The organism is Streptomyces sp. NBC_00209, from assembly GCF_045206345.1.
GTDB lineage: Bacteria > Actinomycetota > Actinomycetes > Streptomycetales > Streptomycetaceae > Streptomyces.
Genome location: NZ_CP108121.1, coordinates 4,495,795 through 4,550,515 on the forward strand (window position 1 = coordinate 4,495,795; position 54,721 = coordinate 4,550,515).

At 70.8% G+C, this 54,721-nt stretch carries 55 protein-coding genes, 2 tRNA genes and 1 pseudogene (1 of these 58 cut by a window edge); 36 read left to right on the top strand and 22 right to left on the bottom strand.

Going from position 1 to position 54,721, the window contains the following annotated elements; genetic code table 11:
• From OG867_RS20450 to OG867_RS20460, 3 genes are all read left to right on the top strand, one after another.
• Window positions 1-402, top strand: partial view of a HelD family protein gene (locus tag OG867_RS20450; protein WP_406287298.1) — the 3' end only. 1,980 nt of this gene lie to the left of the window's left edge; the window shows 402 of its 2,382 coding nt (coding positions 1,981-2,382); the start codon falls outside the window, past its left edge; it ends in the stop codon at window positions 400-402.
• A 398-nt stretch (window positions 403-800) separates the two neighbouring features.
• The gene (locus OG867_RS20455) at window positions 801-2,234 is read left to right on the top strand and encodes an NAD-dependent malic enzyme (protein ID WP_328900410.1); all 1,434 of its coding nucleotides are present in this window, start codon (window positions 801-803) and stop codon (window positions 2,232-2,234) included.
• A 352-nt stretch (window positions 2,235-2,586) separates the two neighbouring features.
• A complete protein-coding gene (locus OG867_RS20460) occupies window positions 2,587-2,868 on the top strand; it encodes an HU family DNA-binding protein (RefSeq protein WP_017237029.1) in 282 nt (93 codons plus the stop codon).
• Between the two features lie 93 nt (window positions 2,869-2,961).
• Here the strand turns inward: OG867_RS20460 and murA are convergent, their stop codons facing one another.
• A complete protein-coding gene (gene murA, locus OG867_RS20465) occupies window positions 2,962-4,302 on the bottom strand; it encodes a UDP-N-acetylglucosamine 1-carboxyvinyltransferase (RefSeq protein WP_018100785.1) in 1,341 nt (446 codons plus the stop codon).
• A gap of 275 nt (window positions 4,303-4,577) precedes the next feature.
• Here murA and OG867_RS20470 point away from each other — a divergent pair, with 275 nt between their 5' ends.
• The 3 genes from OG867_RS20470 (at window position 4,578) to OG867_RS20480 (ending at window position 5,724) form a co-directional block, all read left to right on the top strand.
• Complete coding sequence (locus tag OG867_RS20470) at window positions 4,578-5,138, top strand: YqgE/AlgH family protein (RefSeq protein WP_406287302.1); 561 nt, start codon at window positions 4,578-4,580, stop codon at window positions 5,136-5,138.
• A gap of 29 nt (window positions 5,139-5,167) precedes the next feature.
• A complete protein-coding gene (locus tag OG867_RS20475; protein ID WP_161211408.1) occupies window positions 5,168-5,455 on the top strand; it encodes a DUF3039 domain-containing protein in 288 nt (95 codons plus the stop codon).
• Window positions 5,456-5,568: 113 nt separating this feature from the next.
• On the top strand, window positions 5,569-5,724 hold the full coding sequence (locus OG867_RS20480; protein ID WP_406291263.1) for a hypothetical protein: 156 nt from the start codon (window positions 5,569-5,571) through the stop codon (window positions 5,722-5,724).
• Window positions 5,725-5,727: 3 nt separating this feature from the next.
• On the opposite strand, the gene tnpA is transcribed toward OG867_RS20480, so the two are convergent.
• Window positions 5,728-6,156 (bottom strand): IS200/IS605 family transposase, encoded by a 429-nt coding sequence (gene tnpA / locus OG867_RS20485; RefSeq protein WP_406287306.1) that lies wholly within the window; start codon window positions 6,154-6,156, stop codon window positions 5,728-5,730.
• A 24-nt stretch (window positions 6,157-6,180) separates the two neighbouring features.
• On the opposite strand from tnpA, the gene OG867_RS20490 reads away from it, so the two are divergent.
• The 6 genes and pseudogenes from OG867_RS20490 (at window position 6,181) to OG867_RS20515 (ending at window position 14,200) form a co-directional block, all read left to right on the top strand.
• The gene (locus tag OG867_RS20490; RefSeq protein ID WP_406287309.1) at window positions 6,181-7,338 is read left to right on the top strand and encodes an RNA-guided endonuclease InsQ/TnpB family protein; all 1,158 of its coding nucleotides are present in this window, start codon (window positions 6,181-6,183) and stop codon (window positions 7,336-7,338) included.
• A gap of 80 nt (window positions 7,339-7,418) precedes the next feature.
• A pseudogene (locus tag OG867_RS20495) lies at window positions 7,419-7,544 on the top strand (carbohydrate ABC transporter permease); the annotation flags it as partial.
• A gap of 4 nt (window positions 7,545-7,548) precedes the next feature.
• Window positions 7,549-9,183 (top strand): beta-N-acetylhexosaminidase, encoded by a 1,635-nt coding sequence (locus OG867_RS20500; RefSeq protein WP_406287311.1) that lies wholly within the window; start codon window positions 7,549-7,551, stop codon window positions 9,181-9,183.
• Between the two features lie 306 nt (window positions 9,184-9,489).
• Window positions 9,490-10,386: an FAD binding domain-containing protein gene (locus OG867_RS20505; protein ID WP_406287314.1), complete on the top strand. Its 897-nt coding sequence runs from the start codon at window positions 9,490-9,492 to the stop codon at window positions 10,384-10,386.
• Window positions 10,383-11,867, top strand: a complete 1,485-nt coding sequence (locus OG867_RS20510) for a 2Fe-2S iron-sulfur cluster-binding protein (protein WP_406287316.1) — start codon at window positions 10,383-10,385, stop codon at window positions 11,865-11,867. Before OG867_RS20505 ends, OG867_RS20510 begins: the two co-directional genes overlap by 4 nt.
• The gene (locus tag OG867_RS20515; protein WP_406287318.1) at window positions 11,864-14,200 is read left to right on the top strand and encodes a xanthine dehydrogenase family protein molybdopterin-binding subunit; all 2,337 of its coding nucleotides are present in this window, start codon (window positions 11,864-11,866) and stop codon (window positions 14,198-14,200) included. Before OG867_RS20510 ends, OG867_RS20515 begins: the two co-directional genes overlap by 4 nt.
• Before the next feature lie 107 nt (window positions 14,201-14,307).
• Here OG867_RS20515 and OG867_RS20520 read toward each other — a convergent pair.
• Together OG867_RS20520 and OG867_RS20525 are read right to left on the bottom strand one after the other, a co-directional pair.
• Window positions 14,308-14,382, bottom strand: a tRNA-Cys gene (locus OG867_RS20520).
• Window positions 14,383-14,471: 89 nt separating this feature from the next.
• Complete coding sequence (locus tag OG867_RS20525) at window positions 14,472-15,902, bottom strand: MFS transporter (protein WP_406287320.1); 1,431 nt, start codon at window positions 15,900-15,902, stop codon at window positions 14,472-14,474.
• A 453-nt stretch (window positions 15,903-16,355) separates the two neighbouring features.
• On the opposite strand from OG867_RS20525, the gene OG867_RS20530 reads away from it, so the two are divergent.
• The 6 genes from OG867_RS20530 to OG867_RS20555 all read left to right on the top strand — a co-directional run bounded on the left by OG867_RS20530 (window position 16,356) and on the right by OG867_RS20555 (window position 22,349).
• Window positions 16,356-17,816 carry an MFS transporter gene (locus tag OG867_RS20530; protein WP_406287323.1) on the top strand — a complete coding sequence of 487 codons (1,461 nt, stop codon included), beginning with the start codon at window positions 16,356-16,358 and terminating at the stop codon, window positions 17,814-17,816.
• 39 nt (window positions 17,817-17,855) lie between these two features.
• On the top strand, window positions 17,856-18,056 hold the full coding sequence (locus OG867_RS20535; protein WP_328900403.1) for a CopG family transcriptional regulator: 201 nt from the start codon (window positions 17,856-17,858) through the stop codon (window positions 18,054-18,056).
• Window positions 18,053-18,442, top strand: coding sequence for a type II toxin-antitoxin system death-on-curing family toxin (locus OG867_RS20540; RefSeq protein ID WP_328900402.1), 390 nt, complete (start codon window positions 18,053-18,055; stop codon window positions 18,440-18,442). The genes OG867_RS20535 and OG867_RS20540 overlap by 4 nt, the downstream gene beginning before the upstream one ends.
• 150 nt (window positions 18,443-18,592) lie before the next feature.
• Window positions 18,593-20,374, top strand: coding sequence for a DEAD/DEAH box helicase (locus OG867_RS20545; RefSeq protein WP_328900401.1), 1,782 nt, complete (start codon window positions 18,593-18,595; stop codon window positions 20,372-20,374).
• A gap of 430 nt (window positions 20,375-20,804) precedes the next feature.
• Complete coding sequence (locus OG867_RS20550) at window positions 20,805-21,446, top strand: helix-turn-helix domain-containing protein (RefSeq protein WP_328900400.1); 642 nt, start codon at window positions 20,805-20,807, stop codon at window positions 21,444-21,446.
• Between the two features lie 129 nt (window positions 21,447-21,575).
• Window positions 21,576-22,349 carry a S16 family serine protease gene (locus OG867_RS20555; RefSeq protein ID WP_406287329.1) on the top strand — a complete coding sequence of 258 codons (774 nt, stop codon included), beginning with the start codon at window positions 21,576-21,578 and terminating at the stop codon, window positions 22,347-22,349.
• A gap of 11 nt (window positions 22,350-22,360) precedes the next feature.
• Here OG867_RS20555 and OG867_RS20560 read toward each other — a convergent pair whose 3' ends face one another.
• The 7 genes from OG867_RS20560 to OG867_RS20590 form a co-directional block, all read right to left on the bottom strand.
• On the bottom strand, window positions 22,361-22,561 hold the full coding sequence (locus tag OG867_RS20560; protein WP_328900398.1) for a hypothetical protein: 201 nt from the start codon (window positions 22,559-22,561) through the stop codon (window positions 22,361-22,363).
• 14 nt (window positions 22,562-22,575) lie between these two features.
• Window positions 22,576-23,187 (bottom strand): winged helix-turn-helix domain-containing protein, encoded by a 612-nt coding sequence (locus OG867_RS20565; protein WP_328900397.1) that lies wholly within the window; start codon window positions 23,185-23,187, stop codon window positions 22,576-22,578.
• A gap of 78 nt (window positions 23,188-23,265) precedes the next feature.
• Window positions 23,266-24,243: a glycine betaine ABC transporter substrate-binding protein gene (locus OG867_RS20570; RefSeq protein ID WP_328900396.1), complete on the bottom strand. Its 978-nt coding sequence runs from the start codon at window positions 24,241-24,243 to the stop codon at window positions 23,266-23,268.
• Window positions 24,240-25,121, bottom strand: coding sequence for an ABC transporter permease (locus OG867_RS20575; RefSeq protein ID WP_328900395.1), 882 nt, complete (start codon window positions 25,119-25,121; stop codon window positions 24,240-24,242). Before OG867_RS20575 ends, OG867_RS20570 begins: the two co-directional genes overlap by 4 nt.
• Entirely contained in the window at window positions 25,118-26,338 is a 1,221-nt protein-coding gene (locus OG867_RS20580; RefSeq protein WP_406291080.1) for a betaine/proline/choline family ABC transporter ATP-binding protein, read from the bottom strand. Before OG867_RS20580 ends, OG867_RS20575 begins: the two co-directional genes overlap by 4 nt.
• Window positions 26,339-26,366: 28 nt before the next feature.
• Window positions 26,367-27,014: an ABC transporter permease gene (locus OG867_RS20585; RefSeq protein ID WP_018100766.1), complete on the bottom strand. Its 648-nt coding sequence runs from the start codon at window positions 27,012-27,014 to the stop codon at window positions 26,367-26,369.
• A gap of 14 nt (window positions 27,015-27,028) precedes the next feature.
• A complete protein-coding gene (locus OG867_RS20590; protein WP_328904337.1) occupies window positions 27,029-27,502 on the bottom strand; it encodes an Lrp/AsnC family transcriptional regulator in 474 nt (157 codons plus the stop codon).
• A 131-nt stretch (window positions 27,503-27,633) separates the two neighbouring features.
• Between OG867_RS20590 and hppD the strand changes: the two genes are divergently transcribed.
• The gene (gene hppD / locus OG867_RS20595; protein ID WP_328900392.1) at window positions 27,634-28,779 is read left to right on the top strand and encodes a 4-hydroxyphenylpyruvate dioxygenase; all 1,146 of its coding nucleotides are present in this window, start codon (window positions 27,634-27,636) and stop codon (window positions 28,777-28,779) included.
• A 69-nt stretch (window positions 28,780-28,848) separates the two neighbouring features.
• Here the strand turns inward: hppD and OG867_RS20600 are convergent, their stop codons facing one another.
• Window positions 28,849-30,522 carry a tetratricopeptide repeat protein gene (locus tag OG867_RS20600; RefSeq protein WP_406287335.1) on the bottom strand — a complete coding sequence of 558 codons (1,674 nt, stop codon included), beginning with the start codon at window positions 30,520-30,522 and terminating at the stop codon, window positions 28,849-28,851.
• A gap of 97 nt (window positions 30,523-30,619) precedes the next feature.
• Between OG867_RS20600 and OG867_RS20605 the strand changes: the two genes are divergently transcribed.
• A complete protein-coding gene (locus OG867_RS20605; protein WP_328900390.1) occupies window positions 30,620-31,987 on the top strand; it encodes an FAD-linked oxidase C-terminal domain-containing protein in 1,368 nt (455 codons plus the stop codon).
• Window positions 31,988-32,013: 26 nt separating this feature from the next.
• Here OG867_RS20605 and OG867_RS20610 read toward each other — a convergent pair whose 3' ends face one another.
• Window positions 32,014-32,490 carry an SsgA family sporulation/cell division regulator gene (locus tag OG867_RS20610; RefSeq protein ID WP_328900389.1) on the bottom strand — a complete coding sequence of 159 codons (477 nt, stop codon included), beginning with the start codon at window positions 32,488-32,490 and terminating at the stop codon, window positions 32,014-32,016.
• 209 nt (window positions 32,491-32,699) lie between these two features.
• Here OG867_RS20610 and OG867_RS20615 point away from each other — a divergent pair, with 209 nt between their 5' ends.
• Window positions 32,700-33,716 carry an RDD family protein gene (locus tag OG867_RS20615; RefSeq protein WP_406287338.1) on the top strand — a complete coding sequence of 339 codons (1,017 nt, stop codon included), beginning with the start codon at window positions 32,700-32,702 and terminating at the stop codon, window positions 33,714-33,716.
• A gap of 76 nt (window positions 33,717-33,792) precedes the next feature.
• On the top strand, window positions 33,793-34,455 hold the full coding sequence (locus tag OG867_RS20620) for an RDD family protein (protein WP_406287340.1): 663 nt from the start codon (window positions 33,793-33,795) through the stop codon (window positions 34,453-34,455).
• A gap of 25 nt (window positions 34,456-34,480) precedes the next feature.
• Here the strand turns inward: OG867_RS20620 and OG867_RS20625 are convergent, their stop codons facing one another.
• The gene (locus tag OG867_RS20625; protein ID WP_406287342.1) at window positions 34,481-34,768 is read right to left on the bottom strand and encodes a hypothetical protein; all 288 of its coding nucleotides are present in this window, start codon (window positions 34,766-34,768) and stop codon (window positions 34,481-34,483) included.
• A gap of 418 nt (window positions 34,769-35,186) precedes the next feature.
• Between OG867_RS20625 and OG867_RS20630 the strand changes: the two genes are divergently transcribed.
• The gene (locus OG867_RS20630) at window positions 35,187-37,535 is read left to right on the top strand and encodes an immune inhibitor A domain-containing protein (protein WP_406291082.1); all 2,349 of its coding nucleotides are present in this window, start codon (window positions 35,187-35,189) and stop codon (window positions 37,533-37,535) included.
• 124 nt (window positions 37,536-37,659) lie between these two features.
• On the top strand, window positions 37,660-37,986 hold the full coding sequence (locus OG867_RS20635) for a hypothetical protein (protein ID WP_406287344.1): 327 nt from the start codon (window positions 37,660-37,662) through the stop codon (window positions 37,984-37,986).
• Window positions 37,987-37,991: 5 nt separating this feature from the next.
• Here the strand turns inward: OG867_RS20635 and OG867_RS20640 are convergent, their stop codons facing one another.
• Window positions 37,992-38,576, bottom strand: coding sequence for a nicotinamidase (locus OG867_RS20640; RefSeq protein ID WP_406287346.1), 585 nt, complete (start codon window positions 38,574-38,576; stop codon window positions 37,992-37,994).
• Window positions 38,577-38,736: 160 nt separating this feature from the next.
• Window positions 38,737-40,065 (bottom strand): nicotinate phosphoribosyltransferase, encoded by a 1,329-nt coding sequence (locus tag OG867_RS20645; protein ID WP_406287348.1) that lies wholly within the window; start codon window positions 40,063-40,065, stop codon window positions 38,737-38,739.
• A 90-nt stretch (window positions 40,066-40,155) separates the two neighbouring features.
• Between OG867_RS20645 and clpS the strand changes: the two genes are divergently transcribed.
• The 8 genes from clpS to OG867_RS20685 all read left to right on the top strand — a co-directional run bounded on the left by clpS (window position 40,156) and on the right by OG867_RS20685 (window position 46,074).
• The gene (gene clpS / locus OG867_RS20650) at window positions 40,156-40,470 is read left to right on the top strand and encodes an ATP-dependent Clp protease adapter ClpS (protein ID WP_328900381.1); all 315 of its coding nucleotides are present in this window, start codon (window positions 40,156-40,158) and stop codon (window positions 40,468-40,470) included.
• Window positions 40,471-40,527: 57 nt separating this feature from the next.
• A complete protein-coding gene (locus OG867_RS20655; protein WP_406287352.1) occupies window positions 40,528-41,109 on the top strand; it encodes a DUF2017 domain-containing protein in 582 nt (193 codons plus the stop codon).
• A gap of 317 nt (window positions 41,110-41,426) precedes the next feature.
• Window positions 41,427-42,875, top strand: a complete 1,449-nt coding sequence (locus tag OG867_RS20660; protein WP_406287355.1) for an amino acid permease — start codon at window positions 41,427-41,429, stop codon at window positions 42,873-42,875.
• 92 nt (window positions 42,876-42,967) lie between these two features.
• Window positions 42,968-43,399 carry a Mov34/MPN/PAD-1 family protein gene (locus OG867_RS20665; RefSeq protein WP_406287357.1) on the top strand — a complete coding sequence of 144 codons (432 nt, stop codon included), beginning with the start codon at window positions 42,968-42,970 and terminating at the stop codon, window positions 43,397-43,399.
• Window positions 43,400-43,522: 123 nt separating this feature from the next.
• Window positions 43,523-43,648 carry a putative leader peptide gene (locus OG867_RS20670; protein ID WP_265547502.1) on the top strand — a complete coding sequence of 42 codons (126 nt, stop codon included), beginning with the start codon at window positions 43,523-43,525 and terminating at the stop codon, window positions 43,646-43,648.
• A 127-nt stretch (window positions 43,649-43,775) separates the two neighbouring features.
• Window positions 43,776-44,054: a MoaD/ThiS family protein gene (locus tag OG867_RS20675; protein WP_328900376.1), complete on the top strand. Its 279-nt coding sequence runs from the start codon at window positions 43,776-43,778 to the stop codon at window positions 44,052-44,054.
• Window positions 44,054-45,004 (top strand): PLP-dependent cysteine synthase family protein, encoded by a 951-nt coding sequence (locus OG867_RS20680; RefSeq protein WP_406287361.1) that lies wholly within the window; start codon window positions 44,054-44,056, stop codon window positions 45,002-45,004. Before OG867_RS20675 ends, OG867_RS20680 begins: the two co-directional genes overlap by 1 nt.
• A gap of 317 nt (window positions 45,005-45,321) precedes the next feature.
• Complete coding sequence (locus OG867_RS20685) at window positions 45,322-46,074, top strand: MBL fold metallo-hydrolase (RefSeq protein ID WP_328900374.1); 753 nt, start codon at window positions 45,322-45,324, stop codon at window positions 46,072-46,074.
• A 77-nt stretch (window positions 46,075-46,151) separates the two neighbouring features.
• On the opposite strand, the gene OG867_RS20690 is transcribed toward OG867_RS20685, so the two are convergent.
• The gene (locus OG867_RS20690) at window positions 46,152-47,399 is read right to left on the bottom strand and encodes a PTS transporter subunit EIIC (protein WP_328900373.1); all 1,248 of its coding nucleotides are present in this window, start codon (window positions 47,397-47,399) and stop codon (window positions 46,152-46,154) included.
• Between the two features lie 264 nt (window positions 47,400-47,663).
• Complete coding sequence (locus OG867_RS20695) at window positions 47,664-48,923, bottom strand: PTS transporter subunit EIIC (RefSeq protein ID WP_406287364.1); 1,260 nt, start codon at window positions 48,921-48,923, stop codon at window positions 47,664-47,666.
• A gap of 223 nt (window positions 48,924-49,146) precedes the next feature.
• Here OG867_RS20695 and OG867_RS20700 point away from each other — a divergent pair, with 223 nt between their 5' ends.
• The 4 genes from OG867_RS20700 to rdgB all read left to right on the top strand — a co-directional run bounded on the left by OG867_RS20700 (window position 49,147) and on the right by rdgB (window position 51,368).
• Window positions 49,147-49,380 (top strand): glucose PTS transporter subunit EIIB, encoded by a 234-nt coding sequence (locus OG867_RS20700; protein ID WP_018517946.1) that lies wholly within the window; start codon window positions 49,147-49,149, stop codon window positions 49,378-49,380.
• A gap of 99 nt (window positions 49,381-49,479) precedes the next feature.
• Window positions 49,480-50,217 (top strand): ribonuclease PH, encoded by a 738-nt coding sequence (rph, locus tag OG867_RS20705; protein WP_018105618.1) that lies wholly within the window; start codon window positions 49,480-49,482, stop codon window positions 50,215-50,217.
• Window positions 50,218-50,340: 123 nt separating this feature from the next.
• On the top strand, window positions 50,341-50,733 hold the full coding sequence (locus OG867_RS20710) for a hypothetical protein (protein WP_406287368.1): 393 nt from the start codon (window positions 50,341-50,343) through the stop codon (window positions 50,731-50,733).
• A gap of 32 nt (window positions 50,734-50,765) precedes the next feature.
• Window positions 50,766-51,368, top strand: a complete 603-nt coding sequence (gene rdgB / locus OG867_RS20715; protein ID WP_406287370.1) for an RdgB/HAM1 family non-canonical purine NTP pyrophosphatase — start codon at window positions 50,766-50,768, stop codon at window positions 51,366-51,368.
• 53 nt (window positions 51,369-51,421) lie between these two features.
• Here rdgB and OG867_RS20720 read toward each other — a convergent pair.
• From OG867_RS20720 to proP, 4 genes are all read right to left on the bottom strand, one after another.
• Window positions 51,422-51,496 (bottom strand) — tRNA-Leu (locus OG867_RS20720).
• Window positions 51,497-51,508: 12 nt separating this feature from the next.
• Entirely contained in the window at window positions 51,509-52,339 is an 831-nt protein-coding gene (locus OG867_RS20725) for an HNH endonuclease signature motif containing protein (RefSeq protein WP_406287373.1), read from the bottom strand.
• Window positions 52,336-52,917, bottom strand: coding sequence for an HNH endonuclease (locus tag OG867_RS20730; RefSeq protein ID WP_406287375.1), 582 nt, complete (start codon window positions 52,915-52,917; stop codon window positions 52,336-52,338). Before OG867_RS20730 ends, OG867_RS20725 begins: the two co-directional genes overlap by 4 nt.
• A gap of 194 nt (window positions 52,918-53,111) precedes the next feature.
• Complete coding sequence (proP, locus tag OG867_RS20735; RefSeq protein ID WP_406287377.1) at window positions 53,112-54,608, bottom strand: glycine betaine/L-proline transporter ProP; 1,497 nt, start codon at window positions 54,606-54,608, stop codon at window positions 53,112-53,114.
• Window positions 54,609-54,721: the final 113 nt, after the last annotated feature.

Here is a 54,721-nt window from a genome sequence, read left to right on the forward strand (position 1 = left end):
ATGGAGTCCCCGGCCGCCGTCCGCTCCACGGGCGTGGTCCCGCGCTTCGAGACCGTACGCGACGGCGACCTGGCCGGGACCGTGCGCGAGGAGGCGCGGCGGCTGCTCGCCGAGGTGGACGGCACGGTCGGCGTCGTCGTGGCGATGAACCGGCGGGCCCAGGCCCGCGCGTGGCTGGCGGAGCTGGGTGACCGGGTGGTGGCGCTCGGCAGCCTGGAGGCCAAGGGCCTGGAGTACGACGCGACGGTGGTCGTCTCGCCGGCCGAGATCGCGGACGAGTCCCCGGCCGGGCTGCGCGTGCTGTACGTGGCGCTGACCCGGGCGACCCAGCAGCTGACCGTGGTGTCGGGGGAGCGGGACCTGCCGGACGAGGACGGGGTGCCGGACCTGCTCAGGGACTGAGGGAGGGGGCGCGCGCGGGGGGCGTTTCCGGTCAACCCGCGCCGCGGGAATCGCTTTTCCAGGTGATTTGTTAGCCTGGGTGTGGCACCGGCTCGATCCAAGCCCCCGGGCCCAACCTTAGTCGCTTCGAGCGACCACTTGCCGCGAGGCGAGCATGGCGGGCCGGTGTCGTCAACTGAAGAAGAGGCCCGCGTCACCTTCCGGTGGCGCGGGCCTCTTCGCGTTCCGGGGAGGGGTTCCGCTGCGCCCCACTCTCTCGTATGGTGGAAATCAGTTTCCGCGCTGCGACAGTCATTAACGGCTACTCGTCGGTAGGTGCGAATATCGGAAGGCGTGTCCGCTGCCGAGAGGTGCCGGGCCGCATAGCAATGAAGCTAAGGAAAGTGAAGGACTCGGCCATGGCAACGGCGCCCAGCGTCTCGTACTCGATGACGGTCAGGCTGGAGGTGCCCGCGAGCGGCACCGCGGTCTCCCAGCTCACCACGGCCGTGGAGTCCTCCGGCGGTTCGGTCACCGGCCTCGACGTGACCGCTTCCGGCCACGAGAAGCTGCGGATCGACGTCACGATCGCCGCCTCCTCCACCGCGCACGCCGACGAGATCGTCAAGGGGCTGCGCGGCATCGAGGGCGTCGTGCTCGGCAAGGTCTCCGACCGTACGTTCCTCATGCACCTCGGCGGCAAGATCGAGATGGCGTCCAAGCACCCCATCCGCAACCGCGACGACCTCTCGATGATCTACACCCCCGGCGTGGCCCGGGTCTGCATGGCGATCGCCGAGAATCCCGAGGACGCCCGCCGCCTCACCATCAAGCGCAACTCCGTCGCAGTCGTGACGGACGGCTCCGCGGTGCTCGGCCTCGGCAACATCGGCCCGAAGGCCGCGCTGCCCGTCATGGAGGGCAAGGCGGCCCTCTTCAAGCGCTTCGCCGGCATCGACGCGTGGCCGATCTGCCTGGACACCCAGGACACCGACGCCATCGTCGAGGTCGTCAAGGCCATCGCGCCCGGCTTCGCGGGGATCAACCTGGAGGACATCTCCGCGCCGCGCTGCTTCGAGATCGAGGCCCGGCTGCGCGAGGCCCTGGACATCCCCGTCTTCCACGACGACCAGCACGGCACGGCGATCGTCGTCCTGGCCTCGCTGACCAACGCGCTGCGCGTGGTGGGCAAGGCGATCGGGGACGTGCGGGTCGTCATGTCCGGCGCCGGAGCGGCCGGTACGGCCATCCTGAAGCTCCTCATCGCCGCGGGCGTCAAGCACGCCGTCGTCGCCGACATCCACGGCGTCGTGCACTCCGGCCGCGAGGACCTGCGCTCCGCCGACCCGGACTCGCCGCTCTGCTGGATCGCGGACAACACCAACCCGGAGAACATCACCGGCACCCTCAAGGAGGCCGTCGTCGGCGCCGACGTCTTCATCGGCGTCTCCGCCCCCAACGTGCTGGACGGGGACGACGTGGCGGCCATGGCGGACGGCGCCATCGTGTTCGCGCTCGCGAATCCGGACCCCGAGGTGGACCCGGCGATCGCCCGCCGCACCGCCGCCGTCGTGGCCACCGGCCGCTCGGACTTCCCGAACCAGATCAACAACGTGCTGGTCTTCCCCGGCGTCTTCCGGGGCCTGCTCGACGCCCAGTCGCGCACGGTCAACACGGACATGATGCTCGCCGCCGCGCGCGCCCTGGCCGGCGTGGTCGCCGAGGACGAGGTGAACGCGAACTACATCATCCCGTCGGTCTTCAACGACAAGGTCGCCGGAGCGGTCGCCGGGGCCGTGCGGGACGCCGCGCGGGCCGCCGGAGCCACTGTGACGGCGCCCACGTCCGTCTGACTACGGCGCGTCGCGGGTCGCGGCGCCCCAAACGCCCCTTTAGGGTGGGCGGGCGACGCGTCCCGCAGAGCCCCGCACCCTTGCGGACGGCTCTGGGGTAGTCGACGGGACGTCACCACGACGAGGCGGTGGTGCTGTTCGCGCGGCTCCCGGAGGGTGCCGGATTGGCTTTCCCGCCGCAGGTGGGGGCAGGATGCTTCCTCAAGGACTACGTCCAGGGGAGACCCCACAGGGCGCGAGGTCTACCGGACCCTCTCAAGGGCGGACCCGGGTACGGGGACTGTCCGAGGGCCCTGGCAGCATCGGCTTCGATCTCACGCCTCACAGGCAAGAAGAACACGGGAGTAACAACATGAACCGCAGTGAGCTGGTGGCCGCCCTGGCCGACCGTGCCGAGGTGACCCGCAAGGACGCCGACGCCGTGCTGGCCGCTCTCGCCGAGACCGTCGGTGAGGTCGTCGCCAAGGGCGACGAGAAGGTCACCATCCCCGGTTTCCTGACCTTCGAGCGCACCCACCGTGCCGCTCGCACCGCTCGTAACCCGCAGACCGGCGACCCGATCAACATCCCGGCCGGCTACAGCGTGAAGGTCTCCGCGGGCTCCAAGCTCAAGGAAGCCGCCAAGGGCAAGTAAGACCCCTGGGCACGACGGAGGGCGGCCACCCCACCCGGGGTGGCCGCCCTCCGGCATTCGGCCCGTCGGCGGCCGCTCAGGCCGCTCGGCCGGTCAGACCAGCGAGCCGCCCGGCAGCTCCACCTTCGCGCCCAGCTTCTCCAGCTTGTCCATGAAGTTCTCGTAGCCCCGGTTGATCAGGTCGATGCCGTGCACCCGGGAGGTGCCCTGGGCCGCGAGGGCGGCGATCAGGTACGAGAAGCCGCCGCGCAGGTCCGGGATGACCAGGTCCGCGCCCTGGAGCTTCGTGGGGCCCGACACGACCGCGGAGTGCAGGAAGTTGCGCTGGCCGAAACGGCAGTCCGAGCCGCCCAGGCACTCGCGGTAGAGCTGGATGTGCGCGCCCATCTGGTTCAGCGCGGAGGTGAAGCCGAGCCGGGACTCGTACACCGTCTCGTGGACGATGGAGAGGCCCGCGGCCTGTGTCAGCGCGACGACCAGCGGCTGCTGCCAGTCCGTCTGGAAGCCGGGGTGCACGTCCGTCTCTAGCGCGATGGCGTTGAGCGCGCCGCCCGGGTGCCAGAAGCGGATGCCCTCGTCGTCGATCTCGAAGGCGCCGCCGACCTTGCGGTAGGTGTTCAGGAACGTCATCATCGAGCGCTGCTGGGCGCCCCGGACGTAGATGTTGCCCTCGGTCGCCAGTGCGGCGGACGCCCAGGAGGCGGCCTCCAGGCGGTCCGGGAGGGCGCGGTGGGTGTAGCCGTCGAGGCGGTCCACGCCGGTGATCCGGATGGTCCGGTCGGTGTCCATCGAGATGATCGCGCCCATTTTCTGCAGGACGCAGATCAGGTCCTCGATCTCCGGCTCCACGGCCGCGTTGGACAGCTCCGTGACGCCCTCGGCCAGCACCGCGGTCAGCAGCACCTGCTCGGTGGAGCCCACCGAGGGGTACGGCAGCCGGATCTTGGTGCCGCGCAGCCGCTGCGGGGCCTCCAGGTACTGCCCGTCCGCCCGCTTCTCGATCGTCGCCCCGAACTGGCGCAGCACGTCGAAGTGGAAGTCGATCGGCCGGCCGCCGATGTCGCAGCCGCCGAGCCCCGGGATGAACGCGTGGCCCAGCCGGTGCAGCAGCGGACCGCAGAACAGGATCGGGATGCGCGAGGAACCCGCGTGCGCGTCGATGTCGGCGACGTTGGCGCTCTCGACGTGCGTGGGGTCCAGGACCAGCTCGCCCGGCTCCTCGCCGGGGCGGACCGTCACGCCGTGCAGCTGGAGCAGCCCGCGCACCACGCGTACGTCGCGGATGTCGGGCACGTTGCGCAGCCGGCTGGGCCCGCTGCCGAGCAGCGCGGCGACCATCGCCTTGGGCACCAGGTTCTTGGCGCCTCGGACGCGGATCTCGCCCTCCAGCGGGGTTCCGCCGTGGACAAGCAGGACATCGTCTGTGCCGGTCATGAATCTCGCGTTCCGGAGTGGTCGGGCAGGGGGCCAAACGAAAGAGTAATGGCCCCGCACCCCCGTTCCGTAGGGGAACGGGTGGTGTACGAACGTCGCGGATCCGCCACAGCACGCTCTGCTGTACGAGACTTGCGGAGGGTCACCGTCCGGATCGCCGGTCCGGCCGTGCGCTCCTCGTGCACCCGTGCGCCCTGAGCTGCGCTCGGGCACCGAGCGCGACGACCGTGTCACTTGGCCCCCGCCACGGCCCGGGATGCGGGATCATTTCTGCCATGACCGAGGTGTCCTCGCTCACAGGGCGGCTGCTCGTGGCCGCGCCCGCCCTGGCGGACCCGAACTTCGACCGCGCGGTCGTGCTGCTCCTCGACCACGACGAGGAGGGCTCCCTCGGCGTGGTCCTCAACCGGCCCACGCCGGTGGGCGTCGTGGACATCCTGACGGCCTGGGCCGGGCTGACCGGTGAGCCGGAGGTCGTCTTCCAGGGCGGGCCGGTCTCGCTGGACTCCGCCCTCGGGGTCGCGGTGATCCCGGGCGCCGAGGGGCCCCTCGGCTGGCGCCGGGTGTACGGGGCGATCGGCCTGGTCGACCTGGAGGCGCCGCCCGAGCTGCTGGCGGCGGCCGTGGGCTCGCTGCGGATCTTCGCGGGGTACGCGGGCTGGGGGCCGGGACAGCTGGAGCGCGAGCTGTCCGAGGGCGCCTGGTACGTGGTGGAATCGGAGCCCGGTGACGTGTCCTCGCCACGCCCGGAGGGCCTGTGGCGTGCGGTCCTGCGCCGACAGCGCAGCGAACTGGCCATGATCGCCACGTATCCGGACGACCCTTCGCTGAACTGATGTCCCGTTCTTCAGTACGCTTGGCGGTTATGAGCACTCTTGAGCCCGAGCGCGGGGCAGGTACCGGAACCCTCGTGGAGCCGACACCACAGGTGTCGAACGGCGACGGCGACCACGAGCGCTACGCCCATTACGTCCAGAAGGACAAGATCATGGCGAGTGCCCTGGAGGGCACCCCCGTGGTCGCACTGTGCGGCAAGGTCTGGGTGCCGGGGCGCGACCCCAAGAAGTACCCGGTCTGCCCGATGTGCAAGGAGATCTACGAGTCCATGGGCGCCGGCGGCGACAAGGGCAAGGGCGACAAGGACAAGAAGTAGTGGCCACCGGTACGGCCCGCAGCTGAAGGTCCGGGAGACCCCCGGGGCGCGCATCCGCGTGCCCCGGGGGTCTTTCGCATGCCGTTGCACGGGGTGCTCCGGCAGGTCACGGAGTGGTGCAGACGTGGTGCAGACCACTTGTCGCCGCCCTGGTCCGGGCCGCGGCGCTCGTCCTGGCGGGCCTCACCGCCACCGCCTGCGCGCCGCAGACCTTCGACACCGGAGCCAAGGGCGACGAGAAGACCGGCACACTGCGTGTCTGGCTGTGACGGTCAGTCTGGCTGCCTCTGGTTCTCGATGTACTCCTTGACCTCGGCGAGCGGTGCATCGCCTGCGGAGGCGGCGAGGTAGGACGGCGACCAGAAGTGTTCGCCGCACAGGTGCTTGTGGATGTGGTCGGCGTGTTCCTTGCGCAGGTAGTGCGCGGAGACGCCTTTGAGGGAGCCGACCAGGGCGGAGAGTTTGACCTGGGGCGGGTAGTGGACCAGGAGACGAACGTGGTCGCGTTCGCCGTTGAACTCGCGCAGCTCGGCGTTGGCCTTGGCGCACACCTCCCGCATGATCTCCTCGCACCTGGTCAGGATCTCGTCGGTGAAGACACCGCGCCGGTACTTCGGTACGAAGACCAGATGCGCGTGGAGGGTATGGACGACGCTGCGGCCCCTGCGGATGTCCGGGTTTGATTCCCATCTCGGTGACATAGACACGATGCTACGGTGAGCCGCATGAAGTTAGTGGTGCAGGTCAAGCTCATGCCGTCGCCCGAGGTGGCGTCGGCGCTTGAGGCGACCCTGCGCACGGCCAACGATGCGGCGAACTGGCTTTCCGGCGAGGCGCACCGGCGGGGCGAGACCTCGCGTAGGGCGTTGCAGGGCTTCGCCTACCACGACCTCAAGACGCGGGGACTGTCGGCTCAGCCCGCGCTGCACGTGCTGCGGAAGGTCGCCGATGCCTACACCACCCTGCGGGCGAACATCCGGGCGGGAAACCTCGGCAAGCCGGGCTCGAAGCGCCGGGCCAGGGCCGAGTCCAAGCCGATCGCCTTCCGGCCCGATGCCGCGCAGCCGTACGACGACCGGTGTCTGTCCTGGCAGGTGGACGAGCAGACCGTGTCCGTCTGGACCACGGCCGGGCGCGTGCGCGGGGTGCGGTTCGCCTGTTCCGAGCAGGCCCGCAAGCTCCTGGCCGCGCACCGCAAGGGCGAATCCGATCTCGTGCACCGTGACGGTGTGTGGTTCCTGATCGCCACGTGCGAGGTCCCCGAGGCCGAGCAGTACGAGCCGACAGACTTCCTCGGCGTGGACCTCGGCATCGTCAACATCGCCACCACGTCCGACGGGAAGATCCACGCCGGACGTGAGCTGAACCGCTACCGCAAGCGTCAGCTGGCCCTGCGGGCCAAGCTCCAGAAGAGGGGCACCAGGTCCGCCAAGCGGCTCCTCAAGCGGCAGCGCCGCAAGGAGCAGCGCAAGGCGACCGAGACCAACCACATCATCGCCAAGCGCATCGTGACCGAGGCTGAACGCACCGGACGCGGAATCGGCATGGAAGACCTTGCCGGTATCCGCCAACGGGTACGGCTCCGCAAGCCCCAACGGGTCGCGCTGCACTCCTGGGCCTTCGCCCAGCTCGGACAGTTCGTGGAGTACAAGGCGCGCCGTGCCGGAGTGCCCGTCCTGTTCGTCGATCCCGCCTACACCTCCCGCATGTGCGCGGAGTGCGGGCACACAGACAAGCTGAACCGTGTCTCTCAGGGACGGTTCGCATGCCGGTCGTGCGGATTCGTTGATCACGCCGACCGCAATGGCTCCCGCAACGTCCGCGCACGAGCGCTGGAGTTGTGGCGAAGCGGGGCGGAGTCACACGCCCCTGCACCCGCTTAGGGTGCTGGACGGAGGAGCCCACCCGGCAGCCAGTCGGGCCCTACCTCCAAGCCTGGCCCTTCAGGGCCGGGTAGTTGGCACCCGACGAGAACGACTGGGGCGGGATCATGGCAGCCTCGACGGTGATGACCGTGCCCGTGCTGGTCTTCTTCGTACTCGTACAGCGACGCCTGGTCTCCGGACTCGGCGGAGCGGTTAAGGACTGACGTCATGAACATGGATCTGATCCCGGCCCCCGCGCGCGCCGGTGACCAGGGGTGCTGCGGATTCCTGCTCGACGCGTCCACCACCATCGCGGCGGCCCCCGGCACCGAGACCACCGAGCGCTGGCTGCGCGCCACCCTCGGCGCGGCCTTCGGCGTGCCGCTCGCACCGGGCGCCGAGGACGCGGAGCGGTCCATCCGGCTGCGCATCGACGAGACCCTGCCCGCCGAGGGCTACCGGCTCACCACCTTGCCCGACGAGAGCGTCGCCCTCACCGGCGGCAGCCCCGCCGGGGTGTTCTGGGGCGCCCAGACCCTGCGCCAGCTGCTGGGCCCCGAGGCGTTCCGCCGGGCACCCGTGGGCGAGGCCGCCGTCCACGGCTTCGGGTTCACCGACATCGAGGACGCGCCCCGCTTCGGCTGGCGCGGCCTGATGCTCGACGTGGCACGGCACTTCCTGCCCAAGGACGACGTCCTGCGCTACCTCGACCTGCTCGCCGCCCACAAGCTGAACGTCTTCCACTTCCACCTCAGCGACGACCAGGGCTGGCGCGTCGAGATCAAGCGGTACCCCCGCCTGACCGAGGTGGGCGCCTGGCGTCCCCGTACCAAGTACGGACACCGGGCCTCCGAGCTCTGGGACGAGACCCCGCACGGCGGCTACTACACCCAGGACGACATCCGCGAGATCGTCGCCTACGCCGCGGCCCGGCACATCCGGGTCGTCCCCGAGATCGACATCCCCGGCCACTCGCAGGCCGCGATCAGCGCCTACCCGGAGCTCGGCAACACCGACGTCATCGACACCTCGGCGCTCGGCGTCTGGGACGACTGGGGCGTCACACCGAACGTTCTGGCCCCCACCGACCACGTCCTGCGGTTCTACGAGGGCGTCTTCGAGGAGCTCCTCGCACTCTTCCCGCCGGAGACCTCGCCGTTCGTCCACGTCGGCGGCGACGAGTGCCCCAAGGACCAGTGGAGGCAGTCGCCCGCCGCCCAGGCCCGTATCAAGGAACTCGGCCTGGCGGACGAGGACGAGCTCCAGTCCTGGTTCATCCGCCACTTCGACACCTGGCTCACCGGGCGCGGCCGCCGCCTCATCGGCTGGGACGAGATCCTGGAGGGCGGCCTCGCACCCGGCGCCGCCGTCTCCTCCTGGCGCGGTTACGCGGGCGGCATCGCGGCGGCCGAGGCCGGGCACGACGTGGTCATGTGCCCGGAGCAGCAGGTCTATCTGGACCACCGTCAGCACGGCGGCCCCGACGAGCCGATGCCCATCGGCTACGTGCGCACCCTGGAGGACGTCTACCGCTTTGAACCCGTGCCGCCGTCCCTGAGCGAGGAGGCGGCCCGGCACGTCCTCGGCGCCCAGGCCAACGCCTGGTCCGAGGTCATGCAGAACCGGGCCCGCGTCGACTACCAGGTCTTCCCCCGCCTCGCCGCCTTCGCCGAGGTCGCCTGGTCGGCCCTCCCCGCCCCGGACGAACGGGACTTCGCCGGATTCGAGCGCCGCATGACCGCCCACTACGCCCGGCTCGACGCCCTCGGCGTCGGCTACCGGCCGCCGTCCGGACCGCTGCCCTGGCAGCAGCGCCCCGGCATCCTCGGACGCCCGATCGAGGGGGCACCCCCGAACGTGTGAGCCCGCCCCCGACCCGCTCTCCCGCCACCACGGTCCCTGCGACCGTGGTGGCGGCGGCGTTTCCCGACTGCCGCCCCTGGCAAGGGAGAAAGCCGTACGGAGATGCGTAAGACCGGCAAAGGGTGCTCACCGCCGAACCGGCGAGAAAACGGGACTATTACCCTGAACATTGACGGATACACCCTTCGCGGACCTGCGCGTCGGGCCGGTCCGAACATGTGCCAGAGTTGCCACGTCCGGGCTTCGAGCACGTACCGTACGGCGAAACGGGCGGGAGCGCCGGGACACCGGGAAGGGGCAGCTGGGTTGACCACGCACGCACCGCAGGCGACGCAGTCCGTGACGCTGCCTGCCTCGCTGGACGAGGCGGTGGCGGCACTCGGCGCCATGCCGGCCGCCGTCCCCGTGGCAGGCGGCACGGACCTGATGTCGGCCGTCAACAAGGGGCTCCTGCGCCCCTCCGGTCTGGTCGGACTCGGCCGGATCAGCGAGCTGCGCGGCTGGCACTACCAGGACGGCCACGCCCTCCTGGGCGCCGGCCTGACCCACGCCCGCATGGGGCGGCCCGACTTCGCCGCCCTCATCCCCGCGCTCGCCGCCTCCGCCCGCGCCGCGGGCCCCCCGCAGATCCGCAACGCCGGCACGCTCGGCGGCAACATCGCGAGCGCCGCCCCGACCGGTGACACGCTCCCGGTGCTCGCCGCGCTGGAGGCCGAACTCGTCATCGCCGGACCCGGCGGCGCCCGCCGCGAGATCCCCGTCTCCCATCTGCTGGCCGGCCGCGAGATGCTGGAGCCCGCCGAGCTGATCGGCTTCGTCCGGGTGCCCCTGCTGCACGCCCCGCAGGTGTTCCTCAAGGCCACCGGCCGCACCGGCCCGGGCCGCGCCACCGCCTCCGTCGCGATCGTCCTCGACCCGGCCAGGCGCGGGGTGCGCTGCGCGGTCGGGGCCATCGCGCCGATGCCGTTGCGCCCGCTGGAGGCGGAGCGCTGGATCGCCTCGCTGATCGACTGGGACGGGGCGCGCGGCCTCGCCCCCGACGCGCTGGCCGCCTTCGGCGAGTACGTCGCGGCCGCCTGCATCCCGGACCAGGAACCACCCGCCGACGGGGGAGAGGCACCACCGCTGCCCCCCGCCGTACTGCACCTGCGGCGCACCGTCGCCGCGCTCGCCCGACGCGCGCTGGGGAGGGCACTGTCGTGAGCAAGGAGAACCCCGCCGAGCAGCAGCACGGCGGCTGGCAGCCGACCCCGCAGAGCGATTACGACGGCGACGCGACGGCCTTCGTCCAGCTGCCGCCGGAGGACCTGGCGGACATCCCGCTGGCCGCACCCGGCCACGGCTACACCCCGCCGATGATCCTGCCGCTGACCCCCGCCGCCGACCGCGACCCGGCGGCCGCCGGCAACTGGACCGTCCGGCCCCCGGAGCAGCAGCCCGGACCGCCCGCGCCCGACGCGGTGCACTGGCCCGACCCGAACCAGCAGTCCGGCTACGGCTATCCGCACCCCGAGGACCAGCAGCCCACCGGCTCGTACCAGCAGCCGTACGGTACGGGCCCGGCCGACACGGGCCAGTGGGCGGTGGACACCTCGTCCTGGCCGGCCCCGGCCGCCCCGCTCTCCGACGACTCCGGCGAGCTGTACACCCCGCCCCCCGTCGCCGACTGGTACGCGGACCGCCCGGCCACGCTGCCGGGCGGCGCCCCGGCCCCGTGGGCGGTGCCGGACGCGGCCGAGGCCGCGGAGCCGGAGGCGGGCGACCCCGCCGATGCTCCGGCCGACGCGCGGACGGACGTCCAGGCCGACGCCGCGGGTGACGCGCGGACGGACGTCCAGGTCGGAGGCCCCGCCGACGCGCCGACCGGCGCTCCCGCCGAGAGCGCTCCCGAGGCGGCGGAGCCGGCCGACGCCGAGCAACCCGCGCCGGAGGCCGACGCCCTCGCGGACGCGCCCCACACCGAGCTCGCCTCCGCGCCCGCCGCCGAGCCGGCCGCAGAGGCTGTGCCGGAGCCGCGGGCGCCCGAGGCGGAGGACGCCGTCCCGCCCGCGGAGGCGCCCGAGGCCCCGGCCCCGGAGGGGCCCCCGCTGCCCAGCGAGCACCCCGCCGCCTCGTACGTGCTGCACGTCAACGGCGTCGACCGGCCCGTCACGGACGCCTGGATCGGCGAGTCCCTGCTCTACGTGCTGCGCGAGCGCCTCGGCCTCGCCGGCGCCAAGGACGGCTGCTCGCAGGGCGAGTGCGGGGCGTGCAACGTCCAGGTGGACGGGCGGCTCGTCGCCTCCTGTCTGGTCCCGGCCGCCACGACCGCCGGCAGCGAGGTCCGTACGGTCGAGGGCTTGGCCGTCGACGGGGAACCGTCCGACGTGCAGCGGGCGCTGGCGGACTGCGGCGCCGTCCAGTGCGGCTTCTGCATCCCCGGCATGGCGATGACCGTCCACGACCTCCTGGAGGGCAACCACCGCCCCAGCGAGCTGGAGACCCGCCGGGCCCTGTGCGGCAACCTCTGCCGCTGCTCCGGCTACCGGGGCGTCCTGGACGCGGTCAACGAGGTCATCGCGGGCCGCGAGGCCGCCGCCGAGGAGACCGGGTCCGGCGAGCCGGCGGAGCCCCGCATCCCGCACCAGGCGGCGCCGGGCGCCGGTAGTGTGCAGGCCCACCAGCAGGACGGAGGCATGGCGTGAGCAACGACGCGGCCGGCGCCACCCCCACGACGATCAGCATCCCGTCGCCGGCCGGCCCGGGCGGACCCGAGGCCGAGCAGCCGCGGCTCGGCATCGGCGCCTCGCTGCCGCCGGCCGACGCCCGCGCCAAGACCGAGGGCACCTTCCCGTACGCCGCCGACCTGTGGGCCGAGGGCCTGCTCTGGGCGGCCGTCCTGCGCTCCCCGCACGCCCACGCCCGCATCGTCTCCATCGACACCTCGGCCGCCGCCGAGATGCCCGGGGTGCGCGCGGTCGTCACCCACGAGGACGTCCCGGGCGAGGCGCTGTACGGCCGCAAGGTCGTGGACCGCCCCGTCTTCGCCTCCGACCTGGTCCGCCACCACGGCGAGCCGATCGCCGCCGTCGCCGCCGACCACCCCGACACCGCCCGGCTCGCCGCCGCCGCGATCGCCGTCGCGTACGAGGTGCTGGACCCGGTCACCGACCCGGAGAAGGCGTTCGAGGCCGAGCCCCTGCACCCCGACGGCAACCTCATCCGCCACATCCCGCTGCGCTACGGCGACCCGGAGGCGGCCGGCGAGGTCGTCGTGGACGGGCTGTACCGCATCGGCCGCCAGGACCCCGCCCCGATCGGCGCGGAGGCCGGGCTCGCCGTGCCCCGCCCGGACGGCGGCGTGGAGCTGTACACCGCGTCCACGGACCCGCACACCGACCGCGACCTGGCCGCCGCCTGCTTCGGCCTCGAACCGGAGCGGGTCAAGGTCGTCGTCACCGGAGTGCCCGGCGCGACCGGCGACCGCGAGGACCCCGCCTTCCAGCTGCCGCTGGGCCTGCTCGCCCTGCGCACCGGCTGCCCGGTCAAGCTGGCCGCCACCCGCGAGGAGTCCTTCCTCGGCCACGCCCACCGCCACCCGTCCCTGCTGCGCTACCGCCACCACGCGGACGCGGAGGGCCGCCTGGTCAAGGTGGAGGCCCAGATCCTGCTGGACGCGGGCGCCTACGCGGACGCCTCCTCGGAGTCGCTGGCCGCCGCGGTCGCCTTCGCCTGCGGCCCGTACGTCGTCCCGCACGCCTTCATCGAGGGCTGGGCCGTCCGTACGAACAACCCGCCCTCCGGCCACGTCCGGGGCGAGGGCGCGATGCAGGTCTGCGCCGCCTACGAGGGCCAGATGGACAAGCTGGCCGCGAAGCTGGGGATCGACCCGGCCGAGCTGCGCCTGCGTAACGTGCTGGCGACCGGCGACATCCTGCCGACCGGGCAGACCGTGACCTGCCCCGCGCCCGTCGCCGAACTGCTCACCGCCGTCCGGGACCACCCGCTGCCCGCCCTGCCCAAGGACGCCCCGGAGGACGACTGGCTGCTGCCGGGCGGACCCGAGGGCGCGGGCGAACCGGGCGCGGTGCGGCGCGGCGTCGGGTACGCGCTGGGCATGGTCCACATGCTGGGCGCGGAGGGCGCCGACGAGGTGTCCACGGCCACGGTCCGGGTCCACGACTCGGTCGCCACCGTCATCTGCGCCGCCGTCGAGACGGGCCAGGGCTTCTCCACGCTGGCCCGGCAGGTCGTCCAGGAGACCCTGGGGGTCGAGGAGGTGCACGTCGCCTCCGTCGACACCGACCAGCCGCCCGCGGGCCCGGCCACGCACGGCCGCCACACCTGGGTCTCCGCCGGTGCCGTCGAACGCGCCGCGAAGATGGTCCGCACCCAGCTCCTCCAGCCCCTGGCGCACCAGTTCGGGATGTCCACGGAGCTGCTCCAGATCACGGACGGCAAGATCACCTCGTACGACGGGGTGCTCTCCACCACCGTGTCGGAGGCGCTGGACGGCAAGGAGCTGTGGGCCACCGCGCAGTGCCGCCCGCACCCCACCGAGCCGCTGGACGAGTCGGGGCAGGGCGATGCCTTCGTGGGCATGGCGTTCTGCGCGGTCCGCGCGGTGGTGGACGTCGACATCGAGCTGGGCTCGGTCCGGGTGGTCGAGATGGCCGTCGCCCAGGACGTCGGCCGCGTCCTCAACCCGTCCCAGCTGGCGACCCGGATCGAGGCGGGCGTCACCCAGGGCATCGGCGCCGCCCTCACCGAGAACCTCCGCACCGCCCGCGGCCTGGTCCGCCACCCGGACCTCACCGGCTACGCCCTGCCGACCTCGCTGGACGCGCCGGAGATCCGGATCGTCAAGCTGGTCGAGGAACGGGACGTCGTCGCCCCGTTCGGCGCGAAGCCCGCGTCGGCGGTCCCGGTCGTGACCTCCCCGGCCGCGGTGGCGGCGGCGGTCCGCGCGGCGACCGGCCGCCCGGTCAACCGCCTCCCGATCCGCCCCCAGGCGGCGGTCGCGGCCCCGAAGGGCTGACCGCGGGGCCTTTCCCGTACCTCCGCCCCCCGGTGGTCCGAGACCGCACCGTACTGACCCCGAACGCGACAGCGCCCGCCCCTCGGAGTGAGGGGCGGGCGGTTGCATGGAGACCGTGACCGGATTCGAACCGGTGTAACTCGAGTTGCAGTCGAGCCCCTGAGCCTCTCGGGCACACGGTCCTGCGTGGTGTCGCTGTACCGACCCTAGGGCCGGGCGGAGGGGCGCTCAAGGGTTTCGGGGGGTGTGCAACGCGACCGCCATACGCCGTTCACGATCGCGGTGCAGGCCCTAGTAGGGGGTGTCCGGCGGACCTTGCCGGAGGGGTGTCCGGCGGATCTTGCCGGAGAGGCCCTGACCCATCGGGCACCGGCTCCGGGGGCGCCGGTTGGGAGCGTTCGGTGTCGGAAGCGCCGGAGGTCGCCGTGGCTGCGAGGCCGAGGAGGACGGCGGCCACCACGCCGGCGATGAACCAGCCGGACGGGCCGTTCTTGCCGAGGTGGGTGGCCAGGAGTGGGGTGGCGCCGCCCAGGACGGCGCTGGTCAGTGCGTAGGGGAGGCCGATGCCCAGGGCGCGTACGCGGGGCGGGAAGATCTCGGCGAGCAGGGCGGGCAGGACCGTGGTGACGCAGACCAGGTAGACCACGCCACTGCCGTAGGCGAGTAGCAGACTGGTGAACCGGCCGGTCATGGCGAGGTAGGCCCAGGAGCCCCCGGTGGCGAAGAGCAGGCTCGCCACGACCAGCAGCCGCCGTGGCCCGACCCGGTCGGCGAGCAGGCCGATCGGCACCTGGAGCAGGATCATCACGGCGGTGGCGCAGACCACGACCCAGAACATCGTCCCGTCCGGAGCCAGCCGCTGCCCCATCGCCGGTATCACCGAGGTCCAGGTGCCGCCGACGGTCGCCATCCCGGCCACCAGCAGGACGGAGCGCAGGACCTGCTGCCGGTGGGTGCGCAGGACCTCGCGCAGCGGGCTGCGGTCCTGACGGGAGCTCACCTCGCGCCGGAAGACCTCGCTCTCGGTGATCCGGCTCCGCAGCGCCAGCAGGACCAGCCCGAGCACGCCGCCGATCAGGAACGGCACCCGCCAGCCCCAGGTCTCCATCGCCCCGGGACCCAGCAGGCCGGTCAGCATGCCGCCGAGCATCGCGGCGGTGAACGCGCCTGCGGCGGTGGTGAGCGAGAACAGGCTGCCGTAGAGCCCCCTGCGGCGAGGCGGGGCCAGTTCCATCAGGTACGCCGCCGCGGCGGGCCACTCACCGCCGGAGGAGATGCCCTGGGCGAGCCGGGCGCAGAGCAGCAGCACCGGGGCGAGGATTCCGACCTGCTGGTACGTCGGGGCGCTCCCGATCAGGACCGAACCGGCCGTCATCAGGAGAATCGCCAGCAGCAGCGCCGGCTTGCGGCCCCGGCGGTCCGCCAGCCGGCCCAGCAGCACGCCGCCGAGCGGCCTGGCCAGCACGCCCACCCCGAGCACCGCGAAGGCACCCAGCAGCGAGGTGGTCGGATTGGCGGAGGGGAAGAACCGCTCCGCGAAGAGCGGGGCGAACAGACCGTACGCCAGCCAGTCGAAGGATTCCACGAAGTTCCCGACCACGGTCGCGGTGACGGCACGGCGACGCAATCGCACGGCCTCGGGCGAAGGGGCGGGCAGGGGGTGGAGCGTGGGGTGGAGCGGGCTGGTCTCGGTGTGCGGCATGGGTGGGCTACTCCCGACGCGGACGGTGTGAGGGCTCATGGTTCCGGGCCTCGCGTCCTGCGCCTTCTTCTCGATTGCTCTCTCCCCGCCGCCGCGCATCCCGGTCCACCGACCGGGTCCCGGGGAGGGAACGGCGTGGCCCGGGTTCCGACGGAGCGGCAGCAGCCGGCTGAGGGCGATGAGGAGCGCCCAGCGAGCGGGAAGGCGTTTCCGCCGAAGAAGCGGACCTCCCGGGACGCGCTCGGCACCCTTCGACAGTGGACGGGGCTCCGCAGAAGCGGGGGTCGCTGGGCCTGGTGGTGCCTGACCATGCCGGTGCCGGGCAATCTCCGCGCGTCTCCGCTGCCGTCTGTGCGCCGGCAGGTCCGCCGGACAGTGCCTAGGTCCAACGGCCGAGCGCAGGAGCGACCACCGACAGGGTTCATCAGGCATTTCGCCCCTTACTCTTGGCTCATGACCGCCCTGGAACCGCGTGACGCCGATGTCCCGCGCCTCATCGAAGACGTCGACGCCCCCGCCCCGGCGGGCCCCCTACTGCCCGAGGGGATGCTCGGGCGGACGTACCGGGCGCTCAGCATCGGCATCGTCTCCGTGGTGTTCCTGATCGCCTTCGAGGCCACCGCCGTGGGGACCGCGATGCCGGTCGCCGCGCGTGAGCTGCACGGCATCCCGATGTACGCGTACGCGTTCTCGGCGTACTTCACCACCAGCCTCTTCGCCATGGTGCTGTCCGGGCAGTGGGCCGACCGGCGCGGCCCGCTCGCCCCGCTGGCCACCGGGATCAGCGCCTTCGCGGCGGGGCTCCTGCTGTCCGGGACCGCGGGCTCGATGTGGATGTTCGTCGCGGGCCGCGCCGTCCAGGGGCTCGGCGGCGGGCTGGTGATCGTCGCGCTGTACGTGGTGATCAGCCGGGCCTATCCGGAGCGCCTGCGGCCGGCGATCCTGGCCGCGTTCGCCGCGAGCTGGGTGATCCCCTCGGTCGTCGGGCCGCTGGCCGCCGGCAGCGTCACCGAGCACCTGGGCTGGCGCTGGGTCTTCGTCGGCATCCCGGTCCTGATCGTCTTCCCCCTCGCGCTCGCGCTGCCCGAGATCCGGCGCATGGCGTCAGGACCGGCGGGCCCGGGAGCGCCGGTGGAGGCGTACGACCGCCGGCGCATCGCGCTGGCGCTGGGCATCTCGCTGGGCGCCGGGCTGCTCCAGTACGCCGGCCAGGAGCGGAACTGGCTCTCGCTGCTGCCGGCCGCCGCCGGGGCCGCGCTGCTCGTCCCCGCGATCCGGGGCCTGCTGCCCGGGGGCACGTGGCGCGCGGCGCGCGGGTTGCCCGCGGTGGTGCTGCTGCGCGGTGTCGCGGCCGGGTCCTTCATCGCCGCCGAATCGTTCGTCCCGCTGATGCTGGTCACCCAGCGCGGCATGTCCCCGACCCTGGCGGGCCTCTCCCTGGCGGCGGGCGGCGGCACCTGGGCGCTGGGCTCGTACGTGCAGTCCCGGCCCCGCCTGGAACCGCACCGCGAGCCCCTGATGGTCGGCGCCATGGTCCTGGTCGCCCTGTCCATCGCGGCGGCCCCGGCCGTGCTGATCACCTCCGTGCCGGTGTGGACCGTGGCGGTCGCCTGGGCCTTCGGCTGCCTCGGCATGGGCGTGGTGATCGCCTCCACCAGCGTGCTGCTGCTGAAGCTGTCCGCCCCCGAGGAGGCCGGTGCCAACTCGGCCGCCCTCCAGATCTCCGACGGCCTCTCCAACGTCCTCCTGCTGGCCGCGGGCGGCGCCGCGTTCGCCGCCCTGGGCGGCGGCACGATGGACACCACGAACGCCGCCTCCGCCTCCCACCCGTCCGCCTTCGCGGTCGTCTTCTTCCCGATGGCGGCGGTCGCCCTGGCGGGGGCGTGGGTGGCGGGGCGGGTACGGGAACGGTGAGTGGTACCAGTTTGACCCCATGGATGGTACCGTTCTGGTATGGCTATGAACCTGCGTCTCCGCGACGACCAGACGGAAGCCCTCAAGCAGCGTGCCGAGCAGGAGGGCACGAGCATGCACGCCATACTGCTCAAGGCCGTGGACGACTACCTGGCCCGAACCGCTCAGCAGGCCATCGTGCGTCAGACGGCCCAGGAGCAGGCCGCCAAGTGGAGTGAGCTCATGGAGCGGCTGAAGTGAGCTGTGTCTACCTGAGCTCCGAGGACGTTCTGGTCATCGCCGAGCACGCCTGCCCGGACATGCAGATGGTGCTTCGCGACGCAGGACTTCTGGAGTCGGCGGCCCACCGGCCGTCGGCGTCCATGTTCGGCCAGGAGGCGTACCCGGACGTCCTCGACAAGGCGGCCGCGCTCCTGCAATCCCTGGCGGTCAACCACCCGTTCTTCGACGGCAACAAACGTACCGCCTGGCTGTCCTGTGTCACCTTTCTCGCTATGAACGGGGTCGACCTCCGTCCCGACATCGACGCGGCGGAACGCCTGGTCATCGCGGTTGCGACGGGTGAGGCCGATGAGATCGCGGTCATCGCGAAGGGGCTGCGCGAATTGGTGGCCGGCCTCGTGTGAGAGCCGTCGCACTTACGTGTGAGGTGGTGCGGTACACCGCGGTGCGGGGCAGTCGCCCCGGTAGGGTGGCCCGGTTGTCGTATCGCGTGCGGTGCCGGTTCGGCCCGTGCGGACAGCGCCCACGTACCCGAGAGACCCGAACCGGAGACCGTGACTACTACCGCCTCCCACCACCTCTCACCCGCCTTCCCCGGCCGCGCCCCCTGGGGCACGGCCGGAAAGCTGCGAGCCTGGCAGCAGGGGGCCATGGAGAAGTACATCCAGGAGCAGCCGCGCGACTTCCTCGCCGTCGCCACCCCCGGCGCCGGGAAGACCACCTTCGCGCTGACCCTCGCGTCCTGGCTGCTGCACCACCACGTCGTGCAGCAGGTCACCGTCGTCGCGCCCACCGAGCACCTGAAGAAGCAGTGGGCCGAGGCGGCCGCCCGGATAGGGATCAAGCTGGACCCCGACTACAGCGCCGGTCCGCTGAGCAAGGAGTACCACGGGGTCGCCGTCACCTACGCGGGCGTCGGCGTCCGTCCGATGCTGCACCGCAACCGGTGCGAGCAGCGCAAGACCCTGGTCATCCTGGACGAGATCCACCACGCCGGTGACTCCAAGTCCTGGGGCGAGGCGTGCCAGGAGGCGTTCGACCCGGCGACCCGGCGCCTCGCGCTCACCGGAACCCCCTTCCGGTCGGACACCAACCCGATCCCCTTCGTCGTGTACGAGGAGGGCAACGACGGCATCCGGCGCTCCTCCGCCGACTACACCTACGGCTACGGGAACGCCTTGGCCGACGGCGTCGTGCGCCCGGTGATATTCCTCAGCTACAGCGGCAACATGCGCTGGCGCACCAAGGCGGGCGACGAGATCGCGGCCCGGCTCGGCGAGCCGATGACCAAGGACGCCATCGGGCAGGCGTGGCGCACCGCCCTGGCGCCCACCGGCGACTGGATCCCCAATGTGCTGAGCGCCGCCGACAAGCGCCTCACCGAGGTCCGCAAGGGCATCCCGGACGCGGGCGGGCTCGTCATCGCCACGGACCAGGAGTCGGCACGCGCGTACGCCAAGATCCTCAAGAAGGTCACCGGTGAGTCGCCCGCCGTCGTCCTCTCCGACGAGAAGGCCGCGTCGAAGAAGATCGACAAGTTCAGCGAGGACGACTCCCGCTGGATGGTCGCCGTCCGCATGGTGTCCGAGGGCGTCGACGTGCCGCGCCTGGCCGTCGGCGTGTACGCGACCACCATCTCGACCCCGCTCTTCTTCGCCCAGGCCGTCGGCCGCTTCGTGCGCTCCCGCAGGCGCGGCGAGACCGCGTCCGTCTTCGTCCCGACGATCCCGATGCTCCTTGAGTTCGCCAACGAGATGGAGGTCGAGCGGGACCACGTCCTCGACAAGCCCAAGAAGGGCAGCGACGAGGAGAACCCGTTCGCCGAGGAGGACAAGCTCCTCGCCGACGCGGAGAAGCTGGAGGACGAGGAGACCGAGGAGCAGCTGCCCTTCGAGGCCCTGGAGTCCGACGCGGTCTTCGACCGGGTGCTCTACGACGGCGCCGAGTTCGGCATGCAGGCCCACCCCGGCAGCGAGGAGGAGCAGGACTACCTCGGCATCCCCGGGCTCCTCGAACCCGACCAGGTCCAGCTGCTGCTCCAGAAGCGGCAGACCCGGCAGATCGCGCACAGCCGCCAGAGGCCGGCGTCCGAGGCCGATCTGCTGGAGAAGCCCGCCCAGGACCGCCCGGTCGTCACGCACAAGCAACTCCTCGGCCTGCGCAAGCAGTTGAACACGATGGTCTCCGCCTACACCCACCAGAGCGGCAAGCCGCACGGCGTCATCCACACCGAGCTGCGCCGGGTCTGCGGCGGACCGCCGAGCGCCGAGGCCACCGCCGGGCAGATCGAGCAGCGGATCAAGAAGGTCCAGGAGTGGGCCACCCGGATGCGCTGACCCGCGTACGGAATGACAGGCCCCGGGACCCGCACCAGGGTCCCGGGGCCTTGTCGATCAACGAATCGGCCGAAAAAATTTTCACGGTGAGTTAACCGTGGTTCACATCCGGTCTACGGAGCGTCGCGGGGGAGTCGACCGACCTGGACGCGCGTAGATGCGCGGTGAACGGTCCGCGCGCCGCTGACCGGCACTTATGCTCGTGCGGCGCAACCGGGTTTTTGAGGGAGACCGGATTCTGGACGAGGGCTTCCGCTGAGCGGACTCGCTCGCTACTGTCCAAAAAATGTGAACGCCCCGTGGCAACGCCGCCGCGGAGCGCAGCCGGTGCCTTGGCCAGGCCGGCGGCCTCTCCGTGCGTCGCCCCCGGGACCGGTGGCGCACATCCCACGGGACGGCCGCGGCCACTCACCACGGAGGAGAGGGCGTCGTGACCGCGGAGACCTCCCAGACGCTCGACAGAGGACTGCGTGTCCTCAAACTGCTCGCCGACACCGACCACGGCCTGACGGTCACCGAGTTGTCCAACAAACTCGGCGTCAACCGCACCGTGGTCTACCGTCTGCTCGCCACGCTGGAGCAACACGCGCTGATACGCCGTGACTTGGGCGGCCGCGCCCGCGTCGGCCTCGGCGTCCTGCGGTTGGGCCGCCAGGTCCACCCCCTCGTCCGGGAGGCGGCGCTTCCGGCGCTGCGCTCGCTGGCCGAGGACATCGGGGCCACCGCCCACCTCACCCTGGTCGACGGCTCCGACGCGCTGGCGGTCGCGGTGGTCGAACCGACCTGGACCGACTACCACGTGGCCTACCGGGCGGGCTTCCGCCACCCGCTGGACCGGGGCGCCGCGGGCCGGGCGATCCTCGCCGCCCGCCAGCGGCCGGTGGGCGAGACCGCCTTCACCCTCACCCACGGCGAACTCGAAGCGGGCGCGTCCGGGGCGGCGGCGGCGCTCATGGGTGTGACGGGAGTGGAGGGCAGCGTCGGCGTGGTCATGCTGGCGGACTCCGTCCCCGAGCGGGTGGGCCCACGGGTGGTGGACGCGGCCCGCGAGGTCGCCGACGCGTTGCGCTGACGCGGGTACGTCGCGCCGGGGCCCACCGCAGGGTCCCGGCCCCCGGCGACCCGGTTCCGTCCTCAAACGCCGGACGGGCTGGATCGCCCGGCCGACCCGGTCCGGAGTGCCGGACGTTAGATTGGCCCGGTGTCCACACAGCGCCTCGCCCTCGCCGCCCTCCCCGTCGTCGCCCTCCTCGGCGTAGCCGCCTTCGCGCCGCTGCCGTTCACGCTGGCGCAGCCCGGGACGACCGCGGACGTGCTCGGGGACGACCAAGGCACCCCCGTGATCAGCATCGAGGGCACACCCACCCGCCCCACCAAGGGCGAGCTGCGGATGACGACGATCGTGGCGACGGGCCCGAAGACGGACGTCGGCATCAAGGACGTCGTGGACGGCTGGTTCCGTACGGACCGGGCCGTGCTGCCCCGCGACTCCGTCTACCCGACGGGCGGCTCCGAGAAGGAGATCGAGAAGCACAACCTGGACGACATGGCGGAGTCCCAGGACGCCGCCGTGGACGCCGCCCTGAACTACCTGGACCGCAAGCCCGGCTCGGTCGACGTCACCCTGCACCTGGCGGACATCGGCGGCCCCAGCGCGGGGCTGTTCTTCGCGCTCGGCATCGTGGACAAGCTGGACGGCGACGGCTCGGGCGGCGACCTCACGGGCGGCCGCACCATCGCGGGCACGGGCACGATCGAGGCGGACGGCGCGGTCGGCGCGGTCGGCGGGGTCTCGCTCAAGACGCAGGCGGCCCGGCGGGACGGGGCGACCGTCTTCCTCGTACCGAAGGCGGAGTGCTCCGAGGCGAAGTCCGAGCTGCCGAAGGGCCTGCGGCTGATCCCGGTCGCCACGCTGAAGGAAGCGGTGAACTCGCTGCGGGCCCTGGACCGCGGGGGCAGGATCCCGAGCTGCTGAGCCGCGGGGCGTCAGACCGTACGAGGGGCGCGGGCCGGGCGGCCGGTGCCGGCGGGGAGCACGCGCATCCCCATCTCGACGATGGTCCAGCCCAGCCTGTTCCGCAGCTTCCTGCGCAGGGCGGTGCGGCGGGCGAGGCGGAGGTCGTGGAGGTGAAGGCGCATCTCGTGGGAGTGGACGCGGTACGGGGCGAGGTAGGTCTCGGGGTTCATGGCGGTCGGTCCCTTCAGTCGGTGCGGCGCGGGAAGACGTGCAGGTGGGTGCGGACGACGGCGGAACCCTCCGTGCCCTCGGGGACGCGGCCCCGGTAGCTGTCGATCAGCTCGCTGACCTTCGCGGCGAGTTCGAGGGACAGCTCGGGCGTGAGCCGGATCTTGAAGTCACGGAGGCTGGAGCCCTCGTACCACTCGCGGGACCACTCGTGCATCGTGCCGAGCCAGGTGCTCAGCTCCTGCGCGTGCAGGGTGGCGATCTCGTGCAGGACGACGCCCATGGCGCCCCGGACCTCGGGGTCGGCGTGATGCATGAGCTCGGAGTCGAAGGCGGCGCCGGCGTGCGCCGCCCGCCACCAGCGCTCGCGGCCCTTGCCGCGTGTCGGGTCGTCCTCGACGAAGCCGTACGAGGCCAGCTGGCGCAGGTGGTAACTGGTGGCTCCGCTGGACTCGCCGAGCCGCTCGGCGACGCCGGACGCCGTCGCGGGGCCGTGCTCCCGCAGGGCGTTGAGGAGGCGAAGCCGCAGCGGGTGGGCGAGGCCGCGCAGGGCGCGGGCGTCGATGTGGAGGAGATCGGGGTCCGCCGCCGTCGCGGTGTGGTCGTCGGCCGGTTCGGTAGGTGGCATGGCTCCACCGTAGAGTCGCAAAGATAGTTTTGCAACGGTCTTTTGCAAAGAATCTTTGCAACCCTCCCCTCCGGGCTCTCAGCCCTCCTTGATGAACCCCTCCTCGATCAGCCAGTCCTTCGCCACCTCGTGCGGGTCCTGCCCGTCCACGTCCACCCTGGCGTTCAGCACCTGGGCGACCTCCGTGTTCAGCCGCTTGCTGAGCGGATCGAGGAGGCCCGCGATCTCCGGGTACTTCTCCAGCGTCGGGGTGTGCACCACGGGCGCCGCGTTGTAGTTGGGGAAGAAGTGCTTGTCGTCCTCCAGCACATCCAGGTTCATCGCCTTGATCCGCCCGTCCGTGGTGAAGACCTCGCCGAGCAGGCAGGAGTCGGACTTGGAGACCTGGGTGTAGATGATCCCCGCGTCCATCTTGCGGATGTTGGAGGCCGGCAGGGACATCCCGTACGCCTTCTCCATGCCGGGCAGCCCGTCGTCGCGCGAGGCGAACTCGTTCTCGACGCAGACCGTCACCGCCGAGGGGTTCTTCTTCGCCAGGTCGGCGACGTCCGACAGCGTCTTGAGGTGGTACTTGGCGTTGTTCTTCTGGCTGATGGCGAGCGCGTACGTGTTGTTCAGGGTGGACGGCTTCAGCCAGGTCACCCCGTTCTTCAGGTCCGCGTCGCGCACCGCCTTCCACTGCTCCATCGGGTCCGTGATCGGCTTCGCGTGCCCGAGGTACGTGATCCAGCCGGTGCCCGTGTACTCGTACTCGGCGTCCGCGTCGCCCTGGATGACCGCCTCGCGGGCGCTGACCGAGCTCGGCAGGTTCGTCCGGTCCAGGACCTCCGCCCCGGCCGCCTTGAAGATCAGCCCGATCATCTGGCCCAGGATGATGTTCTCGCTGAAGTTCTTCGAGGTCACGGTCAGCGACGCGCCGTCCAGCGGCTGCCCCTGCCCGACCGACCCGGGCACCACGTCGTCCACCATCGGCGACCCGCTCTTCAGCCCGCACCCGGCCAGCACCAGGGACAGCGCCGCCCCTGCCGCGAGAGCCCCGCGCGTCCGCGTCCTCATCGCCCCACCTCCAGCCCGCGCGGGGTCAGCGCCACCTCGGCCAGCGAGGCCAGCCAGTCCACCAGGAGCGCCAGCACCACCGTCAGGACCGAGCCGAGGATCAGGACCGGCATGCGCTGGGTCTGGATGCCCGAGGTGATCAGGTCGCCGAGCCCGCCGCCGCCCCCGAAGGTCGCCAGGGTCGCCGTGCCCACGTTCAGGACGAGCGCGGTCCGGACTCCGGCCAGGATCAGCGGCACGGCGAGGGGGAGTTCGACCCGGGTCAGGGTGCCCATGGCCGACATCCCGATGCCGCGCGCGGCCTCCACCATGCTCGGCTCGATCGCCTTGAGACCGGCGACCGTGTTGGACAGCACCGGCAGCACCGCGTAGATCACCATGCCGGTGATCGCGGTCGACGGGCCGATGCCGAGCCAGATCACCAGCAGCGCCAGCAGACCGATCGCCGGCGTCGCCTGCCCGATGTTGGCGATCGCCGTCACCAGGGGGGCCGCCCGGCTCAGGCCGCGCCGGGTCAGCGCGATGCCCAGCGGAATGGCGATGATCAGCACCCAGAAGGTGGAGATTGCGGTCAGTTTCACGTGCTGCCACCAGCGCACCTCGACCGTGTCACCGGCGATCGAGTTCTCCGCGATCGAGTCCAGGTGCACGTTCTCGATCCAGATGTACGTGAGGACCAGCACGACCGCGAGGACCGCCGGGAGCACCACCAGTTTGCGCCAGGTGATCCGGCGCGCCGGCTTCTGCACCTGCGGGGCGGGCTGCTGCTCCTCCTCCGCCTCCTCGTCGCGGAAGGCGTGCCCCTTCACCTCGTGCTCGCCCGGCGGCCGGTCGCGGCCCGGTGCGCGGGAGGAGCCGGAGGGGGAGTCGGGGGTCATGCGCCCGCACCGCCCTCCAGCTCCTCGGAGGTCTGGTGGACGCGCAGTTCCTCCAGGTCGTGCTGGTGCTCGATGGCGGCGAGGCGGTCCGCCTCCAGGAGTTCGTGCACCGAGTTCATCAGGGTGTGCATGTCCACGACCCCGGTGAACTCGCCGCGCCGCCCGGTCACCGCGACCCGCCCGCCGCTGTCGGTGAGCACCGCCTCCAGCGCGTCGTGCAGGGTCGCGTCCCGGGTCACCGTGTCGTGGACCAGCTGCCCGGCGCGCGCCAGGGAGCCCCGGGCCCGCATCAGGTCGCCGCGCCGCAGCCACTTGTAGGGGCGGCCCCGGCGGTCCAGCATCAGCAGCTCGTTGTGCGAGCCGCTGCGCAGCTTGTTGAAGATCGACTGGAGCGGGTCGTCCACGGTCACGGTCGGGAAGTCGGCGATCTCCACCTCGCGCACCCGGGTCAGGTTGAGCCGCTTCAGGGCCGCGCCCGCGCCGACGAAGCCGGAGACGAAGTCGTCGGTCGGGTTGGTGAGGATGGCCTCCGGGGTGTCGAACTGCGCGATGTGCGAGCGCTCGCGCAGCACGGCGATCCGGTCGCCCAGCTTGATCGCCTCGTCGAAGTCGTGGGTGACGAAGACGATCGTCTTGTGCAGCTCGTGCTGGAGCCGGATCAGCTCGTCCTGGAGGTGGTCGCGGGTGATCGGGTCGACCGCGCCGAACGGCTCGTCCATCAGGAGCACCGGCGGGTCGGCGGCCAGCGCCCGGGCCACGCCCACGCGTTGCTGCTGGCCGCCGGAGAGGGCGCGCGGATAGCGGCCGTGGAACTCGCGCGGGTCGAGCCCGACCAGGTCGAGCATCTCCTCCACCCGGTCCTTCACCCGGGACTTGGACCAGCCGACCATCTTCGGGACCAGGGCGATGTTCTCGGCGACCGTCATGTGCGGGAAGAGCCCGGAGGACTGGATCGCGTACCCGATCTTCCGGCGCAGCTTCACCGGGTCGATGTCGGTGACGTCCTCGTCATCGATCCGGATCCGGCCCGAGGTGGGCTCGATCAGCCGGTTGATCATCTTCAGCGTGGTGGACTTCCCGCAGCCGGACGGGCCCACGAAGATCACGGTCTCGCCGGCCTTGATCTCCATGGAGACGTTCTCCACGGCGGGGTTCGGGTTGCCCGGGTAGCGCTTGGACAGGTTCTCCAGCCGGATGGCGGCGCCGGAGGTGGCCATCGGCTCCGGCACGGTCTCGGTCGCGGTCTCAGACACGGATCCCCCTCGGGATGGTGAGCCGGCCCAGCAGGACGTACGCGGCGTCGAAGAGCAGGGCGAGGATGACGATGCCGAGCGTGCCCGCGAGCACCTGGTTGATCGCGTTGGCGCTGCCCAGCGAGGCGATGCCCCGGAAGATCTCGTTGCCGAGGCCGGGCCCGGAGGCGTACGCGGCGATGGCGGCGATCCCCATCAGCATCTGCGTGGAGACCCGGATGCCGGTCAGGATCGGCGGCCAGGCCAGCGGCAGCTCCACCTTGAACAGCCGCGCGGTCCGCGACATCCCGATGCCCTTCGCCGCGTCCACCAGGGCCGGGTCGACGCCGCGCAGGCCCACGATCGCGTTGCGGACGACGGGGAGCAGCCCGTACAGCGTCAGTGTGATCACCGTCGGGGCGACGCCGAGGCCGACCAGCGGGATGAGCAGACCGATGGCGGCGAGCGACGGGATGGTGAGCACCGTCGCCGTCGAGGTGATCGCCACCGAGGAGCCCCAGCCGCTGCGGTAGCTGACGACCCCGATCAGGACGCCGAGCACGGTCGCGATGACCATGCACTGGAACACCGCGCTGACGTGCTGGAAGGCGTCGGTGAGCAACTGCTGATGACGGTTGGCCACGTACTCCCAGAAGCTCACCCGTCCTCCTCGGCTCAGTCGGTGTCCCGCGCCGCCTGTTCCACGAGCGGGATGACGCGCAGCGGGACGGGGTTCTCCATGACGATGGCCGTGGAGGCCCGGACAATGCCATCAAATCCGACAACCCGGTCGATCACCCGCTGGAGATCCGCGTTGGACCGGGCCACGAGCCGGCACAGCATGTCCCCGTGCCCGGTGGTGGTGTGCAGTTCGAGCACCTCCGGTACGCCGCTCAAGTGCGCCCGTACGTCGGCGCCTTGGCCCTGTTTGATCTCCAGCGTGGCGAACGCGGTGACCGGATAGCCGAGGGGTGCCGGATCGACGTCCGGGCCGAATCCGCGGATGACGCCATTCGATTGAAGGCGGTCCAGGCGCGCCTGGACCGTCCCGCGTGCCACGCCCAGCCTGCGCGACGCCTCCAGGACACCGATCCTGGGTTCACGCGCGAGCAGCACGATGAGCCGTCCGTCGAGTCGGTCGATCGCCATGCCGGCCTCCGGGGGCGGTGTGATGGGCACCATGTACAGATAGTCCGGCCATCATGGCCAACCGCTGTACAGCTTGACCAGTGATGACGGGAACTGTTGCGCACCTTGCCGAGTGGCGGGAACCTCTGGGCATGACAGAGACGATGCACAGCACCCCCGAGACGTCCCGGCAGGCCGACCCCTTCCCCGTCAAGGGAATGGACGCCGTCGTCTTCGCCGTGGGCAACGCCAAGCAGGCCGCGCACTACTACTCGACCGCCTTCGGCATGAAGTTGGTCGCCTACTCCGGCCCCGAGACCGGCAGCCGCGAGACCGCGAGCTACGTCCTGACCAGCGGCTCCGCCCGCTTCGTCCTCACCTCCGTCGTGAAGGCGTCCTCCGACTGGGGCCACTTCCTGGAGGACCACGTCACCGCGCACGGCGACGGCGTGATCGACCTCGCCATCGAGGTCCCGGACGCCCGTGCCGCGTACGCGTACGCCGTCGAGCACGGCGCCACCGGCATCGAGGAGCCGTACGAGACGAAGGACGAGCACGGCACCGTCGTGCGCGCCGCCATCGCCACGTACGGCAAGACCCGCCACACCCTGGTCGAGCGCACCGGCTACGACGGCCCGTACCTGCCCGGCTACGTCGCCGCCACCCCGATCGTCGAGCCGCCGGCCAAGCGCTTCTTCCAGGCCATCGACCACTGCGTGGGCAACGTCGAGCTCGGCAGGATGAACGAGTGGGTCGCGTTCTACAACAAGGTCATGGGCTTCACGAACATGAAGGAGTTCGTGGGCGACGACATCGCCACCGAGTACTCCGCGCTCATGTCCAAGGTCGTCGCGGACGGCACGCTCAAGGTCAAGTTCCCGATCAACGAGCCGGCCATCGCGAAGAAGAAGTCGCAGATCGACGAGTACCTGGAGTTCTACGGTGCCGCCGGTGTCCAGCACATGGCGCTCGCCACGAACGACATCGTCGCCTCGGTGAAGGCGATGCGCGCCGCCGGTGTGCAGTTCCTGGACACCCCGGACTCGTACTACGACACGCTCGGCGAGTGGGCCGGCGAGACCCGGGTGCCGGTCGAGACCCTGCGCGAGCTGAAGATCCTCGTGGACCGCGACGAGGACGGCTACCTGCTGCAGATCTTCACCAAGCCGGTCCAGGACCGCCCGACCGTCTTCTTCGAGATGATCGAGCGCCACGGCTCCATGGGCTTCGGCAAGGGCAACTTCAAGGCCCTGTTCGAGGCGATCGAGCGCGAGCAGGAGAAGCGCGGCAACCTGTGACCCGCAGGGCATGAGTGAGGGGCGGGCCGCTTTCCGGCCCGCCCCTTCGCCTTTACGCCGGCCTGTGCGTCAGTGAACGGCCGCCGCCGGTGCCGGTGACGGCTGTACGGGGGCCTGCGCGACGGCCGCCGCGGGCGCCGGGCCGCCGCCGGGCTGCTGCTGCGGTGCGGGGGCCTGGGGTGCCGGGGCCTGAGGTGCGGGGGCCTGCGGTGCGGGCGCCAGGGGCTCCGGCGCCGGCGGCGGCCGCATGTCCGCCGGGCCGCCCGCCGGGGGCTCGCCCAGGGTGTCCAGCGCCTCCTGGGCGAGCGGCGCGTCCAGCGGCGAGAACTTCGGGTTCGTCCGCAGCGCCCCCTCCAACTGGCGGCGCGCCGAGCCGTAGTCGCCCAGCGCACGCTGCACCATGCCCAGGTGGTAGGCGTACGAGGAGTTCTGCCCGCCCGCGTCCACCGCCCGCTTCGCGTACTCCAGCGCCCCGTCCGAGTCCCCCGACCGGTGCAGCGCCCAGCCCAGCGCGTCCGCGACCGCCGCGCTGCGGTGGCCCCGCTGCCACTCGGCCCGCAGCAGCTCCACCGCCGCGTCCGCGTCGCCGTGCGCGGCCTCGAAGCGGCCAAGGAGCAGCGACTCGTCCACGCCACGCGCCTTGCCCCGGTCCAGGGCCGCCCGCAGCTTCTCGTACTGGCCCACCGAATCGCCGTCGAGCCCCTGCGACTCGTACAGCTCGCCCAGCTCAAGGAGATAGCCCGGGCGCGGCGACTTCGCCAGGGCGGCCTGGTAGTCCCGCACGGCCTCGTCGGTGCGCCCGAGGGCCGCCAGCGCGCGGGCCCGCCCGGCCAGCGACGGCTGGTGGCCCTTCTCGACGCGCAGCGCCGCCCCGTACTGCGCCACGGCCTCCTTCGGCTCGCCCCGCTCCCAGGCCAGGTCGCCCAGCCTGGACAGGCAGGCGGCCTTCTCGGCGGGGGTCTTCGCCCGGTTCGCCGCGTCCTGAGCGGTGGCCAGTGCGTCCTCGCGCCAGCCCCGGTCGCGGTACATCTCGGCGGCCCGGCCCAGCGCCGGGACCCCGGCCCTCAGCTCGGTGAACCGCTCGACCGCCGTGATCGCGGACTTCTGGTCGCCGAGGCCGTTGTAGGCGTCGATCAGCTGCGGGTAGACCGTCCACTCCTTCGGCCGCCGGGCCCGGACCGTCTCACCCCACTTCTTGGCGGTCACGAAGTCGCGGCGGGCGTTGGCCAGGGAGGCGAGGCCCACCCAGGCGGCCGTGTTGCCGCTCTCGCCGGGGCGCACGTCCAGCGACCGCTTCAGCGCCTGCTCCGCCCGGGTGTAGTACGCCGGGTCGGCGGCGCGCCGCCCCACCTCCACGTACGCCGACCCCAGCACCGCCCAGGAGTCCGCGTCCGAGGGGTGCGTGCCGACCCACTTCTGCCGGTCCCCGATGAGCGCCGTCAGGTCGGCGAGCGTGGCGGGGGAGCCGGCGGCCGTCGCGGACATCGCGCGCGAGACCGGACCGGCCACGGGCGGTGCCGCGTCCTTGTCGTCGTCGGGCACCGCGACCACCGCGCCCGTCGCCAGGACCGCGCCCGCCACCATGCCGAAGGCGGCCCGGCGCAGCGTCGTACGCATCGTGGGGGGAGGCGGTTCGGCCAGGGACGCGGAGTCCGGCGGGGACGCGTCCGGGGCGGGCCAGTCGGTGTCGAAGGAGTACTCGGGCCCGGAGGCCCCCGGGGGCTGCTGAGGCGTGAGATCCATGCCGCTCACTGTGCGTCAGTATGAAGATCACACCGAGCCTTGGGATCGTCACCGCCGACGGGTTCACACCAATGGGCCCGGGTGTCACGCTTGGATCATGGACGATCTCCTCGAACAGCTGCGGGCGGGTCTTCCCGCCGAGGCCGTGCTCACCGACCCGGACGTCACCGCCTCCTACGCCCACGACATGGCGAGCTTCTGCGAGGCCGGCGCCCCCGCCGCCGTCGTGCTCCCGCGCACCGTGGAACAGGTCCAGCACGTCATGCGCACCGCCACCGCGCTGCGCGTCCCGGTCGTCCCGCAGGGTGCCCGCACGGGCCTGTCGGGCGCCGCCAACGCCACGGACGGCTGCATCGTGCTCTCCCTGGTGAGGATGGACCGCATCCTGGAGATCAGCCCTGTCGACCGGGTCGCCGTCGTGGAGCCCGGTGTCGTCAACGCCGTGCTGTCCCGCGCGGTGGACGCGCTCGGTCTGTACTACCCGCCGGACCCCTCCAGCTGGGAGACGTGCACCATCGGCGGCAACATCGGCACCGCGTCCGGCGGCCTGTGCTGCGTGAAGTACGGGGTCACCGCCGAATACGTCCTCGGTCTCGACGTCGTCCTCGCGGACGGGCGCCTGCTCACCACCGGCCGCCGCACCGCCAAGGGCGTCGCCGGATACGACCTCACCCGCCTCTTCACCGGCTCCGAGGGCAGCCTCGGGATCGTCGTGAAGGCCGTCCTCGCGCTGAAGCCCCGCCCGCCCAGGCAGCTCGCCCTGGCCGCCGAGTTCGCCGACGCGGCGGGCGCCTGCGACGCGGTCTGCCGGATCATGGAGAGCGGCCACACCCCGTCACTCCTCGAACTGATGGACCGTACGACCGTCCAGGCGGTCAACCGCATGGCGAACATGGGCCTGCCCGAGACCACCGAGGCCCTGCTGCTCGCCGCCTTCGACACCCCGGACCCGGCCGCCGACCTCGCCGCCGTCGCCGCCCTGTGCACCGCCGCCGGCGCCACGGAGGTCGTCCCGGCGGAGGACGCGGCCGAGTCCGAGATGCTGCTCCAGGCCCGGCGGATGTCGCTGACCGCGCTGGAGACCGTCAAGCCGGCGACGATGATCGATGACGTGTGCGTACCGCGTTCGAAGCTCGGCGCGATGCTGGCGGGCACGGCGGAGATCGCCGAGAAGTACGGCCTCACCATCGGCCTCTGCGCCCACGCGGGCGACGGCAACACCCACCCCGTCGTCTGCTTCGACCCCGCCGACGCCGACGAGTCCCGGCGGGCCCGGGAGTCCTTCGACGCGATCATGGAGCTCGGGCTCGCACTCGGCGGCACGATCACCGGCGAGCACGGGGTGGGTGTCCTGAAGAAGGAGTGGCTGGCCCGCGAACTGGGCGAGACCGGCGTGGAGCTGCACCGGGGCATCAAGCAGGCGTTCGACCCGCTCGGGCTGCTCAACCCGGGCAAGGTGTTCTGACCGGCCCCGGTCCCGGCCCGCGCTCCTCAATTCTCCCCGTCCTGCGACTCGTCCGACGGCCACGGGTCGCTCATCCACAGGTCGTCGGCCGGCAGCGGCGCGAGGAGCTCGGCCAGCCCCTCGTCAATGCCGAGCCGTTCGGTCTCCGTGCCCGGAGGCACCACGCGCAGCGTCCGCTCCACCCAGACCGCGACGGCCGCGGACGGCACTTCGAGCAGCGCGTTGCCGTCCGGGGACGTCAGCGCCACGCAGATGACGTGGTTCCCGTCCACCTTGGTGGGCCAGATCCGCACGTCCCCCTGCCCGCACGGCCGGAACACCCCCTCCACCAGCAGGTCCCGGGCGAACGTCCAGTACACCGGAGCGTCCGAGGTGATGTGGAAGGTGATGTGCACCGCGTACGGGTCCTCCGTGCGGTACGTCAGCCTGGCGGGTACGGGGATGCTGCGCTCGGGCGACAGGACCAGCTTGAGCTCCAGCTCGCGCTCCACGACGGTGTGCATGACGGCGTCCTTCCGTTGTCCGGGACCGGTCCCACCGACCGGCCCGCACAGGTGAGAGCGCCCTGCGCACCATCCATTACGCGACTTCGCGAAAAAAGTTCTCGTGACCGGAAAGTGGGCCAAACATCCGGACTGGCACGGGAGTACGTGCCCGTCTGGTAGATGTGGACCCCTGTATTGAGGCCGCGAAGAGATACGGGACCACGGTGATGAGCGCCCCAACCCCGGCACCCGGTGACGAGAGCCCCCGCGAGGGGTACTACCCCGACCCGTCCATCCCCGGTTACGTCCGCTACTGGAACGGCGGGGCCTGGGTGCCCGGCACCAGCCGCCCCGCCCCGCAGCGGGAGGAGCCGGCGGTGGTCGAGGAGACCGGCCCGGTCTTCCTGGACGAGGAGGGTTACGAGGACGGCCGCCCCGAACCGGCCATCGCCTGGCAGGCCGACGCCTCCCACCAGTCCGGCTTCGCCGGGGACCGTGTCTCCTGGGGCGGCCCGGAAGCCCCGGAGCGCCCGGCCCCCGAGGACGCGACGCCCCCCGCCCCGAGGGTTTCCGGACTCGTCCAGTCACCTCAAGCCCGTCCGGCGATTGAGGACGGAACCGTTGAGCCGGACCCGGCTGAAGGCACGTTGACCCTCCGGACGCGCCCCGCGAATCCCGTGCCGCAGGCGCGTCCCGCGCCCGTCACACCGTGGAAGCCCCCCGCCCCCGACCCCTTCCAGGGGCTCGTCGCGGCGCGGACCGAGGGCCGCCCGGCCCCGCTCGGCAAGCGGTTCGTCGCGCGGCTCATCGACACCGTGGTGCTGGGCGCCCTCACCGCCGCGGCCGCCGTGCCGCTGGCCGGCCGGGCCGTGGACCACATCGACGGGAAGATCGACGCGGCCCGGCAGACCGGCGAGACGGTCACCGTCTGGCTGCTGGACTCCACCACGGCCGCGCTGGGCGGCGCGCTGCTGGGCGTGTTCCTCGTCCTGGGCGTCCTGCTCGACGCGCTGCCGACCGCGAAGTGGGGCCGTACGCTCGGCAAGAAGCTGTGCGGCATCGACGTACGGGACATCGAGTCCCACGAGACCCCCGGCTTCGGGGCCGCGCTGCGCCGGTGGCTGGTGTACGGCGTGCTGGGCGTCCTGGTCGTCGGGGTCGCCGACGTGCTGTGGTGCCTGGTGGACCGGCCGTGGCGCCAGTGCTGGCACGACAAGGCGGCCCGGACCTTCGTCGCGGGCTGACACCATCCGCCGAACGGCGTCCCCCGAACGCACCTGAGCCGTTGCGGGGCCCCGGGCCCCGCGATGCACTGCCCCCATGAGCAACGATCAGCCGCCGCCCGGTCAGCCGCCCGAGGACGACCCGTTCAGGAAGCAGCCGCCCGGGGACCAGCCGCCGCCGTCGTCCGGCTCGCCCTACGGCAGCGCGCCGCCGCCACCGCCGTACGACCCGGGACCCTACGGGGGAGGCGGTCCGTACGGCGGTGCGGACCCGCTGGCGGGGATGCCGCCGCTCGCCGAGCCCGGCAAGCGCATCCTGGCCCGGCTGATCGACTTCCTGATCATCTCGATCCCGCTGTATCTGATCTCGCTGCCCTGGGGCGGCGCGGTCGAGATGTCGGACAGCAACGGCAACGACGACGTCAGCGACGTCTTCGCCCAGACCTACAGCGGGCATCAACTGCTCTGGTCGCTGATCGGACTCGTCTGCTACGTCGCGTACGACACGTACTTCACGCACAAGGACGGCCGCACGCTCGGCAAGCGGCTGCTGAAGCTGCGGGTCGCGATGCTCAACGACGGCAGGGTGCCGGACACCGGCGCGGCGTTCCTGCGGGCCGTGGTGCTGTGGCTGCCGGCGCTGTTGTGCTGCCCGTGCCTGTGGTGGCTGATCAACATCGTGCTGATGTTCACGGACAAGCCCTACCGGCAGGGGCTCCAGGACAAGGCGGCCAAGACGGTGGTGGTCACCGTCAACTGAGGTTCGACCCGGACTCCGCCAGGACTCAGCGCGGACTCTGCGCGGAGACGGGCGAGCGGTCCTCGTCGCGGGCGGCGGGTGCGGTGCCACGGTGTGCGGACGCCGGGGCATTCGTCCCCGCCGCCTTCGCCGTGTACCTGCGGGGCTTCGCGGGTACGGTGACGGACACCGTGAGTCCGAGGGCGAGCGCGACCGTGCCGACGGCGGCGATACCGATGCCCGAACTGGTGCGGAACAGCAGCAACATGGCCAGGGTCGAGAAGACGACGGTGACCGAACCGTAGGAGAGCTGTGCGGCAGTAGGACGCGGCATGGCGTTTTCCGTCCTCGGGACGTCGGATGGGCGGTCTCTCAACACGGTCGCGCTGTCAAGCGACTCTATGACGGTGGATGCCCTGGAGGAACGGGTGGTAAGCGTAACCTAACCCACAGTACCGATGCATGGGGGGGCGCACGGAGTCATCCCCCGCGCCCCTGCGGCGGGTTGACGCGCCGGTGAGGCGGAAACGTCACGTCCGCATAGCGGAACGGTGCTCCTGCATAGTGCACTTGCTCCGTTCAAGTCAAGGTCTGTCTTTTCTTCCGTAACTCCGGTCGAATGTCGTCACTTGTGACGCGTTTCCGCGCGCGGCCTCTCCACACTCCCGGGCCGTCGCCGCGGGCGCCGGGGAGGACTGCATCACGTGATCATTAAGAGACGGGCGCTTCGGACCGGAGCGGTTGTCGTGGCCATGGCCGCGACCGCCGCGACCGCATCCGCCTTCGCCACCGCTCAGGCAGATGACCAGGCGTCAAGCACCGCTGCCTCGATCGACCGCCGGGACCCGGGGTCGGCCAAGGGCGACGACCACGACCTGGAAGGCCCGTTCAGCAAGCAGCAGGCCGAACAGCGCCAGGCTGCCCTGGAACAGGTCATATCCGGCGACAAGAAGGTCTCGTCGCGCGGAGGCTCCAAGGTCGTCAAGCTCGACAGCAACAAGTACGTCGAGCTCGGCCGTGAGAAGACCGACAAGATCTTCACCGTGCTGGTGGAGTTCGGCGACCAGGTCGACAACACGACCATGTACGACCCGGACGGCGCGGGCCCCAAGCCCGCCGTCAAGAAGTACGGCGGCACGCCGGGTCCGCTGCACAACACGATAGCCAAGCCGGACCCGAAGAAGGACAACAGCACCGCCTGGCAGGCCGACTACAACCAGGCCCACTTCCAGGAGCTGTACTTCGGCACGGGTGCGGGCAAGCACTCCCTGAAGACGTACTACGAGAAGACCTCGTCCGGCCGTTACTCGGTCGACGGTGAGGTCTCCGACTGGGTCAAGGTCCCCTACAACGAGGCGCGCTACGGCTCGAACTACTGCGGTTCGACCAACTGCGCCAACGCCTGGGACATGATCAAGGACGGCGTCAACGCCTGGGCCGCGGACCAGAAGGCCAAGGGCCGTACGCCGGAGCAGATCAAGACGGACCTGGCGCAGTACGACCAGTGGGACCGTTACGACTACGACAACGACGGCGACTTCAACGAGCCCGACGGCTACATCGATCACTTCCAGATCGTGCACGCGGGTGAGGACGAGTCGGCCGGCGGCGGCGTCGAGGGCACCGACGCCATCTGGGCGCACCGCTGGTACGCGTACGGCACCAACGCCGGCGCCACCGGCCCGGCCGAGAACAAGGCCGGCGGCACCCAGATCGGCGACACCGGCATCTGGGTCGGCGACTACACCGCGCAGCCCGAGAACGGCGGCCTGGGCGTCTTCGCCCACGAGTACGGCCACGACCTCGGTCTCCCGGACCTGTACGACACGACCAACACCGCCGAGAACTCGGTCGGCTTCTGGTCGCTGATGTCGGCGGGCTCCTGGCTCGGCACGGGCAACGGTGCCATCGGGGACATGCCCGGTGACATGACCGCCTGGGACAAGCTCCAGCTGGGCTGGCTGAACTACGCCGAGGCCAAGGCCGCGACGAAGTCCACCCACAAGCTGGGCGTGTCCGAGTACAACACCAAGGACAAGCAGGCGCTCGTCGTCGAGCTGCCCCCGAAGGCCGTCACCACCGCTGTCACGACGCCCGCCGAGGGCGCCAAGCAGTGGTGGAGCGACATGGGCGACAACCTCAGCAACACGCTGTCGCGCCCCGTCGACCTCACCGGCAAGACCAAGGCGTCCCTGGACCTCCAGGGCTGGTGGGACATCGAGGCCGACTACGACTACCTCTACACCGAGGTGTCCACCAACGGCGGCACCAGCTGGACCGCGATCGACGGCACCGCCGACGGTCAGCCGATCCCGCGCGACGCCAGTGACAAGCCGGCCCTGACCGACGTCTCCGGCAAGTACAAGAAGCTGTCGTACTCGCTGGACGCCTACGCGGGCCAGAAGATCGACATCCGCTTCCGCTACGCCACCGACGGCGGCGCGGGCGGCGTCGGCTTCGCGGCCGACACCATCTCGGTGACCGCCGACGGCACCGCGCTCTTCACGGACAACGCCGAGGGTGACGCCAACGGCTGGACCAGCAAGGGCTTCTCGCGGGTCGGCAAGTCGTTCGAGAAGGACTACCCGCAGTACTACCTCGCGGAGAACCGTCAGTACGTCAGCTACGACCAGACGCTGAAGACGGGCCCGTACAACTTCGGGTTCTCCACCACCCGTCCGGACTGGGTCGAGTACTACCCGTACCAGAACGGTCTGCTGGTCCAGCTCTGGGACACCTCCCAGAAGGACAACAACGTCTCGCAGCACCCGGGCCAGGGCCTGATCCTGCCGGTCGACGCGCACGCCAAGCCGCTGAAGTGGGCGAACGGCACGCTCATGCGCAACAAGATCCAGCCCTTCGACGCGCCGTTCAGCTGGTACCCGACGGACGGCTTCACGCTGCACCTGGCCGACCAGGCCGTGAAGGTCAAGCCGCAGCTCGGCGTCCCGGCCTTCGACGACCACACGGGCACCTACTGGTACAAGGAGAACCCGACCGGAAGCGTCAAGGTTCCTGACACCAACACCAGGATCACGATCGTCAGCGAGCCGCTCAGCGGCGACACGATGACCGTGCAGGTCGGTTCCTCGAAGAAGTAGAACCGCATCACCGCAGGTCACAGCATGATCGGCCGTCGCCCTCTAGCGGGCGGCGGCCGATCGTGTTTAGGTGCCCCTGTTCACTTTCTTATTGACACGATGTCTCACGGGGGAGCTCGTACGCATGGCAGGCGGAGGATTCAGCAAGCTGCCGAACGGCAGCGTGGTCGTCGCGATCACCCTGCCGGCCCCGGCGGACGGCCCCGGTCCGGGCACCCCCGTCCGGGTCCTGGTACACGCGGCGAACCGGCCCCGCGCCCTGACCCGGCTGCGGAACCTGGGCCTGCGCGCCGTCTACCTCCGGGGCAACGCCGAGCCGCCCACCCCGGACGAGATCACCGCGGTCCTGCACCACCCGGACGGCGTCCTGTGGCGCGCGAGACCCGGCTGCGCGCAGGAGCTCTGGCACCCCATCCGCGCCCTGCTGAACCCGGCCGTCCCGGCCCCGTAGGCCGCTCAGACGACCGGCTTGCCGGTCAGCGTCACGCCCGCGCCGCGCAGCTCGACCAGCGCCCGCTCCGTCGTCGCCTCGGCGACGCCCGCGGTCAGGTCCAGCAGCACCTGCGTGGCGAAGCCCTCGCGGGCGGCGTCCAGCGCGGTGGCGCGTACGCAGTGGTCGGTCGCGATGCCGACCACGTCGACCTCGCGGACGTCCCGCTCGCGCAGCCACTCGGCGAGCCCGGTGCCGTTCTCGTCCAGCCCCTCGAAGCCGCTGTACGCCGCCGCGTGGGCGCCCTTGTCGAACACCGTGTCGATGGCCCCGGAGGCGACCGCGGGGGCGAAATTGGGGTGGAAGCCCACGCCCTCCGTCCCGGCCACGCAGTGCGGCGGCCAGGAGTGCTCGAAGTCGGGCGCCGACGAGAAGTGGTCCCCGGGGTCGATGTGGTGGTCCCGGGTGGCCACCACGTACCGGTAGGCGGGCCGGCTCTCGCCGATCAGGTCGGTGATGGCGGCGGCGACATCGGCACCCCCCGTCACGGCGAGGCTCCCGCCCTCACAGAAGTCGTTCTGAACGTCCACGACGATCAAGGCGCGGTGCATGGTGGCTGTCCTTCGGGGAGTGGGGGAGCGGTACGGGGGACGGTCCCGAGCCTAGAGACTCCAGCGGTCCAATCAAGCGCGCCCGTCACGCACAATCAAGCCCGTCCGGCGCTTGAGGACAAAGCGGTCGGCCGGAGCGCCCGGGCCCCGCACCGCCCCGTCACACGTACTCCGTAGGGATGACCGCCTCGCCGCGCGACAACTGCATCGCCGACAACGGCAACCCCGCCCGCGCGGCGACATGCCGCTCACGCGCCGCGTCCAGCGGCTCGCGGGCGACCACCTCGCCGTCCCGGACCAGCTCCACCAGCAACTGCCGGCCGGCCAGCTCCTCCGGGACGGGCCCGGTGCCGATCACCTCGGCCTCGGCCACGCCCTCCTCGTCGAGCCGGCGCGCCGCCCACTTGCGGCCGCCCTTCGAGGACTTCGCGCCCATCGACTTCTTCGCGACCGGCCGCAGCTCGTCGGCCGGGTCGCCGGACCCCGCGCGGGCGACGAGCTTGTAGACCATCGAGCACGTCGGGTGCCCGCTGCCCGTGACGAGCTGCGTGCCCACCCCGTACGCGTCCACCGGCGCGGCGGCCAGCGAGGCGATGGCGTACTCGTCCAGGTCCGAGGTCACCACGATCTTCGTCCCGGTGGCGCCCAGCTCGTCCAGCTGCTGGCGCACCCGGTGGGCGACGAGCAGCAGATCGCCCGAGTCGATCCGTACCGCACCCAGCTCGGGCCCGGCGATCTCGACCGCCGTCCGGACCGCCTCGGCCACGTCGTACGTGTCCACCAGCAGCGTCGTACCCCGCCCCAGCGAGTCCACCTGCGCCCGGAACGCGTCCCGCTCCGAGTCGTGCAGCAGGGTGAAGGCGTGGGCACTCGTGCCGACCGTCGGGATGTTGTAGCGGAAGCCGGCCGCCAGGTCGGATGTGGTGTCGAAGCCGCCGATGTACGCGGCACGGGCCGAGGCGACCGCCGACAGCTCGTGCGTGCGGCGCGCGCCCATCTCGATCAGCCGCCGCCCGCCCGCCGCCGCCGACATCCGGGAGGCCGCCGCGGCGATCGCCGAGTCGTGGTTGAGGATCGAGAGGATCACCGTCTCCAGGAGCACGCACTCGGCGAACGAGCCCTCCACCCGCAGGATCGGCGAGCCCGGGAAGTACACCTCGCCCTCCGGGTAGCCCCAGATGTCGCCGCCGAACCGGTAGTCCGCCAGGTAGTCCAGCGTCGGCCCGTCCACGATCGCCTGGTCGCGCAGGAAACCGAGCATCTCCTCGTCGAAGTGGAAGTTCTCCACCGCGTCCAGGACCCGTCCGGTGCCCGCGACGACGCCGTAGCGCCGCCCCTCCGGCAGCCGGCGGGTGAACGCCTCGAAGACCGAGCGCCGCCCGGCCGTCCCGGCCTTCAGCGCGGCCTGCACCATCGTCAGCTCGTACTGGTCGGTGAAGAGCGCTGTCGACGGCACGCCGACCCGTCGCCCGAGGTCCGCAGAGTTCATGCCGGGGATGCTACCCCTATTTCGTCAGAGTGACGAGATGGGGGTCCCGGGGTGGGGCCGTTTGTGCGAGGGACCCCTGCGAGTGGCAGCATGGGACAGGTGAGCGTCGCCCCTGCAGAGATCACACGTCCCGAATCGGCCGAGGACCACCTCGTCGTCCCCGAGCCCGACGTCCCCTGGGTGACGCTGGTCCACAACGACCCGGTCAACCTCATGAGCTATGTGACCTATGTGTTCCAGGCGTACTTCGGCTACTCCAAGGACAAGGCGCACAAGCTGATGCTCGACGTCCACCAGAAGGGCCGTGCCGTCGTCTCCAGCGGCAGCCGCGAGGAGATGGAACGCGACGTCCAGGCCATGCACGGCTACGGGCTGTGGGCCACGCTCACCCAGGACCGCAACTAACACCGCAACGCCCCGCACGGCCCACCCGTACCGCCCGACCATCATCGGAGAGAACCCATGGCCGGCCACTTCGAGGCCACTCCCGGCGGCGGCGCGGCCGTCGCGCTCGACGAGGTGGAGATCGCGATCCTGCGCTCCCTCGCCGTCCAGCTGCTCGAACTCATCGGCCCCGGCGACGAGCCCGCCGAGGGCGAGGACCCGCTCGCCGCGCTCTTCGCCGAGGGGCCCAGCGAGCCGCCCACCGACCCGGCCCTGGCCCGCCTCTTCCCCGAGGCGTACGGCGACAAGGACGACGAACTGCGCGCCGCGTCCGCCGAGTTCCGCCGCTTCACCGAGAACGACCTGCGCACCCGCAAGCGCGAGGACGCGCTCGTCGTCGTCCGGACGCTCGACGCGCTCAACCTCGACGGTGACGCCGCCGTGCTCACCCTCACCGCCGACGAGTGCCGCAACTGGCTCGGCTCGCTCAACGACCTCCGGCTCACCATCGGCACCCGCCTCGACGTCGGCGACGAGGAGGAGGACGAGGGCAGCTCGCTCTACCGGCTCCCGGACAGCGACCCCCGAAAGCCCATGGTCATGGCCTACCTCTGGCTCGGCGCGCTCCAGGAAACCCTGGTCGAGACCCTGATGCCGTGACACCGGGTGCCTGCCCGGTCACCGCGTTCGCTCAACGGACACTCAAATCCGAATAACGATCGCGTCACCTGAACGGTCTTTTTTGCAGCGCCCGTTCCGCCTTGTCCGCTTTTAATTGTGGTGTGCGCCACAAAACGTCCGCCGGATCGCCGTTGCGCCCGTGATAAATCTTCACGACCACCCGGGAACGACACCCCTGTTCCCGGGTAGGCGCTATCAGCCGGTAACCACCGGCGGCACTCCATCCGTATCCGGGGGGATCAGGACCTGATCCGCGGCCGAAAGGCGCGGATCGGCGTGGAGAAAGGCGCAACCACATGACATCGGCGCAGATCGACGACAAGGGGCCGGACGGCCCGCACGCCGCAGCCGCGGATGCCAGCACTTCCGCCGAGGGCTACCAGAGAGCACTCGGCGCCCGCCAGATCCAGATGATCGCGATCGGCGGGGCCATCGGCACCGGGCTCTTCCTCGGCGCCGGAAAGGCCATCGCCAAGGCCGGGCCCAGCCTCATCCTGGCCTACGCCATCGCGGGCCTGGTCATCTTCTTCATCATGCGCGCGCTCGGCGAACTCCTCATGTACCGACCGGTCTCGGGCTCGTTCTCCGAGTACGCGCGCGAATTCATCGGCCCCTTCGCGGGCTTCGTCACCGGCTGGACGTACTGGCTCTTCTGGGTCGTCACCGGAATCACCGAAGTCACCGCGGCCGCCCAGTACATGACGTTCTGGTTCAACATTCCGCAATGGGTCTCGGCCCTGGTCTTCACCTTCATTCTGTACGGCGTGAACCTCATCTCCGTAAAGCTCTTCGGTGAGCTGGAGTTCTGGTTCTCGATGGTCAAGGTCACCGCCATCGTCGGCATGATCCTCATCTGCGCCGGAATCCTCACCCTCGGCTTCTCCGACGCCGGGGACACCGCGAGCGTCACCCATCTGTGGTCCGACGGCGGCTTCTTCCCGCACGGCGTCAAGGGCACCCTGATGACCCTGCAGATCGTGATGTTCGCCTTCCTCGCCGTCGAACTCGTCGGCGTCACCGCCGGTGAGTCCAAGGACCCCAAGACCGTCCTGCCCAAGGCCATCAACACCGTGCCCTGGCGCATCGCCGTCTTCTACGTCGGCGCGCTGATCATGATCCTCTCGGTGGTGCCCTGGACCGAGTTCTCGCCCGACGTCTCCCCGTTCGTGGAAGCCTTCAAGAAGATGGGCCTCGGCGTCGGCGCCGGAATCGTCAACTTCGTCGTCCTCACCGCCGCGCTCTCCTCCTGCAACTCCGGGATGTACTCCACCGGCCGCATGCTGCGCGACCTCGCGCTCAACGGCCAGGGCCCGAGGTTCTTCACCCGGCTCACCCGAAGCGGCACCCCGCTCATCGGCACCACGGTCTCCGCCGCCCTCATGCTCGTCGGCGTGTGGGTCAACTACCAGTGGCCCGGCGACGCCTTCACCTACGTCGTCTCCTTCGCCACGATCTCCGGCATGTGGGCCTGGATCATGATCCTGATCAGCCAGCTCCGCTACCGCCGCCTCGCCGACCGAGGACTGCTCCCGCAGTCCTCCTTCCGGGCCCCCGGAGCCCCGTACACCAGCGGCTTCGCGCTCGCGTTCATCGCCGTGGTCATCGTCATGATGGGCATCGACAAGGACACCAGGATCTCGCTCTACTGCGCCCCGCTGTGGGCCCTGATCCTCGGCGTCTCCTATCTGGTCCTGAAGTCCAGGAACCCGGAGGGCAAGGCGTTCGCGGAGCGCGTCAAGCGCTGATCCGTACGCCTCCCACCAGCGGCGTTTCACGATGCGGGCCCCCGCGTACCACTCCTCGGTACGCGGGGGCCCGTCGTCCTATCCTGGGCGCCATGCTGACCATCACCCAGACGCTGTACGACCAGATCGTCGCGCACGCCCGCGCCGACCACCCCGACGAGGCGTGCGGCGTCGTCGCCGGCCCCGCCGGCAGCGGACGCCCCGAGCGCTACATCCCCATGCTCAACGCCGCGCGCTCGCCCACGTTCTACGAGTTCGACTCCGCCGACCTCCTCAAGCTGTACCGCGAGATGGACGACCGCGACGAGGAGCCGGTGATCGTCTACCACTCGCACACGGCGACCGAGGCGTACCCCTCGCGCACCGACGTCACGTACGCCAACGAGCCCGGCGCCCACTACGTGCTGGTCTCCACCGCGGACACCGACGAGGCGGGCCCCTTCCAGTTCCGCTCGTACCGGATCGTGGACGGCGGGATCACCGAGGAGGAGGTCCTGGTCGTGGCGGCGTACCCGGCGGCCTGACCACCCCCGCAGCGGTGCGACAGGGCCGTGCGCACCCCGGCCCTGTCCACCCACCGAACGCCGACCATCCACCAGGTGAGATCACACTCCGAATCCCCGACCGGGAATCGATACGATGACCGCATGGTTCCCCATGACGTGAGTGACAAGACGCCGGGCTCGCTGCTCGTGGCGCGCCTGCACGTCGACCTGTGCCGCCTCTCCAGCGCGATCTGTACGAACCACCGGTCCGCCGGCCGCGCGGCCTGAGCGGGCCGTACCCGGGCGCCGCCGACCTGGCCGGGCGCCCACCGCACCACGTACCGACCCCGCGCGGGGGCAGAGCCGCACGCCCCACGCCCACCGCCACCACTCCGCTTCGACAGGAGCCCACGCCATGGCCATCGAGGTCCGCATCCCGACCATCCTCCGCACCTACACCGACGGCGCCAAGGCCGTCGAGGGCCAGGGGGACACCCTCGCCGACCTCTTCACGGACCTGGAGAGCCGCCACACCGGCATCCGGGAGCGGATCGTGGACGGCGAGCAGCTGCGCCGCTTCGTCAACGTCTACCTGAACGACGAGGACGTCCGCTTCCTGGACGGCATCTCCACCAAGCTCAGCGACGGCGACAGCATCACCATCCTCCCGGCCGTCGCCGGCGGCATGAACTGATGCGCTTCGACAGCCCGCTCGCCGCAGTGGGCAACACCCCGCTCGTCCGCCTGCCGCGGCTGTCACCCTCGGACGACGTCCGCATCTGGGCCAAGCTGGAGGACCGCAATCCCACCGGCTCGATCAAGGACCGCCCCGCGCTCCACATGGTCGAGCAGGCGGAGAAGGACGGCCGGCTCACCCCCGGCTGCACGATCCTGGAGCCCACCAGCGGCAACACCGGCATCTCGCTCGCCATGGCGGCCAAGCTCAAGGGCTACCGCATCGTGTGCGTGATGCCGGAGAACACCTCCCAGGAGCGGCGCGACCTGCTCGCCATGTGGGGCGCCGAGATCATCTCCTCGCCGGCGGCGGGCGGCTCCAACACCGCGGTCCGCGTCGCCAAGGAGCTGTCGGCGGAGCACCCGGACTGGGTGATGCTCTACCAGTACGGCAACCCGGACAACGCGGGCGCGCACTACGCGACGACCGGCCCGGAGATCCTCGCCGACCTCCCGTCGGTCACCCACTTCGTGGCGGGGCTCGGCACGACGGGCACCCTCATGGGCGTCGGCCGCTACCTGCGCGAGCACGTCGAGGGCATCAAGATCGTCGCCGCCGAGCCGCGCTACGACGACCTCGTCTACGGCCTGCGCAACCTGGACGAGGGCTTCGTCCCCGAGCTGTACGACGCCTCGGTCCTGACCACGCGCTACTCGGTCGGCTCCGCCGACGCGGTGACGCGCACCCGCGAACTCCTCCAGCAGGAGGGGATCTTCGCGGGCGTCTCCACGGGGGCGGCGTTGCACGCCGCGATCGGGGTGGGCAACAAGGCGGTGAAGGCCGGGGAGAGCGCGGACATCGTGTTCGTCGTGGCCGACGGGGGCTGGAAGTACCTGTCGACTGGCGTGTACACGGCGCCGACCACGGAGGCGGCGATCGAGACGCTGCACGGCCAGCTCTGGGCGTAACCCGTTTCCGGGGGCGCTGCCCCCGTACCCCCGCTGCTCAATCGCCGCAGGGGCTTGATTTTGCCCCCGTCGCCGCACACCCGCGGCGACGGGGGCTCTTTCGGCTGCGCCGCACGATCCAGCCCCGCCGGCGTTTGAGGCGCGGGGGCCGGGGCGGAGACCCGGTGCCACCCGAACCGGTGACAGCGCAGGTGAGTTCCCCCACAACGAGCCACCCCGAAGGAGCGACCCGCACTTTCGCGCCTTACGCTCAACAAACCGCACCGCGAGAACCGCACGAACCCTCCCCGTTCCCACGTCTCGGAGGTTCACGCTCCATGAAGCTCACCGTCGTCGGCTGCTCCGGCTCGTTCCCCTCCGCGGGATCGGCATGCTCGAGCTACCTCGTAGAGGCCGACGGCTTCCGGCTGCTCCTCGACATGGGCAACGGCGCCCTCGGCGAGCTGCAGCGCCATGTAGGTCTCTACGACCTCGACGCCATCTTCCTCAGCCACCTGCACGCCGACCACTGCATCGACATGTGCGCGTACTTCGTCGTCCGGTACTACCCGCACGGCGGCGACCGCCCCGCCCGCATCCCGGTCTACGGCCCCGAGGGCACCGAGCAGCGGCTCACCACCGCGCACGCGGACACCCCGTCCGACCACGCGATGAGCGAGGTCTTCGACTTCCACACGCTGAAGCCGGGCTGGTTCGAGATCGGCCCCTTCTCGGTGCGTACGGAGAAGCTCCGGCACCCCGTGGACACGTACGGCATCCGCATCGAGCACGGCGGCTCCTCGCTCACCTACTCCGGTGACACCGGCACCTGCGAGGCCCTGGACGAGCTGGCCGAGGGCACGGACCTCTTCCTCTGCGAGGCGTCCTTCGTGCACGGCAAGGAGGACATCCCGGACCTCCACCTCAACGGCCGGGAGGCCGGCGAGCTGGCGGCCCGGGCGGGCGTCGGCCGCCTGGTGCTCACGCACATCCCGCCGTGGACCGACGCGGAACGCAACCTCGCCGACGCCCGCGAGGTCTTCACCGGCCCGACGGAACTCGCGGCGCCGGGCGCGGTGTACGAATTCTGAGCGGTGCGCTCGTACGCGTACGACGAAGCCCTCACCTTCCGCCGGGAAGGTGAGGGCTTCGAGCTGTCGGGCCGGACCTACTTGGTCAGGTCCTCGATCTCCTCCTCGGGCTCACGGCCCGGGGTGGTGAGGTTGAACTTGGTGATGGCGAAGCGGAAGACCACGTAGTAGACCACCGCGAAGACCAGACCGATCGGGATGATCAGCCACGGCTTGGTCGCCAGGTTCCAGTTCAGCGCGTAGTCGATGAAGCCGGCCGAGAAGGTGAACCCGGCGTGGACGCCCAGCGCCCAGGTGACGGCCATCGAGATCGCGGTGAGGACCGCGTGGATCGCGTACAGCAGCGGCGCGATGAACATGAACGAGAACTCGATCGGCTCGGTCACACCGGTGACGAACGAGGTCAGGGCCAGGGAGACCATCATGCCCATGACGGCCTTGCGGCGCTCGGGGCGAGCGGAGTGCGCGATGGCGATGGCGGCGGCCGGGAGACCGAACATCATGATCGGGAAGAAGCCCGACATGAACTGACCGGCGGTCGGGTCGTGGGCGAAGAAGCGGTTCAGGTCACCGTGCACGACCGCGCCGGTGGCGTCCGTGAAGTCACCCAGCTGGAACCACGAGACCGTGTTGACGAACTGGTGCATACCGACGGGGATCAGCGCGCGGTTGATCAGACCGAAGAGGCCGGCACCGAAGGAGCCGAGACCGGTCATCCACTCGCCGAAGTTGGATATGCCCTCACCGATGGGCTCCCAGACCAGGCCGAAGAAGACACCGAAGATCACACCGACGAAGGCCATGATGATCGGGACGAGGCGGCGGCCGTTGAAGAAGCCGAGCCAGTCCACCAGCTTGGTGCGGTGGTACTTCTGCCACAGGATCGCGGTGACGAGACCCATCAGGATGCCGCCGAGGACACCCGGGTTGTTGTACGTCGCCGCCGTGTCCGCGCCCTTCTGGATCACCGCTTCGGTGACCGGGAAAGCCTTGAGCACGTTGCTGTACACCAGGAAGCCGACCAGCGCCGCGAGGGCGGTCGAGCCGTCCGACTTCTTGGCGAAGCCGATGGCGACACCGATGCAGAAGAGCATCGGAAGGTTGTCGAAGACCGCGCCGCCGGCAGTGGCGAACACGGAGGCGACCTTGTCCCAGCCCAGTCCGTCGTCACCGAAGACGTCGGGCTGGCCGAGGCGGAGCAGGATGCCTGCGGCCGGCAGCACCGCGATCGGCAGCTGCAGGCTGCGACCCACCTTCTGCAGGCCCTGGAACAGGCCGGAGCCCCGCTTCTTCGCGGGAGCCGCCGTAGCGGTGGCCGTACTCATCAACTTCCTCCAGTAAGCAAGGCGCCGCCGGGGACAGGGGGTTTTGGGTGGGCGACGACTCGAGAAACGTGTCGCGCGAAGCTTCGCGTGGTCTGGACCACTGAGTGGTGTAGACCAGTTGTAGCACGGTGAGGGTTAGATAAGGAACCTGCAATTTGCGACTACTTCACAGCAGCCACCGCATACGTACCGTGACATGCGAAAAGCCCCCGGACCGCATGGTCCGGGGGCCGCGCTCACAAGATCAGAGACCTTGCATAAAGCCTACTTCGTGAGGTTCCTCTCGATGTCCTCCTCCACCTCCTCGGGCTCGCGGCCCGGAGTCGGCAGGTTGAACTTGGTGATCGCGAACCGGAAGATCACGTAATAGATCACCGCGAAACAGAGCCCGATCGGGATGATCAGCCAGGGCTTCGTATCCAGATGCCAGTTGACGACGTAGTCGATCAGCCCCGCCGAGAAGCTGAACCCCGCGTGCACCCCCAACGCCCAGGTGATGCCCATCGACGCACCGGTCAGGAGCGCGTGCACCCCGTACAGCAGCGGCGCGACGAAGAGGAACGAGAACTCCAGCGGCTCCGTCACACCCGTCACGAACGACGTCAGCGCGACGGACAGCATCAGCCCGGCGACCTCCTTGCGCCGCTCCGGCCGCGCGGTGTGCGCGATGGCCAGCGCCGCCGCCGGCAGCCCGAACATCATGATCGGGAAGAAGCCCGAGGTGAACTGCCCGGCCGACGGGTCCCCGGCGAAGAACCGGGAGATGTCGCCCTGGACGGTGCCGCCGTCGCTCCCCGTGTACTCGCCCGCCTGGAACCAGAAGAACGTGTTCAGGAACTGGTGCATGCCGATCGGGATCAGCAACCGGTTCGCGAAACCGAAGATCGCCGCGCCCCAGGCGCCCAGGTCGATCAGCTGCTTGGCGAACGACGTCAGCGCGTCGCCCACCGGCTGCCACAGCAGCCCGAACAGCACGCCCAGGATCACGCAGAGGAACGCCATCAGGATCGGGACGAGCCGGCGGCCGTTGAAGAAGCCGAGCCAGTCGACCAGCTTGGTGCGGTGGTAGCGCTGCCAGACCACGGCCGTCAGCAGGCCGATGAGGATGCCGCCCAGCACGCCCGGGTTCTGCGGCATCCCGTCCGGGAGGTCCTTGGTCACCGAGCCGTCCACCGGGAACGCCGTCAGGACCCCCCGGTAGACCAGGAAGCCGACGACGGCGGCGAGCGCGGTCGAGCCGTCCGCCTTCTTCGCGAAGCCGATCGCGACACCGATGCAGAAGAGCAGCGGCAGGCCCAGCTCGCCGTCGAGGATCGCGGTCCCGCCGTTGAGGAGGACCTTCGCGAACTTGTCCCAGAACCGTCCGTGCAGGGAGGAGTCGAAGAGATTGCCGAGGCTGACCAGCAGGCCCGCCGCGGGCAGGACGGCCACCGGCAGCTGCAGGCTGCGGCCGACCTTCTGCAGGCCCTGGACCGGCCCGTTCCACCACTTCCGCTGCGGTAGCGCGGCCGCGTTCGAACTCATCGGCATCCTCCCGGAACACGCCTGGTTTGGCGGTCGTCGCATACTGGTGTAGACCAGTCGCGATACGGTGCGGAGCCCGGCCCGGAAGGCGGGGCGCCGGTGATCGTCATCATTGGGGACCGTGCGGTTGCCCGCCCGAGAAGTTGGGCCAACCGTGCGTTACCGTGACGAAACGGACCCATGGTGGGCCGTCACATGTACGTGAAGAACCAGGGAGAAGGCCATGGCCAGCAAGGCTGAGAAGATCGTCGCCGGGCTCGGCGGAATCGAGAACATCGAAGAGGTCGAGGGCTGCATCACGCGCCTCCGCACCGAGGTCATCGACCCCAGCAAGGTCGACGAAGCCGCGCTCAAGGCCGCCGGCGCGCACGGCGTCGTCAAGATGGGCACCGCGATCCAGGTCGTCATCGGCACCGACGCGGACCCGATCGCGGCCGACATCGAAGACATGATGTGACGACCGCCTGAACCCGTTGCCGCAGGCCCCGCCCACCCCGGGCGGGGCCTGCGGCGCACCCGGAAACCGGGGCCCCCGTCACCCGATAGGCTCGGCGCCATGTCTCGTATCGACGGCCGCACCGCCGACCAGCTCCGTCCCGTCACCATCGAACGCGGATGGAGCAAGCACGCCGAAGGTTCCGTGCTCATCTCCTTCGGCGACACCAAAGTCTTCTGCACCGCCTCCGTCACCGAAGGCGTGCCGCGCTGGCGCAAGGGCAGCGGCGAGGGCTGGGTCACCGCCGAGTACTCGATGCTGCCCCGCTCCACCAACACCCGCGGCGACCGCGAATCCGTACGCGGCAAGATCGGCGGCCGGACCCACGAGATCAGCCGGCTCATCGGCCGCTCGCTGCGCGCCGTCATCGACTACAAGGCGCTCGGCGAGAACACGATCGTCCTGGACTGCGACGTCCTCCAGGCCGACGGCGGCACCCGCACCGCCGCCATCACGGGCGCCTACGTCGCCCTCGCCGACGCCGTCGCCTGGGCCCAGGGCAAGAAGATCATCAAGCACGGCCGCAAGCCGCTGACCGGCACCGTCGCCGCCATCAGCGTCGGCATCGTGGACGGCACCCCGCTCCTCGACCTCTGCTACGAGGAGGACGTCCGAGCCGAGACCGACATGAACGTCGTCTGCACCGGCGACGGCCGCTTCGTGGAGGTCCAGGGCACCGCCGAGGCCGAACCCTTCGACCGTACGGAGCTCAACGCGCTGCTCGACCTCGCCACGGCCGGCTGCGTCGACCTCGCCAAGCTCCAGAACGAGGCGCTGGCCACCACGCTCGGCGCCTGAGCAGCCGAACCGAGAAGGTAAAGAGGCAACCAAGTCCCGCCCAGCGGCGTCGATACGCATACGGGCGCACGGGTCGAACCGTGCGCCCGTCCGCGTATCCGCATCCCGGGGAGGGACCACGCCATGGCCACGCGCCACCGGCTCCACCGCACCGCACTGGCCGTCACCGCCGTACTGATCACCGCCACCGCGGCGGCGGGCTGCGGCGCCCTCGACAAGACGCTCGACTGCGTCCGCACCGCCGACGCCATCGCCACCAGCGTCGACAACCTCCGCCAGGCGGTCTCCAACGCCTCCAGCGATCCCACCCAGGCGTCCGAGGCCCTGGACCAGATCCAGGAGGAGCTGGGCAACCTCGGCGACAAGACGGACGACGCCGACCTCTCCAAGGCCGTCGACGACCTCCGCTCCGGCGTCACCAACGTCCGCGACTCCATCGACAAGGGCGACGCGACCCCGGACATCACCCCGGTCACCGACGCGGCCGGCGAGATCGCCAAGGTCTGCACCCCGTGAGCCGGTGGGGCGGGTCCGGCGATACTGGACGCATGACCCGCCTCATCCTCGCCACCCGCAACGCCGGGAAGATCACCGAACTCCACGCGATCCTCGCCGACGCGGGCCTCACGTACGAGCTCGTCGGCGCCGACGCGTATCCGGAGGTCCCCGACGTCAAGGAGACCGGCGTCACCTTCGCGGAGAACGCCCTGCTCAAGGCCCACGCCCTCGCGCAGGCCACCGGTCACCCCGCGATCGCCGACGACTCCGGCCTCTGCGTGGACGTCCTCGGCGGCGCCCCCGGCATCTTCTCGGCCCGCTGGTCCGGCACCCACGGCAACGACCGCGCCAACCTGGACCTGCTCCTGGCCCAGCTCGGTGACATCTCCGACCCCCATCGCGGGGCCTACTTCGCCTGCGCGGCCGCCCTCGCCCTCCCGGACGGCACGGAACGCGTGGTCGAGGGCCGCCTGACGGGCACCCTCCGCCACACCCCCGCCGGCGCCTACGGCTTCGGCTACGACCCGATCCTCCAGCCGGACGACGAGACCCGCACGTGCGCGGAACTGACCCCGGCGGAAAAGAACGCGATCAGCCACCGGGGGAAGGCGTTCCGGGCGCTGGTACCGGTGGTGCGGGAGCTGGTGGGCTGACACAAAAAGTGGCTTTCGCCTTCGAAGTGAAGGAGAAAGCCACTTCTTGCCTGTGAGCCCGGTGGGATTTGAACCCACGACACACTGATTCTAAGTCAGCGCCCTCTAGCCTGCTGGGGTACGGGCTCGCGCACCCCACTCTACTGTGTGGTGGCGCGACCCTTCGAGAAAGTCGCCGTTTGGCTGTGGCACGAAGGGCAGAGATAGCGCAGATTGGCCTGGCGGTTGTCGGCACGGTTCCCGTTGATGTGATCGATCTCCAGCACGAGGCGTCTCCCTCGCCACGACGCGCCGGTTCCGCACACCGCGCACGCGCGCGGCAGCCCCACATCGTCCAGTGCGCGTCTCAAGAGCGACGTCCTTGTCCGGGATGCGCCATCCCTCAGGACAAGGATCTCGTCAGCCCCTTTGCGGCTTGGGGAGCGCGTCCCCGCCGAGTGGCCCTGACCGACGAAGTGGGCAGTCGACAGCTGGTATTTCTCGATGTCCCGCTTCAGGCGGATGCGGGCGCCGCCGTTGTCGACGTGTCCCAACGCCTCCAGCACGGCGGCGAGGCTGCGGGATTCGGCGACCGCGGCCTCCAGCCGCTCGCGCGGGACGGAAGGTGCCCCCTGCCTGCGCCCGCTGGTGAAGTGGGACGTGTCTATGCCGAGGCGGTCGAGCTTCGCCCGCACGTATCCGTACGGGCTGTCGCTCGGCGGCAGGCCCATGTACTCGAACATCCCTCTGATGCTGGATGAGTTGGCGGCCGCCTCGGCGATGAGCGCGGCCGGATAGGCCGTGCGCGCCCGCTCGGGAAGGGGCTCGTCCGCGAAGTGGGACGTGTCGATGCCGTAATGCCGGAGCCGGTCGCGTACGTATCGGCATGTTCGGCTGCCCAGGGGGCCGTCCAACCTACGCACCAGATCGACCAGGCTGGTCGCCGTGGCTGCGGCTTTTTCGAGGACACCGCGCGTGTACGTGGCGCTCATGCTGTCCTCGCGCGGTTGCGTCCGCGATAAGTGTCCGTTGCCGCGTGGCAGTTGGGGCACAGGATGCGGAGATTCGCCGGACGGTTGTCCCACCAGTCGCCGTTGACGTGGTCGACTTCGAGGCGCAGTGGCTGCCCCTGCCATTCGCCCGCGTTGCCGCATTCGGCGCACGCGTCGACCGCGCCCGTGCGCACCAGCTCGCGTCGCAGCCGTTCGCCGGGAATGCGGCCGTCCTGTGGATCGCTGAGAACAAGCGGGTTCCCCCGTGTGCCCTTCGAGCGGCGCGGCGGCGTGCGCACGAAGTGGGAGGTGTCGATCCCGAGAGCGGCGATGCGGCGGCTGATATGCGTGTGGTTCCCGCCCACGGGATTGATGCCGAGGCGGCGCACGACCTCCGCGACGCTCGTGGACCGGACCACCAGCTCGCGCAGCTTCTCTTCGGTGTGGCGCACCCTCATGTCGACGAAGTGCGAGACGTCCACGCCCCACTCCGCCACCTTCTGCCGCAGATAGCTCCGCGTTCCCGGCGTGGGCGTCCCACCACACCACCGCACGGCGTCATTGATGTTCGTCGTCATGCGCGCCGCTTCTTCAAGCAACTCGCGCGTGTACCGAACCCCCACGTTCCCCTCCGCATCCGGCCGTTCGTTTGCGGCCTCGTACGGAGTAACGAACCGACTATCGGAGCGTCACGTCCGATATCCGACAAGATGCGGAACGGCCCGTACCGCTTCGAGGGGAAGCTGTACGGGCCGTAGCCGGACGGGCCGGGTCAGAACTTCGGGTCGGGGCTCTGGGCGTGGACCAGTTCCTCCGCTTCCGCCGTCGTCTCCACCGACGGCGGGGACCCCGCCAGCGGCTTGTTCGCGGTTTCCTTCATGCAGGCCACCGCGATCACGCCCACCAGGGCCGCCGCCATCGCGTAGTACGCCGGCATCAGGTTCGTGCCGGAGACGCTGATCAGGGCCGTGATCACCAGCGGAGTCGTACCGCCGAAGATCGACGCCGAGAGGTTGTAGCCCACCGAGAGCGAGCCGTAGCGGACGTTCGTCGGGAACAGGGCCGGGAGCGCCGCCGACATCGTGCCGAGCATGCAGACCAGGGAGAGGCCCAGCATCGCCATGCCGATGATGATGGCGGGGATGCTGCCCTGGCGGATCAGGAGGAAGGCGGGCAGCGAGAGGATCAGGAAGCCGAGCATGCCCGCCATCAGGAGGGGCTTGCGGCCGAAGTGGTCCGAGAGCTTGCCGACCTGGCTGATGATCAGCATCAGGAACACCATCACGCCGAGCAGGATCAGCAGGCCGTGCGTCTCGCTGTAGCCGAGCTCGTCGGAGAGGTACGTCGGCATGTATGACAGCAGCATGTAGTCGGTGATGTTGTACGCGCCGACCAGGCAGATGCAGAGGATCAGCGTCGGCCAGTAGTCGCGGAAGATCTTCGCGAGGTCGCCCTTGGCCGTGGTCTCGACGCTGTCCGCCGCCTCCGTGGCGTGCGCCGTGCCGCCCTCCAGCTTCTGGAAGGCCGGGGTCTCGTCCAGGCGCAGTCGCAGGTAGAGGCCGACCAGGCCGAGCGGGCCCGCGACCAGGAACGGTACGCGCCAGCCCCAGGACTCCATCTGGGCGTCGTTGAGGAGCGCGTACAGGAGCGTCACCAGCCCGGCGGCGCCCACGTAGCCGGCGAGCGTGCCGAACTCCAGGAAGCTGCCGAAGAAGCCGCGCCGCTTGTCGGGGGCGTACTCCGCGATGAAGGTCGAGGCGCCGCCGTACTCACCGCCCGTCGAGAAGCCCTGGAGCATGCGGAAGAAGATCAGCAGGACCGCTGCCCAGACGCCGATGGTGGCGTGCGAGGGGATGAGGCCGATCGCGAAGGTGCCGGTCGCCATCAGGATCATGGTGAGGGCGAGGACCTTCTTGCGGCCGACCTTGTCGCCCATCGGCCCGAAGAACATGCCGCCGAGGGGGCGGACGAGGAAGGCGACCGCGAAGGTGGCGAAGGAGGAGAGGAGCTGGGTGGTGTCGTTCCCGGACGGGAAGAACACATGTCCCAGGGTCGCGGCGAGGTAGGAGTAGATGCCGAAGTCGAACCACTCCATCGCGTTACCGAGCGAGGCGGCCTTCACCGCGCGCTTGACCGCTTGGTCGTCCGTGATCGTGATGTCCGTGCGCCGCAGCTTGGGGTTCTGCCGCTTCCGGATCGCACGGAACAGCGCGGGGTGACGTTTGACCGCTTCCGGGTCGGCCACCTGGTGGGGGTCGGAGGCCGCCATGGCCGGTTCCTTTCCTCAGCAACTGTTACAGGAAAGGCTTCTGCGCGGACATGGCGGCCGCAAACCGGTTCAGCGAAGGAATGGGATGTCCATCACATGATTTCGGCCATTCG

What these genes read in the sequence shown, in the direction of transcription:
- OG867_RS20640 (WP_406287346.1), bottom strand. Translation starts at nt 38,576, where the DNA reads ATGCACCGCGCCTTGATCGTCGTGGACGTTCAGAACGACTTCTGTGAG.
- OG867_RS20500 (WP_406287311.1), top strand. Translation starts at nt 7,549, where the DNA reads ATGAACATGGATCTGATCCCGGCCCCCGCGCGCGCCGGTGACCAGGGG.
- OG867_RS20685 (WP_328900374.1), top strand. Translation starts at nt 45,322, where the DNA reads ATGAAGCTCACCGTCGTCGGCTGCTCCGGCTCGTTCCCCTCCGCGGGA.
- OG867_RS20565 (WP_328900397.1), bottom strand. Translation starts at nt 23,187, where the DNA reads ATGCCACCTACCGAACCGGCCGACGACCACACCGCGACGGCGGCGGAC.
- OG867_RS20730 (WP_406287375.1), bottom strand. Translation starts at nt 52,917, where the DNA reads ATGACGACGAACATCAATGACGCCGTGCGGTGGTGTGGTGGGACGCCC.
- OG867_RS20535 (WP_328900403.1), top strand. Translation starts at nt 17,856, where the DNA reads ATGGCTATGAACCTGCGTCTCCGCGACGACCAGACGGAAGCCCTCAAG.
- OG867_RS20680 (WP_406287361.1), top strand. Translation starts at nt 44,054, where the DNA reads ATGCGCTTCGACAGCCCGCTCGCCGCAGTGGGCAACACCCCGCTCGTC.
- OG867_RS20490 (WP_406287309.1), top strand. Translation starts at nt 6,181, where the DNA reads ATGAAGTTAGTGGTGCAGGTCAAGCTCATGCCGTCGCCCGAGGTGGCG.
- OG867_RS20615 (WP_406287338.1), top strand. Translation starts at nt 32,700, where the DNA reads ATGAGCGCCCCAACCCCGGCACCCGGTGACGAGAGCCCCCGCGAGGGG.
- OG867_RS20675 (WP_328900376.1), top strand. Translation starts at nt 43,776, where the DNA reads ATGGCCATCGAGGTCCGCATCCCGACCATCCTCCGCACCTACACCGAC.
- murA (WP_018100785.1), bottom strand. Translation starts at nt 4,302, where the DNA reads ATGACCGGCACAGACGATGTCCTGCTTGTCCACGGCGGAACCCCGCTG.
- OG867_RS20580 (WP_406291080.1), bottom strand. Translation starts at nt 26,338, where the DNA reads ATGGCCACCTCCGGCGCCGCCATCCGGCTGGAGAACCTGTCCAAGCGC.
- OG867_RS20670 (WP_265547502.1), top strand. Translation starts at nt 43,523, where the DNA reads ATGGTTCCCCATGACGTGAGTGACAAGACGCCGGGCTCGCTGCTCGTG.
- OG867_RS20530 (WP_406287323.1), top strand. Translation starts at nt 16,356, where the DNA reads ATGACCGCCCTGGAACCGCGTGACGCCGATGTCCCGCGCCTCATCGAA.
- OG867_RS20690 (WP_328900373.1), bottom strand. Translation starts at nt 47,399, where the DNA reads ATGAGTACGGCCACCGCTACGGCGGCTCCCGCGAAGAAGCGGGGCTCC.
- OG867_RS20630 (WP_406291082.1), top strand. Translation starts at nt 35,187, where the DNA reads ATGGCCGCGACCGCCGCGACCGCATCCGCCTTCGCCACCGCTCAGGCA.
- OG867_RS20460 (WP_017237029.1), top strand. Translation starts at nt 2,587, where the DNA reads ATGAACCGCAGTGAGCTGGTGGCCGCCCTGGCCGACCGTGCCGAGGTG.
- OG867_RS20660 (WP_406287355.1), top strand. Translation starts at nt 41,427, where the DNA reads ATGACATCGGCGCAGATCGACGACAAGGGGCCGGACGGCCCGCACGCC.
- OG867_RS20610 (WP_328900389.1), bottom strand. Translation starts at nt 32,490, where the DNA reads ATGCACACCGTCGTGGAGCGCGAGCTGGAGCTCAAGCTGGTCCTGTCG.
- OG867_RS20635 (WP_406287344.1), top strand. Translation starts at nt 37,660, where the DNA reads ATGGCAGGCGGAGGATTCAGCAAGCTGCCGAACGGCAGCGTGGTCGTC.
- OG867_RS20645 (WP_406287348.1), bottom strand. Translation starts at nt 40,065, where the DNA reads ATGAACTCTGCGGACCTCGGGCGACGGGTCGGCGTGCCGTCGACAGCG.
- rdgB (WP_406287370.1), top strand. Translation starts at nt 50,766, where the DNA reads ATGACCCGCCTCATCCTCGCCACCCGCAACGCCGGGAAGATCACCGAA.
- OG867_RS20560 (WP_328900398.1), bottom strand. Translation starts at nt 22,561, where the DNA reads ATGAACCCCGAGACCTACCTCGCCCCGTACCGCGTCCACTCCCACGAG.
- tnpA (WP_406287306.1), bottom strand. Translation starts at nt 6,156, where the DNA reads ATGTCACCGAGATGGGAATCAAACCCGGACATCCGCAGGGGCCGCAGC.
- OG867_RS20725 (WP_406287373.1), bottom strand. Translation starts at nt 52,339, where the DNA reads ATGAGCGCCACGTACACGCGCGGTGTCCTCGAAAAAGCCGCAGCCACG.
- OG867_RS20625 (WP_406287342.1), bottom strand. Translation starts at nt 34,768, where the DNA reads ATGCCGCGTCCTACTGCCGCACAGCTCTCCTACGGTTCGGTCACCGTC.
- OG867_RS20695 (WP_406287364.1), bottom strand. Translation starts at nt 48,923, where the DNA reads ATGAGTTCGAACGCGGCCGCGCTACCGCAGCGGAAGTGGTGGAACGGG.
- OG867_RS20590 (WP_328904337.1), bottom strand. Translation starts at nt 27,502, where the DNA reads ATGGCGATCGACCGACTCGACGGACGGCTCATCGTGCTGCTCGCGCGT.
- OG867_RS20700 (WP_018517946.1), top strand. Translation starts at nt 49,147, where the DNA reads ATGGCCAGCAAGGCTGAGAAGATCGTCGCCGGGCTCGGCGGAATCGAG.
- OG867_RS20455 (WP_328900410.1), top strand. Translation starts at nt 801, where the DNA reads ATGGCAACGGCGCCCAGCGTCTCGTACTCGATGACGGTCAGGCTGGAG.
- OG867_RS20470 (WP_406287302.1), top strand. Translation starts at nt 4,578, where the DNA reads ATGACCGAGGTGTCCTCGCTCACAGGGCGGCTGCTCGTGGCCGCGCCC.
- OG867_RS20570 (WP_328900396.1), bottom strand. Translation starts at nt 24,243, where the DNA reads ATGAGGACGCGGACGCGCGGGGCTCTCGCGGCAGGGGCGGCGCTGTCC.
- OG867_RS20600 (WP_406287335.1), bottom strand. Translation starts at nt 30,522, where the DNA reads ATGGATCTCACGCCTCAGCAGCCCCCGGGGGCCTCCGGGCCCGAGTAC.
- OG867_RS20475 (WP_161211408.1), top strand. Translation starts at nt 5,168, where the DNA reads ATGAGCACTCTTGAGCCCGAGCGCGGGGCAGGTACCGGAACCCTCGTG.
- clpS (WP_328900381.1), top strand. Translation starts at nt 40,156, where the DNA reads ATGGGACAGGTGAGCGTCGCCCCTGCAGAGATCACACGTCCCGAATCG.
- OG867_RS20710 (WP_406287368.1), top strand. Translation starts at nt 50,341, where the DNA reads ATGGCCACGCGCCACCGGCTCCACCGCACCGCACTGGCCGTCACCGCC.
- OG867_RS20575 (WP_328900395.1), bottom strand. Translation starts at nt 25,121, where the DNA reads ATGACCCCCGACTCCCCCTCCGGCTCCTCCCGCGCACCGGGCCGCGAC.
- hppD (WP_328900392.1), top strand. Translation starts at nt 27,634, where the DNA reads ATGACAGAGACGATGCACAGCACCCCCGAGACGTCCCGGCAGGCCGAC.
- OG867_RS20525 (WP_406287320.1), bottom strand. Translation starts at nt 15,902, where the DNA reads ATGCCGCACACCGAGACCAGCCCGCTCCACCCCACGCTCCACCCCCTG.
- OG867_RS20605 (WP_328900390.1), top strand. Translation starts at nt 30,620, where the DNA reads ATGGACGATCTCCTCGAACAGCTGCGGGCGGGTCTTCCCGCCGAGGCC.
- rph (WP_018105618.1), top strand. Translation starts at nt 49,480, where the DNA reads ATGTCTCGTATCGACGGCCGCACCGCCGACCAGCTCCGTCCCGTCACC.
- proP (WP_406287377.1), bottom strand. Translation starts at nt 54,608, where the DNA reads ATGGCGGCCTCCGACCCCCACCAGGTGGCCGACCCGGAAGCGGTCAAA.
- OG867_RS20620 (WP_406287340.1), top strand. Translation starts at nt 33,793, where the DNA reads ATGAGCAACGATCAGCCGCCGCCCGGTCAGCCGCCCGAGGACGACCCG.
- OG867_RS20655 (WP_406287352.1), top strand. Translation starts at nt 40,528, where the DNA reads ATGGCCGGCCACTTCGAGGCCACTCCCGGCGGCGGCGCGGCCGTCGCG.
- OG867_RS20665 (WP_406287357.1), top strand. Translation starts at nt 42,968, where the DNA reads ATGCTGACCATCACCCAGACGCTGTACGACCAGATCGTCGCGCACGCC.